The 57,671-nt window shown below is 50.2% G+C and carries 56 protein-coding genes and 1 other RNA gene; 10 read left to right on the forward strand and 47 right to left on the reverse strand.

The window, feature by feature from the left end; translation table 11 throughout:
- Positions 1-96 precede the first annotated feature (96 nt).
- The 6 genes from WKT05_RS04980 (at position 97) to WKT05_RS05005 (ending at position 6,203) form a co-directional block, all read left to right on the forward strand.
- On the forward strand, positions 97-1,824 hold the full coding sequence (locus WKT05_RS04980; RefSeq protein ID WP_340413164.1) for a hypothetical protein: 1,728 nt from the start codon (positions 97-99) through the stop codon (positions 1,822-1,824).
- 120 nt (positions 1,825-1,944) lie between these two features.
- The gene (locus WKT05_RS04985) at positions 1,945-3,264 is read left to right on the forward strand and encodes an aspartate kinase (RefSeq protein WP_340413165.1); all 1,320 of its coding nucleotides are present in this window, start codon (positions 1,945-1,947) and stop codon (positions 3,262-3,264) included.
- Between the two features lie 162 nt (positions 3,265-3,426).
- Positions 3,427-3,723, forward strand: coding sequence for a thiamine-binding protein (locus WKT05_RS04990; RefSeq protein WP_215508981.1), 297 nt, complete (start codon positions 3,427-3,429; stop codon positions 3,721-3,723).
- Entirely contained in the window at positions 3,698-4,462 is a 765-nt protein-coding gene (locus tag WKT05_RS04995) for an ABC transporter permease (protein ID WP_215508980.1), read from the forward strand. The genes WKT05_RS04990 and WKT05_RS04995 overlap by 26 nt, the downstream gene beginning before the upstream one ends.
- Positions 4,463-4,471: 9 nt before the next feature.
- Complete coding sequence (locus WKT05_RS05000; protein ID WP_340413166.1) at positions 4,472-5,470, forward strand: ABC transporter substrate-binding protein; 999 nt, start codon at positions 4,472-4,474, stop codon at positions 5,468-5,470.
- Positions 5,451-6,203 (forward strand): ABC transporter ATP-binding protein, encoded by a 753-nt coding sequence (locus WKT05_RS05005; protein WP_340413167.1) that lies wholly within the window; start codon positions 5,451-5,453, stop codon positions 6,201-6,203. Before WKT05_RS05000 ends, WKT05_RS05005 begins: the two co-directional genes overlap by 20 nt.
- A 101-nt stretch (positions 6,204-6,304) precedes the next feature.
- Here WKT05_RS05005 and WKT05_RS05010 read toward each other — a convergent pair whose 3' ends face one another.
- Positions 6,305-7,486, reverse strand: a complete 1,182-nt coding sequence (locus WKT05_RS05010; protein ID WP_340413169.1) for a hypothetical protein — start codon at positions 7,484-7,486, stop codon at positions 6,305-6,307.
- 66 nt (positions 7,487-7,552) lie between these two features.
- Positions 7,553-8,500, reverse strand: a complete 948-nt coding sequence (locus WKT05_RS05015; protein WP_340413170.1) for a C39 family peptidase — start codon at positions 8,498-8,500, stop codon at positions 7,553-7,555.
- A 158-nt stretch (positions 8,501-8,658) separates the two neighbouring features.
- Here WKT05_RS05015 and WKT05_RS05020 point away from each other — a divergent pair, with 158 nt between their 5' ends.
- Positions 8,659-9,003, forward strand: a complete 345-nt coding sequence (locus tag WKT05_RS05020; protein ID WP_340413171.1) for a hypothetical protein — start codon at positions 8,659-8,661, stop codon at positions 9,001-9,003.
- On the opposite strand, the gene WKT05_RS05025 is transcribed toward WKT05_RS05020, so the two are convergent.
- From WKT05_RS05025 to hrcA, 33 genes are all read right to left on the reverse strand, one after another.
- On the reverse strand, positions 8,967-10,547 hold the full coding sequence (locus tag WKT05_RS05025; protein ID WP_340413172.1) for an S-layer homology domain-containing protein: 1,581 nt from the start codon (positions 10,545-10,547) through the stop codon (positions 8,967-8,969). The two genes, WKT05_RS05020 and WKT05_RS05025, sit on opposite strands and share 37 nt — an antisense overlap.
- Positions 10,548-10,882: 335 nt before the next feature.
- Entirely contained in the window at positions 10,883-12,220 is a 1,338-nt protein-coding gene (locus WKT05_RS05030) for an S-layer homology domain-containing protein (protein ID WP_340413173.1), read from the reverse strand.
- 75 nt (positions 12,221-12,295) lie between these two features.
- Complete coding sequence (locus WKT05_RS05035) at positions 12,296-13,240, reverse strand: S-layer homology domain-containing protein (protein ID WP_340413174.1); 945 nt, start codon at positions 13,238-13,240, stop codon at positions 12,296-12,298.
- On the reverse strand, positions 13,237-14,385 hold the full coding sequence (locus WKT05_RS05040; protein ID WP_340413175.1) for a CapA family protein: 1,149 nt from the start codon (positions 14,383-14,385) through the stop codon (positions 13,237-13,239). The genes WKT05_RS05035 and WKT05_RS05040 overlap by 4 nt, the downstream gene beginning before the upstream one ends.
- 87 nt (positions 14,386-14,472) lie before the next feature.
- Positions 14,473-14,798: RNase P RNA component class A (gene rnpB, locus WKT05_RS05045), an RNA gene on the reverse strand.
- A gap of 19 nt (positions 14,799-14,817) precedes the next feature.
- Positions 14,818-15,579, reverse strand: a complete 762-nt coding sequence (locus WKT05_RS05050) for a Nif3-like dinuclear metal center hexameric protein (RefSeq protein ID WP_340413176.1) — start codon at positions 15,577-15,579, stop codon at positions 14,818-14,820.
- Entirely contained in the window at positions 15,554-16,222 is a 669-nt protein-coding gene (locus WKT05_RS05055) for a tRNA (adenine(22)-N(1))-methyltransferase (protein ID WP_340413177.1), read from the reverse strand. The genes WKT05_RS05050 and WKT05_RS05055 overlap by 26 nt, the downstream gene beginning before the upstream one ends.
- A complete protein-coding gene (gene rpoD, locus WKT05_RS05060) occupies positions 16,219-17,334 on the reverse strand; it encodes an RNA polymerase sigma factor RpoD (RefSeq protein ID WP_340413178.1) in 1,116 nt (371 codons plus the stop codon). The genes WKT05_RS05055 and rpoD overlap by 4 nt, the downstream gene beginning before the upstream one ends.
- Positions 17,331-19,106: a DNA primase gene (gene dnaG / locus WKT05_RS05065; RefSeq protein ID WP_340413179.1), complete on the reverse strand. Its 1,776-nt coding sequence runs from the start codon at positions 19,104-19,106 to the stop codon at positions 17,331-17,333. Before dnaG ends, rpoD begins: the two co-directional genes overlap by 4 nt.
- A gap of 15 nt (positions 19,107-19,121) precedes the next feature.
- A complete protein-coding gene (locus WKT05_RS05070) occupies positions 19,122-20,147 on the reverse strand; it encodes a deoxyguanosinetriphosphate triphosphohydrolase (RefSeq protein WP_340413180.1) in 1,026 nt (341 codons plus the stop codon).
- Between the two features lie 8 nt (positions 20,148-20,155).
- The gene (locus WKT05_RS05075) at positions 20,156-20,989 is read right to left on the reverse strand and encodes a pyruvate, water dikinase regulatory protein (protein ID WP_215507059.1); all 834 of its coding nucleotides are present in this window, start codon (positions 20,987-20,989) and stop codon (positions 20,156-20,158) included.
- Positions 20,979-21,602 carry a helix-turn-helix transcriptional regulator gene (locus WKT05_RS05080; RefSeq protein WP_215507061.1) on the reverse strand — a complete coding sequence of 208 codons (624 nt, stop codon included), beginning with the start codon at positions 21,600-21,602 and terminating at the stop codon, positions 20,979-20,981. Before WKT05_RS05080 ends, WKT05_RS05075 begins: the two co-directional genes overlap by 11 nt.
- Before the next feature lie 7 nt (positions 21,603-21,609).
- Complete coding sequence (gene glyS, locus WKT05_RS05085; RefSeq protein WP_340413181.1) at positions 21,610-23,703, reverse strand: glycine--tRNA ligase subunit beta; 2,094 nt, start codon at positions 23,701-23,703, stop codon at positions 21,610-21,612.
- Positions 23,696-24,583, reverse strand: a complete 888-nt coding sequence (glyQ, locus tag WKT05_RS05090) for a glycine--tRNA ligase subunit alpha (protein WP_215507064.1) — start codon at positions 24,581-24,583, stop codon at positions 23,696-23,698. The genes glyS and glyQ overlap by 8 nt, the downstream gene beginning before the upstream one ends.
- A gap of 13 nt (positions 24,584-24,596) precedes the next feature.
- Positions 24,597-25,307 carry a DNA repair protein RecO gene (gene recO / locus WKT05_RS05095; RefSeq protein ID WP_340413182.1) on the reverse strand — a complete coding sequence of 237 codons (711 nt, stop codon included), beginning with the start codon at positions 25,305-25,307 and terminating at the stop codon, positions 24,597-24,599.
- Positions 25,288-26,184 (reverse strand): GTPase Era, encoded by an 897-nt coding sequence (era, locus tag WKT05_RS05100; RefSeq protein WP_251374894.1) that lies wholly within the window; start codon positions 26,182-26,184, stop codon positions 25,288-25,290. The genes recO and era overlap by 20 nt, the downstream gene beginning before the upstream one ends.
- Positions 26,177-26,593: a cytidine deaminase gene (locus tag WKT05_RS05105; protein ID WP_215507069.1), complete on the reverse strand. Its 417-nt coding sequence runs from the start codon at positions 26,591-26,593 to the stop codon at positions 26,177-26,179. Before WKT05_RS05105 ends, era begins: the two co-directional genes overlap by 8 nt.
- Position 26,594: 1 nt before the next feature.
- A complete protein-coding gene (locus WKT05_RS05110; protein ID WP_215507071.1) occupies positions 26,595-27,299 on the reverse strand; it encodes a diacylglycerol kinase in 705 nt (234 codons plus the stop codon).
- Positions 27,286-27,750 carry an rRNA maturation RNase YbeY gene (gene ybeY / locus WKT05_RS05115; RefSeq protein WP_340413183.1) on the reverse strand — a complete coding sequence of 155 codons (465 nt, stop codon included), beginning with the start codon at positions 27,748-27,750 and terminating at the stop codon, positions 27,286-27,288. Before ybeY ends, WKT05_RS05110 begins: the two co-directional genes overlap by 14 nt.
- Positions 27,751-27,754: 4 nt before the next feature.
- Positions 27,755-28,774 (reverse strand): PhoH family protein, encoded by a 1,020-nt coding sequence (locus WKT05_RS05120; RefSeq protein ID WP_340413184.1) that lies wholly within the window; start codon positions 28,772-28,774, stop codon positions 27,755-27,757.
- 11 nt (positions 28,775-28,785) lie between these two features.
- A complete protein-coding gene (locus WKT05_RS05125) occupies positions 28,786-29,307 on the reverse strand; it encodes a hypothetical protein (protein WP_340413186.1) in 522 nt (173 codons plus the stop codon).
- Entirely contained in the window at positions 29,304-30,296 is a 993-nt protein-coding gene (gene floA / locus WKT05_RS05130; protein WP_340413187.1) for a flotillin-like protein FloA, read from the reverse strand. The genes WKT05_RS05125 and floA overlap by 4 nt, the downstream gene beginning before the upstream one ends.
- 74 nt (positions 30,297-30,370) lie before the next feature.
- Complete coding sequence (locus WKT05_RS05135; RefSeq protein ID WP_215507079.1) at positions 30,371-31,048, reverse strand: hypothetical protein; 678 nt, start codon at positions 31,046-31,048, stop codon at positions 30,371-30,373.
- 79 nt (positions 31,049-31,127) lie between these two features.
- Positions 31,128-31,571: a GatB/YqeY domain-containing protein gene (locus WKT05_RS05140; RefSeq protein ID WP_215507081.1), complete on the reverse strand. Its 444-nt coding sequence runs from the start codon at positions 31,569-31,571 to the stop codon at positions 31,128-31,130.
- A gap of 16 nt (positions 31,572-31,587) precedes the next feature.
- Positions 31,588-31,767 carry a 30S ribosomal protein S21 gene (gene rpsU / locus WKT05_RS05145; RefSeq protein ID WP_068367335.1) on the reverse strand — a complete coding sequence of 60 codons (180 nt, stop codon included), beginning with the start codon at positions 31,765-31,767 and terminating at the stop codon, positions 31,588-31,590.
- Between the two features lie 112 nt (positions 31,768-31,879).
- The gene (locus WKT05_RS05150) at positions 31,880-32,218 is read right to left on the reverse strand and encodes a histidine triad nucleotide-binding protein (protein WP_340413188.1); all 339 of its coding nucleotides are present in this window, start codon (positions 32,216-32,218) and stop codon (positions 31,880-31,882) included.
- Positions 32,199-33,521: a tRNA (N(6)-L-threonylcarbamoyladenosine(37)-C(2))-methylthiotransferase MtaB gene (mtaB, locus tag WKT05_RS05155; protein WP_340413189.1), complete on the reverse strand. Its 1,323-nt coding sequence runs from the start codon at positions 33,519-33,521 to the stop codon at positions 32,199-32,201. Before mtaB ends, WKT05_RS05150 begins: the two co-directional genes overlap by 20 nt.
- Positions 33,508-34,242, reverse strand: a complete 735-nt coding sequence (locus WKT05_RS05160) for an RsmE family RNA methyltransferase (RefSeq protein WP_340413190.1) — start codon at positions 34,240-34,242, stop codon at positions 33,508-33,510. Before WKT05_RS05160 ends, mtaB begins: the two co-directional genes overlap by 14 nt.
- A 1-nt stretch (position 34,243) precedes the next feature.
- Positions 34,244-35,152, reverse strand: coding sequence for a 50S ribosomal protein L11 methyltransferase (prmA, locus tag WKT05_RS05165; protein WP_340413191.1), 909 nt, complete (start codon positions 35,150-35,152; stop codon positions 34,244-34,246).
- On the reverse strand, positions 35,149-36,279 hold the full coding sequence (gene dnaJ / locus WKT05_RS05170) for a molecular chaperone DnaJ (RefSeq protein ID WP_340413192.1): 1,131 nt from the start codon (positions 36,277-36,279) through the stop codon (positions 35,149-35,151). Before dnaJ ends, prmA begins: the two co-directional genes overlap by 4 nt.
- Before the next feature lie 112 nt (positions 36,280-36,391).
- Positions 36,392-38,221 (reverse strand): molecular chaperone DnaK, encoded by a 1,830-nt coding sequence (dnaK, locus tag WKT05_RS05175; protein ID WP_340413193.1) that lies wholly within the window; start codon positions 38,219-38,221, stop codon positions 36,392-36,394.
- A 55-nt stretch (positions 38,222-38,276) separates the two neighbouring features.
- Positions 38,277-38,816 (reverse strand): nucleotide exchange factor GrpE, encoded by a 540-nt coding sequence (gene grpE / locus WKT05_RS05180; protein ID WP_340413194.1) that lies wholly within the window; start codon positions 38,814-38,816, stop codon positions 38,277-38,279.
- A gap of 3 nt (positions 38,817-38,819) precedes the next feature.
- Positions 38,820-39,848, reverse strand: coding sequence for a heat-inducible transcriptional repressor HrcA (gene hrcA / locus WKT05_RS05185; RefSeq protein ID WP_340413195.1), 1,029 nt, complete (start codon positions 39,846-39,848; stop codon positions 38,820-38,822).
- Between the two features lie 416 nt (positions 39,849-40,264).
- Between hrcA and WKT05_RS10645 the strand changes: the two genes are divergently transcribed.
- Positions 40,265-40,453: a DUF7678 domain-containing protein gene (locus WKT05_RS10645; protein WP_445323184.1), complete on the forward strand. Its 189-nt coding sequence runs from the start codon at positions 40,265-40,267 to the stop codon at positions 40,451-40,453.
- 60 nt (positions 40,454-40,513) lie between these two features.
- Here the strand turns inward: WKT05_RS10645 and WKT05_RS05190 are convergent, their stop codons facing one another.
- The 7 genes from WKT05_RS05190 to lepB form a co-directional block, all read right to left on the reverse strand.
- Positions 40,514-44,542 carry an Eco57I restriction-modification methylase domain-containing protein gene (locus tag WKT05_RS05190; RefSeq protein ID WP_340413196.1) on the reverse strand — a complete coding sequence of 1,343 codons (4,029 nt, stop codon included), beginning with the start codon at positions 44,540-44,542 and terminating at the stop codon, positions 40,514-40,516.
- The gene (locus WKT05_RS05195) at positions 44,535-45,485 is read right to left on the reverse strand and encodes a restriction endonuclease subunit M (protein WP_340413197.1); all 951 of its coding nucleotides are present in this window, start codon (positions 45,483-45,485) and stop codon (positions 44,535-44,537) included. The genes WKT05_RS05190 and WKT05_RS05195 overlap by 8 nt, the downstream gene beginning before the upstream one ends.
- A gap of 20 nt (positions 45,486-45,505) precedes the next feature.
- The gene (locus WKT05_RS05200) at positions 45,506-45,787 is read right to left on the reverse strand and encodes a hypothetical protein (RefSeq protein WP_340413198.1); all 282 of its coding nucleotides are present in this window, start codon (positions 45,785-45,787) and stop codon (positions 45,506-45,508) included.
- A gap of 61 nt (positions 45,788-45,848) precedes the next feature.
- Entirely contained in the window at positions 45,849-45,989 is a 141-nt protein-coding gene (locus WKT05_RS05205; protein ID WP_340413199.1) for a hypothetical protein, read from the reverse strand.
- A 50-nt stretch (positions 45,990-46,039) separates the two neighbouring features.
- Positions 46,040-47,167 (reverse strand): radical SAM family heme chaperone HemW, encoded by a 1,128-nt coding sequence (gene hemW, locus WKT05_RS05210; protein ID WP_340413200.1) that lies wholly within the window; start codon positions 47,165-47,167, stop codon positions 46,040-46,042.
- Positions 47,168-47,206: 39 nt separating this feature from the next.
- Positions 47,207-49,015, reverse strand: a complete 1,809-nt coding sequence (gene lepA, locus WKT05_RS05215) for a translation elongation factor 4 (RefSeq protein ID WP_340413201.1) — start codon at positions 49,013-49,015, stop codon at positions 47,207-47,209.
- Positions 49,016-49,036: 21 nt separating this feature from the next.
- Complete coding sequence (gene lepB, locus WKT05_RS05220; RefSeq protein WP_340413202.1) at positions 49,037-49,579, reverse strand: signal peptidase I; 543 nt, start codon at positions 49,577-49,579, stop codon at positions 49,037-49,039.
- Between the two features lie 165 nt (positions 49,580-49,744).
- Between lepB and rpsT the strand changes: the two genes are divergently transcribed.
- Positions 49,745-50,008 carry a 30S ribosomal protein S20 gene (gene rpsT, locus WKT05_RS05225; protein WP_215507122.1) on the forward strand — a complete coding sequence of 88 codons (264 nt, stop codon included), beginning with the start codon at positions 49,745-49,747 and terminating at the stop codon, positions 50,006-50,008.
- A 111-nt stretch (positions 50,009-50,119) separates the two neighbouring features.
- On the opposite strand, the gene tnpA is transcribed toward rpsT, so the two are convergent.
- The 3 genes from tnpA to WKT05_RS05240 form a co-directional block, all read right to left on the reverse strand.
- Positions 50,120-50,578, reverse strand: a complete 459-nt coding sequence (tnpA, locus tag WKT05_RS05230; protein ID WP_340413203.1) for an IS200/IS605 family transposase — start codon at positions 50,576-50,578, stop codon at positions 50,120-50,122.
- 164 nt (positions 50,579-50,742) lie between these two features.
- A complete protein-coding gene (gene holA / locus WKT05_RS05235) occupies positions 50,743-51,726 on the reverse strand; it encodes a DNA polymerase III subunit delta (RefSeq protein ID WP_340413204.1) in 984 nt (327 codons plus the stop codon).
- Positions 51,645-54,020 (reverse strand): DNA internalization-related competence protein ComEC/Rec2, encoded by a 2,376-nt coding sequence (locus WKT05_RS05240; RefSeq protein ID WP_340413205.1) that lies wholly within the window; start codon positions 54,018-54,020, stop codon positions 51,645-51,647. The genes holA and WKT05_RS05240 overlap by 82 nt, the downstream gene beginning before the upstream one ends.
- Before the next feature lie 74 nt (positions 54,021-54,094).
- Here WKT05_RS05240 and WKT05_RS05245 point away from each other — a divergent pair, with 74 nt between their 5' ends.
- On the forward strand, positions 54,095-55,216 hold the full coding sequence (locus tag WKT05_RS05245; protein WP_340413206.1) for an alanyl-tRNA editing protein: 1,122 nt from the start codon (positions 54,095-54,097) through the stop codon (positions 55,214-55,216).
- 37 nt (positions 55,217-55,253) lie between these two features.
- Here WKT05_RS05245 and thrB read toward each other — a convergent pair whose 3' ends face one another.
- Entirely contained in the window at positions 55,254-56,117 is an 864-nt protein-coding gene (thrB, locus tag WKT05_RS05250) for a homoserine kinase (RefSeq protein ID WP_340413207.1), read from the reverse strand.
- Positions 56,110-57,546 carry a threonine synthase gene (thrC, locus tag WKT05_RS05255; RefSeq protein ID WP_340413208.1) on the reverse strand — a complete coding sequence of 479 codons (1,437 nt, stop codon included), beginning with the start codon at positions 57,544-57,546 and terminating at the stop codon, positions 56,110-56,112. The genes thrB and thrC overlap by 8 nt, the downstream gene beginning before the upstream one ends.
- Between the last annotated feature and the right edge of the window lie 125 nt (positions 57,547-57,671).

Genomic DNA, 57,671 nt, shown 5'->3' on the forward strand with positions numbered 1-57,671 from the left:
AGTTTTTTTTATGACTTCATTTTTGTGACTTCATTCTGTAATCTTCCGAATCTATGTTATAATTTGGTAAAACAGATGAAGAAGGAGGACGATCTATTGTATTGTTTTCAATGTGGCGAAGAACTGGTCAAAGGCGCGAAATTTTGTCACGTATGCGGTGCCAATCAGGAAGAAGCGCGAAAACTCTTTGAGGAAAATTTCAAAAGCGCCTCGCCGACAACCGGTTTAGATCATCCCGCTTCCGGCGGCGACACGAAGGTCGCCTACTCCTCCGATCCGGAAGACGGTGAAGCCTTAAAAAATTACTTAAATAAAGTGGATACTCACGTGGGCATGAGTATCCAAAAACACGAAACCCTCTCCGGTGCGCGCCCGAAGCCGAAAAAAGAAAAAACGAAGAAAAAAGCGGATGCCCCGGACAAAAAGACAGCTTCCGCGCCCCTCGCCGCGGCCGATGAAATAAAAGCCGCCGATGCGCCGGCCAAAAAACAGGATGAGAAAAAGAAAAAGAAGAGCTTTTCCGCCATTTGGAACAGCTTTATCGACGAGGAAGACAATCCCTACTCCGTCTTCGGCGAAATGGCCGATCGCCTGGAGCGGGATCAAAAGGTGCTGGACGATTCCGAAGCCGATCGCCTGCGGGTGTCTCAAGACATGGATGCCATGGATCAGGAATCCTTCGCTCAAACCGGCGACGTGTCCTCTTTGAATAAAAAGGTCAACGCCATTTTAGATGCACAAGAAAAGGAAGAAGAGAAAAAAATTACCTCGAAAGGCATTCTTTCCTCCTTCTTCTCGAAAAATAAAGATTCCGACGAAACCGCCCCTCAAGAAAAAGAAGCGCGCAAAGAAACCATCAAACCTGCCGACGCCTTCGGTAAGGCCGATAAACCGGCGGATGAGAAGATCCAGCCCGCCGATGCATTCGATACGGTCGATAAACTGGCGGATGAGAAGATCCAGCCCGCCGATGCATTCGGCGATACCAAAGCTTCTGTTTCGGGCCCTGTAGAAAAGGAACCCGCCGCGGAGAAATCGGACGTTGCTTTAGACAAAGCCGCCCGCAAACAGGCGAAAAAAGAAGCCAAGGCGGCGGCGAAGGCCCAAAAAGCGGCGAAAAAAGAAGCTGCCGCAGGCGAGAAGAAAGAAAATCCCTTCGCTTCCTTCTTTGCCGGCTTGAGCAAAGAAAAATCCGACGTGGATAAGGCGAAGCATTCCGCGGAAGTGAAACACCATCACCACGTCAGCGAACTTTCCGACAATGTTTACGTCTTAAAAGCCTACGATAAACTCGCCCCCGCCCGGGAACGGGTCCTGGCAAAGGGCAAACAGGGAGTCTACGGTCTCTTGGGCATCGGATTTATCTTGAGCACCGTGCCCATTGTCTTTGCCTTCAGAGGCATCGGCATTTTGGCCATTGTCTTTGCCCTCTTAAAAGCGCTCATCGATCTGTTCCGCTTTTTCTTCGCAAACAATGTGGCCCGCACGAACAGCTGCACGGAAGATAACCTGCGGGCCCGCACCGTGGATAATCTTTTCCACTGGATCTTGTACTTGATCCCCTCGACTATTATCTTTTTCGTCCTGCCGGCCTCCTCGGCCATGGGACGCACGGTCTTGGGATCGGTAACGCCCCATTTCCTCTTGAGCATTCTACTCTATGTGTGGGTGATGTTTTTGGCCTATGCTTCGGCCCATTCCATATTGCCGAAAGAAAACAGTCGGGATTTTCTCGCCTGGTACGGCATTATCTTCGTAAGCATCGACCTGATCTCCAAACTTTTCTGGATCATCGCCATCTTCCTCACATCCACATTTGTATAAGAAGAACCGCTTCGGCGGTTCTTTTTTTCTGCCGTCTATTACCGCTTTTTCATGGAAAAGTACTTGTTTCGAAGGAGAAAAAATCTTACAATAGGATAAGATTACCTAAAGGAGGATATTATGCCCATCGTATGTAAATTCGGCGGTTCATCCCTCGCCAATAGTGAACAATTTAAAAAAGTTAAAGATATTATTGAAAGCGATGAAAACCGCCTGTACGTCATCCCTTCGGCGCCGGGAAAGGCCCGAAGCGGCGATCAAAAGGTGACGGATCTTTTGATTCTTCTCTACAACATGGCCGTGCATAAACTTTCGTCCAACGAAGTTATGAGCATGATCGAAGCCCGCTACCGCGAAATTTTAGACGGCATCGGCATCGAATTCGATTTAAAGGCGGAGCTGGACCATATTTTAGCCACCATTACCTCCGGCAAGGTAAGTAAATCCTACGTCCTTTCCAGGGGCGAATACTTAAACGGAAAAATTTTGGCCGCCTACTTGGGCTATGATTTCGTCGACGCCGCTGCAGTGATTCGATTCGACGAAAACGGCCAGTGGGACGAAGCGGCCAGCTACCGCGCCTTGGAAGAAATGAAAGAAGCCCACGCCTGTGCCGTAATCCCCGGCTTCTACGGCTCCACGCCTTCCGGTAAAATCATTACCTTCAGCCGCGGCGGCAGCGACCTTTCCGGCGCCATCGTGGCCCGGGGCGTTGGCGCCGATCTCTATGAAAACTGGACCGATGTCTCCGGCCTTCTCGCCGTGGATCCTTCCATCGTGCCCCAACCGCAAAAGATCAAAAAGATCACCTACGAAGAGCTTCGCGAGCTTTCCTACAGCGGCGCCAAGGTCATGCACGACGAGGCCATGTTCCCCGTTATCGAAAAGAACATTCCCGTGGTGATTCGAAACACCAATGCCAAAGATGAAGACGGCTCCTACATCGTGGCCCACGTGCCCGACGATGCGGAAGGCGAAAACATTACGGGGATCGCCTGCCGAAAGGGCTTCGACGTCATCAATATCGAAAAATTCCGCATGAATCGGGATCTGGCCTTCCACAGAAAAGTCCTTTCCGTTTTGGAAGCCAACGACATTTATTTGGAGCACATGCCCTCTTCCATCGACTCCATCTCCCTGGTCATCGCCAGCAAATATTTGAAAAATAAAACGGATCAGCTCCTCGCCGAGCTCCAAACCTTCACCAATGCCGATCGCATTTCCGTGGACCACAACATCGCACTGATTACCATCGTCGGTCGCAACATGAAAAACCGCGTCGGTACCAGCGCCCATATTTTCGGCGCCTTGGCCGGGGCCAATGTGAATATTCGCGTGATTATTCAAGGGGCCAGCGAGATGAATATTATCGTCGGCGTCTTGGAAGAAGAGGCGGATAAATCCATCCAGGCAATTTATAACGCCACTTTCCTAAAATAACTTTTATAATCTCTCATAATCGGGTATACTCTATGTGTAAAGGGGTGCTCATAGCTGAGAGAGAACTACTCAACCCATTGAACTTGTACAGGTAATGCTGTAAAAGGATCGAGCCGATGCGCCTTTTGTGCATCGGCTTTTTTTATTGAAAGGAGAAAATAAATGAAAGCGAGTATGGCTATTCAAGTTTTGCCGACGGTAAAGGGCGGCATAGAAGAAGTGGTACGCATCGTCGACGAGGTCATCGCCGTCATCGACGAAAGCGGTTTAAATTACGTGGTGGCCCCCTTTGAAACCACCGTTGAAGGCGATTCCATGGACGAGATTATCGACCTGCTCCGAAAATGCGAAGCCAAGGTGCTGGAAGAAGGCGCCGAATCCGTCATGTGCTACGTTAAATTAAATCACGGCAAAGAATCCATTTTATCTATCGATGAAAAAATCGACAAATATCAGTAAACTTTTCAGAGGGAGCATCCTCATCGTCGCCCTGCTCGTCCTGTGGCAGCTCTTGAGCACCTCAGGCCTTTTGCCCGCCTACCTGCTCCCCTCGCCCGTACAGGTCATCAAGGCCTTCGTGCAGGACTTCCCTCTGTTGGTCGTTCATTCGAAAGTCACGTTGCTTGAGGCCGCCATGGGCCTTTTCTTCGGCATCGTCTCGGGCTTTCTCTGCGCCTTTTTAATGGATCGCTCGGCCTTTTTGAAGGATGCCCTCTATCCTCTTCTGGTCCTCACACAAACGGTGCCCACCGTGGCCATCGCGCCCCTTTTGGTTCTCTGGATGGGCTACGGCATGACGCCGAAAGTGGTCCTCATCGTTATCGTTACCTTCTTTCCCATGGCCGTCAATCTCTACGAAGGCTTTGCCTCCGCAGATCGCGACGAAATGCGCCTCTTGCGCGCCATGGGCGCGGACAAGCGGGAAATCTTTTCTTACGTCAAGCTTCCCAATGCCCTGGACGGCTTTTTCTCCGCCTTGAAAATTTCCGCCTCCTACTCCGTCGTTGGGGCGGTCATCGCCGAATGGCTCGGCGGCTTCCAAGGCCTCGGCGTCTACATGACCCGCGTAAAAAATGCCTACAGTTACGACCGCATGTTTGCCGTGATCTTTTTGATCTCGTTTTTAAGCTTAATCCTTATGGGCCTGGTGAATCTCTTTCAAAGAGAAGCCATGCCTTGGAAACAATTGAACCGATAGGAGCATACTATGAATCGTTATATGAAACGCCTTCTACCCGTCCTTTTGGCCGTCTTTATGCTGGCAGGCTGCGCCGGCGGTGCCGGTAAACAAGCCGACGGCGATAAGAAAAAAGTACGCCTGGTCTTGGACTGGACCCCGAACACGAACCACACGGGGATTTACGTGGCCAAGGAAAAAGGCTACTTCGATGAAGCCGGCATCGATCTCGAAATCATGCAACCGCCGGAAGGCGGCGCGGAAGGCCTCGTCGCCAATGGCGGCGGCGAATTCGGCGTCTCCTTCCAAGATACCATCGCCGCATCTTGGGCAAAGGAAGAACCCCTTCCCGTCACCGCCGTGGCAGCCTTGGTGCAACACAACACCTCCGGCCTTTTGAGTGCGAAAGATAAAGGCATCGACTCAATGGGCAAGCTCACCGGCCATACCTACGCCACCTGGAACATGCCCATCGAACTTGCCATGATTAAAACCATGGTGGAAGACGACGGCGGCGATTTCTCCAAGGTCAACCTTCTCCCCTCCAATGTTACCGACATCGTCGCCGCATTAAACAGCAATGTCGACGCCGTATGGGTCTACTACGGTTGGGACGGCATCAAAGCCAAAACGGCGGGCCTGGAAACCAACTACATTCCCTTTATCGAATCCCACCCGGAGTTTGACTACTACAGCCCCATTTTAATCGCCAACAACGACTTCTTAAAAAATGATCCGGACACGGCGAAAAAAGCCCTGGCCGCCATTTCCAAAGGCTACGAATACGCCGCCGAACATCCGGAAGAAGCCGCCGAAATTTTAGTGAAGGCCTCTCCGGAATTGGATAAGAAAATGGTCGACGAAAGCCAAGCCTACCTTTCAAAACAATACATCGCCGATGCGAAACAATTCGGCATCATCGACAGCAATCGTTGGAACGCTTTCTACGGCTGGCTTTGGAAAAACAAATTAATCGATCGGGAAATCCCGAAAGATTTCGGTTTCAGCAATGACTACCTCCCCCAATAAGCCTCTCTTAAAGGGCGAAGGCATTTGCCGCCGCTTCGGCGACATGCTCGTGCTGGACGAGGTGAATCTTTCCGTGGATCGCGGAAAAGTCGTGTCCCTTTTGGGCCAAAGCGGCAGCGGAAAAACCACCCTCTTTAATATTCTGGCGGGGCTTGACGTTCCCGATGCGGGCACGGTGCATCTCTTAGGCCAAGATGTTACCGGCAAGCCCGGTCACGTGGCCTACATGCTGCAAAAGGACCTCCTCCTTCGCCACTTGAAAATTATCGACAATGTGTCCCTTCCCCTGCGGTTGGCGGGCAAGAGCAAAGAAGAAGCTCGGGCCGCAGCCGACGGCTACTTTAAGGAATTCGGCCTGGAAGGCACCCAGTACAGCTACCCCAGCGCATTGAGCGGCGGCATGGCCCAGCGGGCGGCCTTTTTAAGGACCTTTCTCTTTTCAAAGGATCTCGTGCTCTTAGACGAGCCCTTCTCCCGCTTAGATGCCATTACGAAGGCGTCCATGCAGGATTGGTACCTGGCCATTAAAGACAAGTACGCCCTCACCACCATCCTCATTACCCACGACATCGACGAAGCCCTGCGCATGAGCGATGTGATTCACGTCCTGTCCCCGAAAAAGAAATCCATCGCCTACACCTACGAGGTGCCGGAAGGGGACCGCAAGGAATTTGAACTTTCCCGCGATTATTTGGACGCGAAGAAGGCCATTCAGGAAGCCATTATGGCTTAGAAAAACTTCTGAAAGCACAATCAATGCATAAGAAAGGCTCTTTCCCACCGAAAGGATGAGAAAGAGCCTTTTTTCTGTGTTCTCTTTTTAAAGGGCCGATGCTACTTCGCCACTCTTCCCCAATACAAATAGTTCTTGTCTCCTTCTTCTTCCACGAAAGACAAGATGCCGTCGTTACTGAAAAAGAACGAGCGCAGATTTTCTTGTCTTGTAGAAATTTTCGTTGCCCTCATCTCGGAAAGGTCCACGAAATCGAGGCTCACATCCCCGTGAATAAAGAGGCGACCGTCATCTAAAATTCTCGTTTCGCGAAGAAAATTCGAATAGTCGTAGCCTGGCAGGATATAGGGCCGATACTCGTCGCCCTCTTTTTTGTAGAGGGTGCAGCGATCTTTTTCCGGATCTCCCTCGGGATTCGGCGCGTTCAAATTGACGATGAGCTCGGGATCTCCCGCCAAATACCTTGAAAGCCTCGTAATAAAGGGGATCTCGTAGAGCGTATTTTTCTCTCTGTCCAGCAAATAGGAGCCCTTGGCTTCGGTGACATTTTCCGAATAATCGTCCAACTCCTGAAATCCCACGGTGTTTCCCATGCCGTAGAAATTCGTAAACAGATGCCCTTCTTTCACCCCTTCGTCTTTTCCCAAAGCAAAGGCCGTATTTACAATTTCATCTGCCTTCTCTCCGCCGTATTTCATAAAATACATGGCGTTTTTCAATTTATTTTTACCCAGCGTTTTTTCCAAACTGACATAAAAGCCCTCTTTTTCGGCAAAGGCGGCAATTCGGTCGAAATCCGAAAGAGCCACCTGCTTCACACTTCCGTCGGGATGAACCTCCACGTAATCTACGCCGGCATCCGTATTGGATCCGATAAAATAAAACGTCCCATCCACCACTTTTTCGGCGTCCATGTATTTATAAGCACGCTCCAATTCCACATCGTGACCCTCGCCGGTCTTGAGATCGGTGATTCGGATGCTTTTAAAAACTTCCTTCGTGGGATCGCTTATGTCTTGATATAAAATTTCCTCTTTCGGATCGAATCCGAAAACCGAGTCCTTCGAGATTTCTTTTTTCGAAAAATTGCCTTTGATATCGTCCGCGGAAAGGACGGTAAACTCCATCGTCTCCGGCTCTTTTAAAATGTCGGAAAGCACCTTCGTCTCCCGAGCCAAATTTTCCAATCCTTTGTTTGCTCCCGAGTCCCCCTGAGGCACGGCCTCTTTTCTCCCGCAGGCAAGCAAGCAAAGCAATATGCACACGATAGTCAGCTTCTTCACGGCCTTCTCCTCTCTTATCGCGCAGTCCGTTCCTCCGGATTAAAAAAAGGGGATCGCTCCCCTTCTTTAATGAATGATTTGTTGTCTAAAATGCTTTTGATTTGCCTGATACAAATCGTAGGCAGGATAGAATTTTGTGCCGTAGAATCTATAATGGGGATCCGTCACACGGACTTCGTTCGGTACCGAGCCAAATCGATAACCGCTTACATTTAAAATATGGCCTGTCGTGTTGTATGCGAATGAGTCGATATCGCGGGTGTTAATATCCAAGACGGCGGGCCTGTTGTTATCAATGGAGTTCACGACGATTCGATGCCAGTTATCGAAACTGCCGATGCTCGATAAAACATAGCCGGACTTCACATAATCCCGCAAAAATTGTTTCACGCGGGAAAAATCAGTTCCTTGGCTAGTAGTACCTAAAAAGCCGGCGATTTGTTTTTGCGTGTACCTTTCTCCGTTAAAATAATCGTCCAATTGCTTCACCGTAGCCACACCACCGTAATACGTAGTTTCTTGCCTTCTCACCGGCACATTTCTGACATTTTGATAGATCTTGTCGACTTCAAAGCTCCCTCGCTCTTCAGAGAAAGGCCTCGACTTTATTTCATCCGTTGATGAAACTTTGCCGGTCTTATTATATTCTTCTTCCGCTTTTTCACTGGCTTTTAAGGCTGCTTGATAACGGGGATCTTTCACTTGATCCGCAATCTCTTTTTCTTTTCTTTCCTTCTCTAATCTTTCCCCTTCATGCATCTTTGGCCATAAGACAGCTCCGTCCTCTAAGGTAAGGTCGCCGGTATTTCCCTTTCGAACCTGCTGCATCAGTTCATATTCTTTTTCTTCCATCTCTTTTCTTTCCGCTTCGGAAACCTCGGGCCACAGAACGGCCCCGTTCTCGAGGGTAAGATCGCCGGTGTTTCCGCCGGGTAGCGTGGGGGAACCTTTTGCATAGGCAAGGCCTGAGAACAAAAGCAGCGCAGATAGACCGATCGTCAGTATTCGCTTCATTTTCCTACCTCCTTGCTAAAATTACAAAAAATCGTTTTCTTTTGTATTCAATATACCATTCTAAAAACCATTTTGCAATAACTATTATCAAATAATTTGGATTTTCTATTCCCCACCAGGAAATCAATTCCTTCTCCATATCAGATCGGAACCATTTAATGGCTATTTCCTCTAGGAATCTTTTCACTAAGCACCTGGTGCTTTTAGACGAGCTTTTCTCCCGCTTAGATGCCATTACAAAAGCGTCCATGCAAGTTTGGTATTTGGCCATTAAAGATAAGTACGCCCTCACAACCATCCTCAATACCCACGACATCGACGATGCCCTGCGCATGAGCCATGTGATTCACCCCCCCGAAAAGAAATCTATCGCCTACACGCACAGGATTCCGGAAGAAGTTAAAAGAAAAGGGACGCAGCGAAAACTGCGTCCTTTTTCAAAAGACAAGATACGTTCCGGAATGTTTTACTTGGTCGCGGCCAATGCATCAAGCATGGCTTGATAGTTGTTTGCCGCCATGAGAATTTGTTCATAAGCCCAGTGCTTTTCACTGACGTCCTTAAAGGCATTGAATTTCGCCTTAATCTTCATCAGATCTTGCTTGCTCATATTCCTGCCGTCGTAACGATTCAAAATCGTGACGGCTTCAGCTCTGGTAATGGCGCCGTCGGGTTTAAAGGTCCCGTCGGGGTAGCCGATAATTCGGCCGTTGCCGAAGGCTTGATTAATGGCCGCTTCAAAGGGATGACCCTTTACATCGGCGAAAGGCGCGATGCGATCCGTCTTTTTGTCGATGCCGGCCAATGCCCGAGCAAATTCAGCTCGCGTGATGGGCTCGTTGGGACGGAAGTTTCCGTTTTGATCCGCCAACATTAAATCATTTTTCACCATGGCGTTGATCACTTCATTGTACCAGCTGCTGTCCGTGTCCTTGAAACCGGGTTTGGCCTTGTTACTCGTATCCAAACCGGCCAGAGCGGCGATCATGGATGCCGCCTCGGCGCGACTGATCTTTCCTTCCGGGCGGAAGCTGTTATCGCCGTAGCCGAAAATAAATGCCTGATGCTTTACTTTCGGCTCCACAGGCGTACTCGGCGTTCCCGGATTTTCCGCAGCCGTCACTGCAACCATATCTCCGTTTTCAAAATACGTGTCATTTGCAAATTTTACATAGACAATGGGCTTAATATATTTGGCATTTTCGGGTAGCTTCGTGATTTCGATTTCATAGCCGCCGGCTACTTGTTTTACCGTGTAATCATCCCGAGGCACTTCCTGCTTCTTATATTTCGGCGTCGCCGACGTGCTTGTATCCACCCTCGTCGAGGGACTGCTTACTGCCGTAGGTTTCCCTTCTTCAAAATCCTTCTGTGTCACATAATTCAGCTTAAAGAAAGCTTCTTCATTCTCGCCGATCTTTCCGGCCCCTGCAAGATTCGACTGAATTTCAATCTTATTGTCCTTTAATGCCACATACTTTTTATTATTGTGGGGGTTGAGCTGATCTCGCTTCCCCAGCACCTTATAATTGACCAGGGCTTTTTTCGTATAATCCCTGAAGAGGCCGGATTTCTTTCCATTAACCTTTTTATAAGGGACACTTTCAATAAATGTCAATTCCTCTTCCGTAATATTTTCTTTGACTAATAAAGCCTTCGCTTTTTCAACGGCGCCCTTGACTTCATCTTTCACGCCCGGTTGAAATTCAATGGAATCGCTGTCAAGAACCTTCTCTTCCACAGTTTTCATGTACTTTTGAAGTTCGGCCTTGGCCTGTCTAACCCTTTCGGCAAATTCCACATTGGTCTTGTCCGCTTTGGAATTTTTCTCTTTCGCTTGATCGCGTTCAAGGCGACTTATACTTTGGTTCCCGACAAGCGCCGGCTTTTGATTCGCATCCATTGCCCCATTCGTTCCGGAGCCGGAGGCGGCATAGGAGAACCCCGGTAAAAATCCTGCAATTAAGGTAAAGCCTAAAAGGCATGAGACGAAACCGACAGACAATTTTCGCATTCCGTAACGAGGTCGTTGCTCTTTTTGTTTCATATTTTCTCCTTCATTATAAATTCCATGGCCCCTTTGTCCGCATCAAATCTATGTATTTTTCCATAGCAGACCTAATCCAAAGTTGTCATGAGCAAAGTGATCTTCTAATTCGAAATTATATCACGCTGATATTAATTATCAACTGTTGTTTTTATATTTCTTCTCTTTTCCTTTATTTTTGCTTTCTGCTGCCTTTTTATTCTTATGTTCTAGCTCATTTAAATTATTTCTTCCGCGCGGCTTTCTGATGATTCTTTCAAAATAAAGAAAAAACCTCTGCAGTTGTTTTCCACGCCTGCAGAGGCTTTTCTCATTTCTTTTTTCTGATTGTCCGTTTAATTTAATTGATTTTTTAAATTCAGCATCATTTGGGTGGCTTCTTCTCTGCTCGCCGTGCCTTTTGGATCGAAGAGATTGTCGCCCTTGCCGTGCAGAATCCCTCGCGCCGTCAAGCTCGCCACCGCCGGTCGGAAGACGGGGCCGATGGCATTGGCATCTTTAAAGGGCAGGTTATGCGATGCATCGTCGTATTTCATGGCGACGAAAAGGATTTTCGCCATTTCTTCCCGGCTGATTAAGCGTTCCGGGCGGAAGCGGCCGTCTTCGTAGCCGTCGATGAGCCCGGCATGTCTCGCCGCCGCCACGGCTTTAGCGTAGTAGGCATCGGCAGGCACGTCGCTAAAGCCTCCGTCCGCTTCCGTCATGGGCAGACGAAGGGCGAGGTCCATTAAGAGGGTAAACTCGCCGCGGTTCATGGCCTCGCGCCCTTGAAAGCTCTTTAGGCCGCGGAAGGCAGCGGTGTTGATGCCCTCGTGGTTTGCCCGGCTCGGCACGTCTTTCGCCCAAGGTGAGGTAGCGTAGCAGCTCATGGCGTAGTTTAAGAGGGCCATGGTGTCGTGGTAGCGTTGATCCTGTCCCCGAGATCCCATGACCACGGAAATTAGGTGGCGGCCTTTGTTCGTGTAAGTCACCGAAAGGCATTGGCCGGAATAGGATGCCGTGCCTGTTTTAAAGCCGTTGATTCCCTTAAAGTGGCGAAATTTTCGATAAAATTGATTGGTGGATCGATAGATTTCGTTTTTATACTTGGTCTGATGTTTCGAGGTGGTGTTTAGAATTTCCGGGTAGTCGCTGATGATGGCGCGGGTCAAAAGGGCTTGTGCCCTTGGTGTGACGCGGTTGGGCGCAAGGCCGTTGGCCTCGGTGTAGTAGGCGTCGATGCCCAGTAGCCTCGCCTTTTCGTTCATCCGCTCGGCGAATTGGGCTTCGCTTCCGCCGCCGAAGTATTCCGCTATGGCGATACCCATTTGATTGTTGCTGCGAACCAGAAAGGGCTCAAAGAGATCGCCGAGCCGCTCTGTTTCGGCGAAGTCGGTCTTGTCCCAGGGAGACTGGGTGCGGGCATTGACGGATATGGGGATCACCGTGTCCCAAGTGGCTTCGCCTGTGCGCAGGGCATCGAGAATGATGTAAGCGGTCATGATTTTAGTCATGGAGGCGGCGGAGCGGGGCGTGTCCGCATTTTTTTCGTAGAGCACCTGCCCCGTGTCGTAGTCCATGACGATGGCCCCCGGGGCGTTGATGGCCGGCGCATTGGCGGCAAAGGCCGCCCCCGGCGTGAATAGGATGGCGACGATGAGTAAAAATGCCGCCACTGAGTTAAATCGTTTCATTGTATTCCTTTCAACTTTATCGAACAGTTATCAACTTACCGTAAAATGCCCTGCAGATTTTTCGAGGGCTCTTTGTTATTTCTTGTCTGTGTCGAAAAGCGCCGTAATTTCATCGGGTTTGTAGCCCACGACGACCTTTCCGTCTGTAATAATCACCGGCACATATTTGTAGCCCTTTTCCTTAAATTCGCGAAGGGCAACCGGATCCTTCGAGATGTCTTTTTCTACAAAGGAAAGGTGGAGGCTGTCCCTTAACATGGCTTTCGCCATAACGCAGTATTTGCAGCCTTCTTTCGTATACATGACCACGTCTTCCGCCTTTTGTGCAGGCACCGCGTACGCTGCGGCTTTTTTGGAAATTTTTGCCATCTCCGAGCGGCGAATGGGGCGATCGCCTTGGAAGAGGCCGTCGCTGCCTTCGGCGGAGAAAATGTCTTCTTTTACCAACGCGGCCACATAGTCCGCCACGGGAATTTCCACGTCCTTCTCGTCGAAGACGGTGCCCATTTTATCCAGGTCCTTCATTTTAAGATTGGCGTGATCCTTCGTCGCAGAAAGATTTAAGGCCCTGGCATAGTAGGCGGCCACTTCTTTTCTCGACGGAAAGGCCATGTCGTTTGCCTTGAGCTTGCCGCAGGCCTTGGCCTCTTCCAATTGCTTTTGGGTTATGATGCCTCGATCCAAGGCGTAGGCGATGCTGTCTGTGGCCCATTCCCCTGCGCCGCTTGCCCGCGCCATGTCGCCATAGTTTGCCACGGCCTGTTTCACGGCCTCATCCGCCGGCGCTTTGATTCTCTTGATAAGAACAAGGACCTCAGGCAGACTGACGGGTCGATTCGGCTTAAATGTGCCGTCGGGGTATCCGGAGATGAGGTGCTTCTCTGATAGCTCAGCAATGGCATCATAGGCCCAGTGGCTTTCTTTGACATCTGTGAAGCGGGCGGCATAGGCGCCGGAGGCCGGCATGGCGATGGTCAATGCGGCCAAAAGAAGGGCCCACGTTGTGATTTTCTTTTTCATTGTTTTTCTCCCTTGGATATGGATACGATGAAATCCGGATTGATGCGTTCTCTGTGTGCATGAAGCGTCTCTTCCAATCGGCCTTTCACTTGGTCGATTCTCGGGCAGGGGATTTCGCCGCTTAGTACGGCCTCTGCAGGTAAGACGTCGAAATGGAGCCCATCGCCCCAGTGTTTGTCCACGTAAAGGGCGTCGGGCTGAAAAGCCACCACGTGCGTGCCCCTCTCGTCTTTTCTCAGGCGCGCCCGCACCATTTGCCCCGTCTCTACCCGGCTCGTGTTCATGTACTCGCGCCGCTGATTGGAGACGAAGTTCCCCATGGAGTAGGCCACGAAACAGGCGCCATCCTTCGTGGCGATGTTGTCGACGCCGAGGGGCACGTGGGGATGGCTTCCGAAAATAATGTCCACGCCTTTTTCCGCCAAATAGGCGACCTGCTTTTTCTGCGTCGCCGTGGGTTCTTTAATGTACTCTTCGCCCCAGTGCATAAAGCAGACCACGGCATCGACGCCCGCCGCCTTTAACGCGGCCATGTCTTCATCCACTTTCGCTTCGGAATAAATGGCCACGGCATTGGGCCTGTCGCTGTTTTGCAGGGCACCGTCGTTGCCGTTGAGGCCGTAGGTGTAGGCGAGAAAGCCGATTTTAATGTTGTTTACCGTTTTTATGAGGGGCTTCGCTTCCACTTCGCCGGTGCCCACCACATCCATACCCGCCTCGGTAAGGGCGCGGTAAGTGGTCTCCACGCCGGGTGCAAAGGTGTCGTAGGCGTGATTGTTGGCTGTGGCGATCACATCGAAGCCCACGTTTTTTAAATCCCTGGCAATTTCTATAGGCGATGCAAACATGGGAAAGGTGGTGTAGCCCTTCTTCCCGTCGGTTAAGGTGGTCTCAAGATTAATTACGGCCACGTCGGCATCGTCGATAAAGGGCTTCACGTAGCAAAAATCTTCGGTAAAATCAAAGCCCTCACCCCGCCGCGCCGCGTTGATCTGAGGCCGGTGCACCATGTAGTCGCCGAACGCGATAAGGCTTACTTCCGTCGGCGGGATCTTTTTTTCCTGCGGCTTCACCTCAGGGGCCACGCAACCCGTTAAAGTGAAAAGGAGCGCCAGCAGAATAAGTCGATATCTTTTCATCATCATTCCTTTTCTTCTGTTCATTCATTAACGTATTTATTGTATCAGTCTTTTCCTATTTTTTGCACTAAAAAAGCGGGGTCTCCCCCGCTTTCGTCGACTACGTCTATAAGCCGTGTTTTGTATCGGTTAACTATCTGTCTGGTCTTTCCGTCGCCGGAAAGCTCTAGCGACCTACCTACCGGAGACGACGAGCAGCCGTCTTTTTCCCTCTTTGGTCTTGCTCCGAATGGGGTTTACATAGCCGCACAGTCGCCTGTGCGCTGGTGAGCTCTTACCTCGCCTTTCCACCCTTACCTTTGCAGGCGGTATCTCTCTGTTGCACTAGCCTTGGGGTCGCCCCCACCGGACGTTATCCGGCATTCTCGCTCTGTGGAGCACGGACTTTCCTCGCTACGCGCAGTTAACTGACGTACTCGACGAATTATTCTACCATATTCAGTCATCGATTTCAAAGACGAAGGGCGAATTCATCACCACATGGGCACGGGCATCGGAGATTTCTTCCACCCACTCCGCCATGGCCATTAAAATGGCCTTTTCGCTATGGAAGTGTCCGATGTCCAAAACCATGAGGCCGATTTCGTAGGCACGCTGGCCGTCGTGATGCTTCACATCCCCGGTGATAAGCACATCGGCACCTTTAAATGCCGCTTCATCGATAAAATCGGCGCCGCTTCCACCGACAAAGGCGATCCTATTCACCCGCTCTTTTTTCTGCCCGTAGCAGCGTATGCCGGTAATGGATTCCCGTTCGAAAATTTCCTTTAGATCCCTTAAGCTTAAAGACGACGTGCCGAGAATGCCCAGTTCTTCGTCATCGCTCAGTACGGTTACGTCTTTAAGGCTCAGCTTGTCGATCCACTGATCGTTGACGCCGCCTTTGGCCTTGTCCATGGACGTGTGAGAGGAATAGACGGAAATGTTATGGCGAATGAGATCGCAGACCATTTTTCCTCTGAGCGTCGAATCCTCCACCATCTCAAGGGGCGAAAAAATAAAGGGATGATGGGTTAGGATGAGCTCCGCCCCCGTTTCAAGGGCCAGATCCACCACATCGCAGGTCACATCCATGGCCACGACGACATTCTTCACTTCCCGCTCGCCGAGACGCAATTGCCAGCCCGTTTTGTCCCAAGGCTCTTGCAATTCTTCCGGCGCCCAAGCGCGCAATTTATTGATGATCTCTACACTGTTCAATGTACGCCTCCCACTTTTTTACATCCCTATTTGCCTTGTCGATTAAATCCTTTTTGCCGCTCACTTCCACAGCCCGCACCACGCCTTCGAGGCGGGCCTTTTCTTTTTCCGCCATGGCGAGAAAATCGCCGCAGTGAAGAAAATTTTTCCAGGAAAAAGCATCCTTACCGCCGGTTGCGATTTTCATCAGAGGATAAAATTTGCCCCGCTCTTCCACGAGCTCCGCCTCCATGAGGCGAAAGCCCCGGGCGGTGAGAAAATCGAAAAGATCTTCCGCCCCCTGCATGGGCTGAACGATGCACCAATCCAAGGCATCCACCACGTCTTTTCCGCGAGACAGTATATCGGCGATCAATTGGCCCCCCATGCCCATAACAATGGCGCCTTGAATTTCGCCGGGGACCATGGGGGCGAAGCCGTCGCCTAAGCGGGTCTCAAAACAGCCGTGAAAGGCCCCTGAAAGAAGCGTAGCCGCTTTGTTTAAGCTCGGGGCGGAAATATCCGTGGCGATGACTTTCTCGGCTCTATTTGCCTCTAAAAGGGCATGGGAGATATAGCCGTGATCGCAGCCTATATCTCCCACACAGTGAACCGCCGGGGTCATATGAAAGACGGCCTTAAGCCGCTTCGGCGATTCAATCATTCCAAAAAGTCCTTCAGCTTCTTGCTGCGGCTCGGATGGCGCAGCTTTCTCAATGCCTTGGCTTCGATTTGACGAATCCGCTCACGGGTCACGTCAAACTCCTTGCCCACTTCTTCCAACGTGCGGGCGCGGCCGTCTTCCAAGCCGAAGCGCAGGGTGAGCACTTGCTTTTCTCTTTCCGTCAAGGTGGTAAGCACGTCGCCTAATTGTTCCTTTAAGAGAATAAAGGTGGCCGCCTCTTGAGGCGAGAGGATGTCGTCGTCGGGAATAAAGTCGCCTAAATGGGAATCTTCTTCCTCGCCGATGGGCGTTTCCAAGCTCACGGGCTCTTGGGCGATCTTTTGAATTTCACGCACTTTGTCTACGGTAATGCCCATTTCCTCGGCGATTTCTTCCGGTTGGGGATCCCGCCCTAAATCCTGTACCAATTGCCGTTGGACCCGCACCAATTTATTAATGGTTTCCACCATGTGCACGGGAATGCGAATGGTCCGCGCCTGATCGGCAATGGCCCGGGTAATGGCCTGGCGAATCCACCAGGTGGCGTAGGTGGAGAATTTGAAGCCTTTTTTGTAATCGAATTTATCGACGGCTTTCATCAGGCCCAAATTGCCCTCTTGAATTAAATCCAAAAAGCTCATGCCACGGCCCACATAGCGCTTGGCGATGCTGACGACGAGACGCAGATTCGCCTCGGCCAATTCCCGCTTGGCCAACTCGTCGCCTTCTTCCATGCGCTTGGCAATGGCCACTTCTTCATCGGGCTCCAAGAGCGGAATCTTCCCGATCTCTTTTAAATACATGCGCACGGGATCGTCGACGCTGCCGCCCTTCATTTCCGTGGGTTCTTTTTTCTTTTTCGCCGTTACTTTTTGCTTTTTTTCTTCGTCTTCTCTTAAGATTTCTACATCCAGGTCTTCAAACTCCGCATAGATGTCATCCATTTCGTCGCTGGATAAATCCACGTCATCCAGGGCATCGACGACTTCCTTCGCCGTTAAACTGCCGTGCTTGACGCCTTTTTTAAATAACTTTTCAATGGCCGGATCTTTTTCCAAAATATGTTCATCCAATTGGCGGAGTTGATCCTTGTGATCCAAGTTGTTCGTCATCTATGATTCGTCCCCTTTTCTACTTCCTGTAAGCGCCTGTTAATTTCATCGAGTTCATATAATTTTTCAGACAAGTTTTGATTCTCATCCCCTGCCTGAGGCGATTGTTCCATATGTTCTATATCGTGGAGCAATTTCTGACTGCGAAGCCTGAGCCCTTCGGCGTAAATGCGGTCGATGAGCTCACCGACAATGGCTTCTCCATGTATTAGATCCATACCCTTTGTGAGGCGATAGAAACGGTCTTTCATCTCCGGATAGTGATCAAAAAATTGGCCCTTGCGTTCCTTCTGAGGAAGGTCTTCCTTGTAAAGATCCGATACGGTGGTAAACAGGGGGCCCCACGTTTCTCCGGCCACGTATTTCCACTGATCCTTCCCCTCAATGATGGCGAAAAAATCTTTGTCTTCCAAGCCGTACTGCAAGAGGCTGATCCACAAACTTTCCATGGGATCCGCCGCAGAGGTCTTCGCCGCCTTCTGCGGGCGATTCAAATTGCCCCGACGCATTTCTCCTTCGAAGGACTCGGGGCGTACGCCGTAGGTTTCGGCGAATTTTTTTGCGAAGACATCCCGCTCCACCGGGCTTTTTACCTTGGATAATATGGCGGTGACGCCTTGTAAAAATTCCGAGAGGGAAGCCGTATCCTCCAGGTGATAGTCTTTTTCCAAGTTTTGCACCTGGAATTCGATGGAGGAAAGGCCCCGGTTCAACTTGCCTTCAAAGGCGATTTTTCCGTAATCGCGAATGTATTCATCGGGGTCTCTTCCCCCTTCCAGCACGACGATTCGCGGGCGAATGTCCTCCGCAGCCAAAATGTCGATGGCTCGGTTCGTGGCCTTTATCCCGGCATTGTCGCCGTCGTAGCAGATAAAGACCTGTTTGCCGTAGCGCTTAATTACCCGTGCCTGCTCACGGGTCAGTGAGGTGCCGAGGCTCGCCACGGCATAGCCGATTCCCGCCGCGTGAAGGGAGATGACGTCCATGTAGCCTTCCACCAATAGAATCCTGGCGCGGTCGGATACTTTCATGACGCGATTTAATCCGTAGAGCTCTCGGCTCTTTTTGTAGAGCAGGGTGTCCGATGAATTTAGGTATTTCGGCAAACTGTCGTCGAGAACCCGGCCGCCGAAGCCCACCACGCGGGATTTTCTGTCGATAATGGGAAAGATCAGGCGATTTCTGAAGCGGTCGTAGTAGTGGTTTCGCTCCTCGTTAAAGGAGACGAGGTTCGCTTCGAAAAGCTCCTTTTCGTCGTAGCCCTTTTTCTTCATGTGGCCCAGCAATTGATCGCCGCCGGCGGGGGCAAAGCCCAAGCCGAAAGCCAGAATCATGTCTCTTGCGATGTTGCGATTTTTTAAATAGTTCAGACAGTGGGGATTGCGGCTCAGGATTTCCATATAGTAAAGGGCCGCTTCCCGATTCATGGCCACCATGCGGTTGCGCTTTTTTTCCCCTTCCGTGTCTCTGAAAGAGGGCTTTAAGTCGATGTGAAGGTCTTCCGCTAATTTCTCCACGGCTTCGATAAAGCCTAATCCCTCTTTTTCCATGAGGAATTTAATCACGTCGCCGCCGGCGCCGCAGCCGAAACAGTGGTAGTAGCCCTTATCCGGTTGCACAGAAAAAGAAGGGGTCTTTTCCGTATGAAAAGGACAAAGACCCATGTAATTTCTTCCTTTTTTCTCAAGCTTGGTGTATCGACCGATCCACTCGACAATATCGCTCTCTTCTTTTACCCGGCGAATGATTTCGTCGTCGATGATTAAAGCCATATTGTCACCTGCTTTCTACAATCTGTGCCAATCCTTTGGCACGTAAAGTTCCTTCCACACATTAATGGCGAAGCGATCGGTCATGCCGGCGATGTAGTCGGTGACCATATCTTCCACCGACATGTCGTGGGCTTTGGAAAACGCCACGTGGGCCGGAGGAATCGCCTCGACCTGCGCCGTGAAATAGCTGTAAAGATCTTTTATGAGCCGCTCCACCTTCCCGTCTTCGCTTTTCACCGTGGGATTAAAGTAGACCTTCTCAAACATATAGGCCCTGAGATCCAACATGGCGGCGTAAATGGCGGGATCCATGGTAATTTCATCCGAGGATTCGCTGGCTGAGATCACGCTTTTTACCAAACAGGTAATGCGCTCGGAATGGCTCGCGCCCAAGGTGTCCACAATGTCTTTGGGAATGTCGTCCATGGAAAGGACGCCGGCGCGAATGGAATCGTCGATGTCGTGATTTAAATAGGCGATGCGGTCGGCAAATTTAATGATCTGCCCTTCCAAGGTGTGGGCGGGATTGACGGCCTGCTCTTTGGAGTGGTGCAAGATGCCGTCTCGCACTTCCCAGGTAAGGTTCAAGCCCGGCCGATCGCCTTTGGATTCCAGAAGATCCACCACCCGCAAGCTGTGGGCGGCGTGATCGAAGCCATTTGGGTGCAATTGATCCAGCACCGCTTCTCCGGAATGGCCGAAGGGCGTGTGGCCCAAGTCGTGGCCCAAGGCGATGGCTTCCACCAAATCTTCGTTGAGTCGAAGGCCGCGGGCCATGGTGCGGGCGATCTGCGCCACTTCCAAGGTGTGGGTGAGGCGGGTGCGGTAATGATCCCCCTCCGGCGCTATAAAGACGTGGGTTTTATGCTTTAGGCGGCGAAAGGCCTTGGAGTGAATGATTCTGTCCCTGTCCCGTTGGAAACAGGTGCGCATATCACAATCAGGCTCCGTCATTCTGCGGCCCTTTGAACGGGCGGCGTGTGCGGCTCTTTCGTCTAAAATCGCCGCTTCAACTTTCTCCCATCGTTCTCGCTGAAGCATAGACCCTCCTAAAACCGGCTAATCATGTAGTCGTTAATGATTTCCGCCGTCTCTTCAATGGCTTTGTTGGACACGTCGATAATGGTGCAGCCGATGTCTTTCATGATCTGCACGGAGTAGTCCACTTCTTCTTTGATGCGGTCTACATTGGCGTACTTCGCCGAAGAGTTTAGCCCCAATGCACGGAGACGCTCTTCCCGAATGGTATAGAGCTTTTGTGAATTAGCGATGAGGCCGAAGAGGCGGCGCTTATCCTTTTCGTAGACTTCCTTAGGCACGGGCACTTCCGGTACCAAGGGCACATTGGCCACTTTGTAAAGCTTGTTGGCCAAATACATGGACAGCGGCGTCTTCGACGTACGGCTGACGCCGACGAGGACGATGTCCGCTTTCATGACGCCGCGGGGATCCTTGCCGTCGTCGTATTGAACGGCAAATTCAATGGCCTCTACTTTTTTAAAGTAGTTTTCGTCCAGGCGGCGGATTAAACCGGGCTGACGCATGGGCTCATAGCCTAAGATGGTTTCCAGCTTGTCCATAGGCGGCCCCATAACATCCACCATGGGCAGGTTTAATTCCGCTTCTTTTCGCTTCATGTAGGCGCGGGTGTCCGTGTCCACATTCGTATAGATGACCAAGGCCCGCTTTTGTGCCGCCGCTTCTTCAAGGAGTGGCTTGACCTGATCCACGCTGTTGGTGTAGGGGTAGCGCTTAATGGCGAAGTCCTTCGTGTCAAATTGTTTCACCGATGCTTTGGCAATTAATTCCCCGGTTTCACCGATGCTGTCACTAATGACATAGACCATCAGTTTTGAGTCGTCGCGTACGGAATCAAGATTCATCGTCTCCCCCTAAATCTACAACTAAGCGGTTAATATTTGTTTTCGTCAGGCGGCCCACCACTTTCAGCTGCTCATCGCCGACCACTACGGGCAGGGCGTCGATCTCCCATTGATCGATGGCTTGAGCGGCTTTGTAAATGGAATCTTTCGGGCCGATGGAAATAATATTGGGCATACGGGTCATAATCATGGAAAGAGGCGTCTTCTCCGGATCCACCTGGCCGATGGCCGAGCGAAGCAGGTCTTTTCGCGACACACAGCCAACGAGAAAGCCGTCCCGAGTGATGAAAATGGTGCCGATGTTTTCGAGAAAGACGGCGCAGATGCCGTCGTAAACGCTGGCTTTTTCGTCGAGGACCACAGGCACGCTCATGATCTCTTCCACGTGAATGGTGTCGAAGATTTCCCTGACCTTCATATGGGCGGGATCGCCCTTGTAGTAGTAGCCCACCTTGGGCCTGGCGTCCAGATAGCCGAGCATGGTGAGCACGCTTAAATCGTTGCGAATGGTGCCTCTGGCTACCGCCAGGATGCCGGCAATGTCGTCGCCGGTAATGGGCCCTTCCTTTCGAACGATTTGAATGATTTGCTCTTGCCGTTTACTCAGTTTCACCGGGCACCTACCCTTCGACGATTTGGTTTCCGTTAAACTCCCGTTGTACCAAGGCATCGATTCGTTGAATCGTGGCCAGGCGATTGTTTCTCAGACTTTCGTCTTCCGCCATAATCATGACGCGGTCGAAGTACAGGTGAATGGCATCGGTTAAAGAATCCAACAGTTCCAGATAACGGGCATCATCCCGTTTGCTGTAGGCTTCTTCAAGTTCGGGTTCCACTGCCAGGACCTTGTCGTAAAGGGTCCGTTCTTCTTCCGTCAAAATGGCTTCGTCGATTTTGCCGTCTTTCGATTCGTTTTTCGAAGCGATGTTTTCCACGCGGGTGACGGCTTCGAGGAAGGATTTCCGATCTCCGTCGACGAAGAAGTTTTGCATGGCCTGTGCCTTTTCAAAGACGCGCAGGCTGTCTTCGCCGTCGATGTCGTTTAATGCTTGAATAATGTCGTAGCGAATGCCGTCACCGTCTAACATGGTGTCGATGCGACCGCGGAAGAATTTCAAAATTTGTTTGCGCACTTCTTCCTTGTCGAAGACCAGGCCCATGGAGTCCACAAAGGAGAACAGGGAGGCGTCGATGCACTCGCTTAAGCTTAATTCCCAGTGCTTTTCGTTAATCATGCGCAAGATACCGATGGCCTTTCTGCGAAGGGCAAAGGGGTCTTGGCTGCCGGTGGGCACTTCGCCGATGGCAAAGAGGCCGCAGATGGTGTCGAATTTATCCGCCAAGGACACAATGGTCCCGGTGGTGGATTCAGGCAGAGCCGCACCGCTTGCGACGGGCATGTATTGTTCGCGAATGGCGTTGGATACCACGGATTCTTCGCCGTCGAGCTCGGCGTAAATGCTGCCGATAATGCCTTCAAGCTCCGTAAATTCCTGAACCATATTGGTCATGAGGTCGGCCTTGGAAAGGTGGCAGGCACGTTTGGCCGATTCCACGGTTTTTTCGCCGACGCCTAAAATTTCACCGATGCGGCCCACGAGGTCGGAAATACGCGCCGTCTTGTCCGCCATGGTGCCCAGTTTTTCTTGGAAGACGATGCCGCCTAATTGGTCCACGTAATCTTCCAAGGGCTTTTCTCTGTCGTTGTCGAAGAAGAAGCGGGCATCTTCCAGGCGGGCTTCCAATACCTTTTCGTTGCCTTCGGCCACGACATCGGCGTAGTCTTCGTTGCCGTTACGAATGGTGATGAAGTAGGGAAGCAAATCCCCTTCCGGGCTGTATACCGGCGTGTAGCGCAGGTGCTCGCGCATCGGCGTGGTGATGACCACATCGGGAAGGGAGAGGAATTTTTCCTGAACATTGCCTAACACCGCCGTGGGGTATTCCACGATAAAGGTGAGCTCTTCTAAAAGATCGTCGTCTTTACGAATTTCGCCGCCGTTGGATTTGGCCATGTGATTGATTTGATAGAGAATGGATTCTTTTCGCTTGTCTTGATTCAGAATAACGAAATTTTTCTCCAGGGCCTCTTCGTAGTCGCGCACGTCGTTGATTTCGATGTGGCTGCTACCTAAGAAGCGGTGGCCGCGGGTCACGTTGGACAGGGCGATGCCTTCTAAATCAAAATCCACGACACGGTCGTTTAACATGGAGAGAATCCAGCGAATGGGCCGTGCGAAACGCAAATTCTTTCCGCCCCAGCGCATGTTTTTCGGGAAGGGAATGTGGCGAATAGCATCGGGGATGATTTCCGCGAGAATTACCTCCGCCGCCTCGCCGGCTTTGTGGATGTGGGCGTAAATGTATTCGTTGCCCTTCAGCTCGCGAACTTCCAAGTCCGCTTCCGTTACATTTTGGCTGCGCATAAAGCCTTCCAAAGGCTTGTTCACGGTGCCGTCTTCTTTGTAGGCAATTTTCTTCGCCGGGCCCTTGACCCAGTCTTCGATGTCGCCTTGGGCATCATCGATGCCGTGAATCATGAGGCTCAAGCGGCGGGGCGTCGCGTAGGCGGCGATGTGATCGTAGCCTAAGTTCGCTTCATTCAGCGCCTTTTCTACTAAATCTTTAAATGCGTTTAAGGCATTGCGAATGTAGGAAGAGGGCAACTCCTCCACGCCCACTTCGATTAAATAGATATTCTCTTGATTACTCATGATCGTCCTCCCCGTTTTTAATAAGTGGGTAGCCCATGGCTTCTCGTTGTTGTATATATTTTTGTGCCGTCAAGCGGGCCAAGTTCCGTACCCTGGAAATGTACGATGCCCGTTGGGAAACGGAAATGGCGCCTCGAGCGTCCAGAAGATTAAATGTGTGCGAGCACTTCAATACGAAGTCGTAGCCCGGCAAAACCAGATCTAAATCCAAGACGCGGCTCGCCTCTTTTTCGTACATATCGAATAATTGCTTGAGCAAGTCAATGTCGGCAACTTCGAAGCTGTATTTGGAGTGTTCGTACTCGGCTTTTTTGAAGATATCGCCGTATTTAATGTGGCCGTTCCAGTCGATGTCATAGACCGTGTCCACATCTTGCAGGTACATGGCGATCCTCTCCAACCCGTAGGTCAGCTCCGCACTTTCCAAATCGCAGTTAATGCCGCCCACTTGTTGGAAGTAAGTAAATTGCGTGATTTCCATGCCGTCGAGCCAGACTTCCCAGCCCAAGCCCCAGGCGCCCAGTGTGGGGGATTCCCAGTTGTCTTCCACGAAGCGGATGTCGTGTTTTAAGGGATCGATGCCCAAAACTTCCAGGCTCTTTAAGTAAAGTTCCTGCACATCTTCCGGCGAGGGTTTTAAAATGACCTGCAGTTGATGGTGTTGGTAGAGGCGGTTCGGGTTGTCGCCGTAGCGGCCGTCGGCCGGCCGTCTGGAGGGCTCAACGTATACCGTGCGCCAGGGCTCGGGCCCCAAGGTGCGCATAAAGGTATGGGGGCTCATGGTGCCGGCCCCTTTTTCCGTGTCGTAGGCTTCCAGTACCGTGCAGCCTTGATCGTTCCAGTACTCTTGTAGTTTCTGTATCATTCCTTGAAAATGCATTTCTTCCTCCCCTCTACATCCTCAACTGTAGAGATTGTATGTTGTCCATTTGTAAATTGACCACGGTGTAGACTTTCAGCAAACGATAAATTTTTTCCAAGGTGTTGGGATCCACATTTTCCAAATTTATCTTATCTAAAGAAGTATATAGCAAATGGCGCAAAGTGTAAATATCCCGCCCGTCCAGAACCTCTCCCCCGGCGGAATCTTCGGCTTCGACGACGCCGCTGTCGGCGAGAAAAACGTAGTGGCCTTCGCCGGATTCGGGCAGCATGGGCCTGTAGCCCATAAAGCTTAAATACTTAATTAAAAAACCGAGAAACACCGGAAGAGGCGCGTCACTTAAGGCGAGTTCGTGAAGGGCTTTTCGCACCAAGGAAAAGATCCGCGCCGTTCCCTGGCCTTCCATGCTGCTCTTGTCCACGATTTCCACCAGGGCGGAGGCATAGACCATGTTGTCGTAATTGTTCCTTAAGCCCATATTTGCCTGGAGGATTTTTCCGCTGTTTAAGTAGTAGAAGCTCTTGCCGAGACTCAGGCGATAGCGGCCGAAGGTGAAGGGCTCGCTTAATGCCACGGTGGCGGAGCGACGGGACTTGGCACCCTTCACCAAGACGGAAAGCTTCCCCGCCTGCTCCGTGTAAAGGCGAATGATCTTGTCGCTTTCGCCGTAGGCCGTGGCGGCAAGGACCACGCCTTGGCACTCAATCCGCTTTGTAGCCAAAGGCCTTGACTTTCTCGTCTTTTTCCCGCCAGTTTTTGCTTACCTTGACCCAAAGGCGCAGGTTTACGTGTTCGCCTAGGAAGGCTTCGATTTCTTTGCGCGCCTCCATGCCGATGCGCTTCAGCATCTGACCGTTTTTGCCGATAATAATGCCTTTGTGGGAATCCCGCTCCACGTAAATGGTGGCCTGAATGTCCATGTGGTCCTTCCCTTCCACTTCCTTCATGGCATCCACGGACACGGCCAGGCCGTGGGGCACTTCGTCTCTTAAATAAAAGAGGCCTTTTTCCCGAATCAACTCGGCGACGATAAATTTCTCCGGCTGATCGGTAATCATGTCTTCGGGGAAGTATTGGGGGCCTTCCGGCAGATGATCGAAGATCACGTCCACCAGGTGGTCCACATTTTCGTCGTTTAAGGCGGAGACGGGGACGATGTCGTCGAAGCGATTCATGGCGGCAAATTTCGCGATAATGGGCAGCACCTCATCTCTCGGCGCCATATCCACTTTGTTAATGACTAAGATCGCCGGAATGTTTCGCCCTTCTTTTTCCATAGCATCGAGAATCATCTGATCTTTCGGGCCAAGGTAATCGCTCATATCCACCACCATAAGGATCACGTCCACCCCTTCCATGGAGGAGACGCTGGTCTTTAGCATATAATCGCCTAATTTGTTTTTCGGCGACTGAATCCCCGGCGTGTCGAGAAAAATAATTTGTCCCCGATCGTCGGTGTGGATCAAGGTGATTTTATTTCTCGTGGTTTGGGCCTTGTTTGAGGTGATGGACAGTTTTTCCTTGAGTATTCTGTTTAAAAGCGTACTTTTTCCCACATTGGGGCGTCCCACGACGCTGACAAATCCTGATTTATGCATGGACATCTCCTTTGACATTTTCCGGCCCGAAGCTGTGGGGCAGGAGTTCGTCCAGTGTGTGGACGTGGTAGTTTTCTTCGTCTTTCGCCACGACGACGGTGGCATTCTTTCCGAATTCACGGAGCACCTGGCGACACACGCCGCAGGGATAGCCCATGTCCTCCCCTGCCACCACGGCGATGATTTCCACCGTCTTCGCCCCTTCGCTAATAGCTTTAAAGACGGCCACCCGCTCGGCGCAGACCGTGGGGGTAAAGGATGCGTTTTCGATATTGCAGCCGGTGTAGATCTTTCCGTCGTCGGCGAGCAGGGCCGCGCCCACGGCGTAATTCGAGTAGGGCACATAGGCGGATTGTTGTGCCGCCTTTGCCGCGGCGATTAATTGTTGAATCATGTCTTTTCGGTTCATTTTATCCCATCCAAACAAAAATAATGACGGCGATGGCCGTGCCTAAAACGGCGCCTGCCACGGTTTCCATGGGCTTATGTATCTCCCCTTCGATGCGGCTTTCCGCCACGAGAAAGGCCAGGCCGAAAGCCAGAGCCGCGATAAATCCGTTCATGGAAATAAAGGTAATGGATGCCGCCATGCAAAAGGCCAATGCGGAGTGGCCGCTGACGGCGCCGCCTTGAAAATAGCTGCCTCCGTTCTCCCGCTTGTAAAGCTTCGCGCCCACGGTCAAAATCAAGACGATAATCATGGCCACGAAGGTCAGGTGGGGGCCGGAGTTTTTAATCCGCACCAAAACCACATCGGTAAAGGAAATAATCCGGTCGAAAAAGAGCAGATAGCCTGTCACCGCCGCATTGATTCCCGCGAGCAACACGGCGCCGGCGCTAATGTCTTTAACCAGCTTCGCCATGGGGTGGTATTCCTGGGTCACCATGTCCACGGTGCGCTCGATGGCCGTGTTAAAAAGCTCCGAGACGATAACGAAGGTAACGGCAAAGAGCAGGGCGATAAATTCGATGCGGGAAAGATTAAACAACAGGCTGAAGGCGATAACCCCCAGCGCCGCCGCGTAGTGAAATTTCATGTTTCGCTCCGAATGGATGGAGCTGATAATGCCCTGTACGGCAAAATTAAATGATTTAATAAAATTACCGCGCTTCATTTTCTTCCCCTTCAAATGCCGCGAGGAGCGCCTCTTCCTTGGCGCGCATGGCCGCCTTTTCCCCGGCTTCCTCGTGATCGTAGCCAACTAAGTGGAGCAAACTGTGCACCGTAAGGTAGGTGAGCTCCCGGCGGTAGCTGTGGCCGAATTCCTCGGCCTGTTCCTTCACCTTGGAGGTGTTGATGATGACATCGCCCAGGTTTCTGTAGTCGCCGTAGACCTCGTCCATGGGAAAACTCAACACATCCGTCACTTTGTCCACGCCGCGAAAATCACGGTTCAAGATGCGGATCTCCTCGTCTTCCACAAAGCTCACGGAGACTTCCACCTGAGCCTCCTCGGTGATTCTCGGAACGACGAATGAAATAAGGGACTCAATTAAATTCCTGTCTTCCTCCGATAAGGCGATGGTCTCTTGCCGATCGTCCATGTAGAGGCTAAGTTCGGTCATGGCTCTACCCCTTTTTCTCCTCGTTCTTATTGCTGTCTTTGCTTTCCGATTCCTCGGCCTTCTTTTCCTTCTCCCGATCGAAGCGATCGTAGGCGTCGATGATCCGTTGCACCAAGGGATGGCGCACGATGTCGTTTCGACCCAGGCGAATGATGTCGATGCCCTTGACGCCGTCCAAAATTTTCAGCACGGTCTTCAGCCCCGATTGCTTGCCTCGGGGCAAGTCGATTTGGGTCACGTCCCCGGTAATAATGGCCTTGGAGCCGTAGCCCAATCGGGTCAGGAACATTTTCATCTGTTCGTTGGTGGAGTTTTGCGCCTCGTCTAAAATCACGTAGGCATTGTCCAAGGTGCGACCGCGCATATAGGCCAAGGGCGCCACTTCGATAAGGCCTTTTTCAAGGTACTTTTGAAAAGCGTCTTGACCCAGGATTTCGAAAAGGGCGTCGTAGAGAGGGCGAAGGTAGGGATCTACCTTCATTTGCAAATCCCCGGGCAAAAAGCCCAAGCTTTCCCCAGCTTCCACGGCGGGGCGTGTGAGGATGATGCGGTTCACTTCTTTTTCCTTAAAGGCCTTCACCGCATTGGCCATGGCGATGTAGGTCTTTCCCGTGCCGGCGGGGCCGATGCCGAAGACCACGTCGTGGCTTCTGATGGCATCTAAGTAGCGCTTCTGCCCCAAGGTTTTCGGGCGAATGGGCCGCCCCATTTCCGTGTAGACGATGACATCGTCTAAGAGGGAGATAAAGCTGTCTTCAATGCCCGCCTGTACCAAATCGATGCTGTATGCCACATCTTTTTTGTCCACCCGCTTTTGCTTGTGAATGGCTTCGATTAAATTTTCAAGGACGATGCCCGCCTGTTTCACCGGGCCTTCTTCCCCTTTAACCGTGAGGCCGTCGTCTTCCTGGCGAATGGTCACGGAAAATGCCTCTTCGATCATTTTCGCGTGTTCGTCTAAATGACCGAATAATTCCTTTAATACCTTGGGTTCACTGATGCCGATAGCTAATTGATCTTGCAAAAACGTCTCCTTTACTTACGCTTACACTTTGGTTTGTTAAATACTTCGCTGTAGATAAACGGGCGGTAGGCCTCGTCGAATTTTTCGATGGCACCAAAGGGCGAGGGCTTTTCGGCCTCCGACTCCGCAGGTGCCGGAGCGATAGGCGCATCATCTTTTGCCACTTCGGATGCGAGGGCCGCTTCCGCACATTGTGTTAATGTCGCGTCCTTCATCTGCCGCTTCTTTTTCAGCCGTTCTTTTTCCCGAGCGCGGGTTTCTTCTTTCGCCGGCTTTGCCTCCGGTTGTTGAAAACTTTTTATGGCCCGCTGCACCTCGATGGGCAGATCCTTATAATCCGCCTCTCGATGACGGCCTCTTTTCGTTTTTTCCTTGCGTCCCTGAAACTCATTTATGGCTTGCTTCATCTCCGTAGAAAGCCCCTTGTCTTTGGTTTTCCCCTTCGTTTTCGACTCGGATTTGCGGCTTTCTTCCACATAGGTCTTAATCAGACCGAAGAGGGCGATGAGGATAAGGGGAAGGAAGCTGCTCATTCACGGGCCTCGGCGGATTGTTTTTGATCACCGCCGGCGATGGCTTCCCGCATGGCCGTGTCGCTCTTTAAGTTTTCAAGCTCGTAGTAGCCGCCGACGGAAAGATTGCCGGATTTTAATGCTTCCGCCAATGCCTTGGGCACTTCCGATTGGGCTTCGACGACGCGGGCGCGCATGGCTTCCACTTCCGCACGCATTTCCTGTTCCCTGGCAATGGCCATGGAGCGGCGTTCCGACGCCTTCGCCTCGGCGATGCGCTTGTCCGCTTCCGCTTGGTCCGTTTGCAGACGGGCGCCGATGTTTCGCGCCACGTCCACATCGGCGATGTCGATGGATAAAATTTCGTAGGCCGTGCCCGAATCCAATCCCTTTTCAAGAACGACGCGGGAAATATTGTCGGGGTTTTCCAACACTTCTTTGTAGGTTCTCGACGAGCCCACGGTGGTGACGATGCCTTCGCCGACACGGGCGATAATGGTTTCTTCACCGGCCCCGCCGACGAGGCGATCGATATTGGCCCTGACAGTAACCTTGGCGATGACCAAAACTTCGATGCCGTCCTGGGCCACGGCGGAGATCTTCGGCGTCTCGATGACTTTCGGATTGACGCTCACTTGCACCGCTTCCAAAACATCTCTGCCCGCCAAGTCGATGGCTGCGGCTTCTTCAAAATTCAATTGAATGTCTGCTCGTTGGGCGGCGATGAGGGCGTCGACCACGGCGTCCACATTGCCTCCCGCCAGGTAATGGCCTTCTACGGATGAAATATTTAAGCCCATGCCTGCCTTTGTGGCCTTAATCATGGGGTTGACGATTCGACGGGGCTTTACGCGGCGCAGACGCATGCCGATGAGATCGCTCATCCGCACTTTCACGCCGGAGAAAAAGGCCGTCACCCACAGGCCGATGGGCACCATGGTGAGTACGACAAATAAAAAGACGATAATGACAAAGGCGACGATGCCACCGAAAATAATGCCGATTCCCATAAAATCCTCCTGTTATAAATTCATTCGTTCATTTCAATTTAAAATAAGTACTTTCTGTTTATCGAAGGGCGAAATCATTCCACCTCTTTCACGGAAATACTGCGTCCGCGAACGGAGACGATCTCGATTTTTCGGTGGCCTTCGATTAAAGGACCGGTGGAGCGCACGGTGACTTTCTCGCCGTTAAACACACCGATCCCTTCCGGGCGAAGTTGGGTCCCGGAGATGCCCACGTCTCCCACCTTCCACGGCATGAGCTTTTCTTTGTGAGGCGCGTTTTGCCCCACGAGGCGCTTCACCATAGGCAAACTCTCGCCTTTTTCCCATAGCCCGCGGGCCATTAAGAGCACCACGACGGCGGAAAGAAAAAAGGTAAGCATGGCCTGCAGGCCGTTATCCATGGCCAGGGCGAGTGACGTGAAAAATAAAAGGATGCCGCTGATGCCGGCGATGCCGAAGCCCGGCACAATGGCCTCCACGAGAACGAGGACGCCGCTTGCCAAAAACAAAAGCAGGGTAATAATCGATGCCGAGCCGCCGAAGATGCCTGTGAGGAAAAAGACCAATATGGCAGCCGCCCCGAATATCCAGCTTTTTGAAAAGGTCTTGGAAAAAAGGGCGTAGGTAAAGCTCGCCAAGCCGATCAAAACCAAGGCCGACCTGAGCCAGGGCAAAAGGTCGGCACCGGGGCCCGCCGCGTAAACCGGCGTAGTCGCAAAAAGAGACAAAAGCACCGCTAAACTATGTTTCATGCCCACACCTCCCCATTTATTTATACCCGAGGAAATTGTGCGTAATCGAAAGTAACCCGGAGAAGCTCTCCGGGTTACTTTATTTTAAAATGCGATTGACGATTGCGTTAACCGCCTTGCCGTCGGCGCGTCCTTGCACTTTCGGCATAATGTTTTTCATGAGAAGACCCATTTGTTTTTTCTCCGTGATGTTGTTTTCTTCCATCACTTGGCGAATCAACTTTTCAAGCTCTTCTTCGGATAATTGTTCGGGCATATATTTCATGAGAACGTCGATTTCCGCTTTCGTGGCTTCGACCAAATCGTCGCGACCGGCTTTTTCGAATTCTTCGATGCTTCCCCGGCGTTCCTTGATTTCCTTGGCCAGCACTTTCAGTACGCCATCGTCGTCCAGTTCGACTCGATCGTCAACTTCTTTTTGTTTGACGGCGGCACGCACCATGGTGATCGTATCTTTCGCTCTCTTATCCTTCGTCTTCATCGCAGTTTTTAAATCCTGCATTAAGGTTTCTTTTAAAGACAAATTAACACCTTCTCAATTAGTATTTGCGTTTTTTTCTACGTGCTTCCTCAGATTTTTTCTTACGCTTTACACTGGGTTTTTCGTAGTGTTCGCGCTTGCGAACTTCTTTCAAAACACCACTGGAAGCACATTGTCTTTTAAATCTTTTTAAGGCAGATTCTAAAGACTCGTTTTCTCCAACGCGGATTTCCGACATGATTTCCCCTCCCCTCTTTTTGAAAAGAGTGAATAGCTTTTTCAGCTAAATTCTAAACTATTATACACGTTTCGGAAGGGGAATTCAACAAATCCTAAGGTTTTTCAATGATTTAACCCGGTGGCCATTGGAGGCTTCTTCCGCCTAAGACGTGGAAGTGCATATGTTTTACCGATTGGCCGCCGTCTTCACCGATATTGTGTACGACGCGGTAGCCCCTCTCGAGGCCTTCTTCCTTGGCCAGGTCGCGAATTTTTTTGAATACATATCCGATGAGTTCGCTGTCTTCATCGCTCATGGCATCGAGGGAATCGATGTGTTTTTTCGGAATCACCAAAAAGTGTACCGGCGACTGGGGTTCGATGTCTTTAAAGACATAGACCTTGTCGTCTTCGTACAAACATTGGGAAGGAATTTCTCCTTCGATGATCTTACAGAACAGACAATCCATTGGCTTGCTCCTTTCTGATTCGGCCGGTGATTTCACCGCCTTTTTCTCCCTCAATTGTAACACATTCAAGGGTGTTTCTCAGATCTTCTTTTCCCTCCACGGCAACATACATATAATTGGGCGTGTAGCCGTAATTTTTTCCGTCTTTTTTCTCTTCAAAGAGCACGGGATAGGTTTTGCCGATTCTCTCTTTTACGAAATCTGCGGCCAGTTTATCTCCGAGGGCGATCATGCGGGCGGCCCGCTCTTTTTTCACAGGCCCCGGAATCTGATCCTTTCTGCGGGCGGCAGGCGTGTTTTTCCTCATGCTGTAGGGAAAGACGTGGAGGCGCGAGAAGCCCATTTCCTCGACGAAATTCAAACTCTCACGAAAATCTTCCTCGCTTTCGCCGGGAAAGCCCACGATGACATCGGTGGTGAGCCCGGCATCGGGGAAGACGTGCAGGATGCGCGCCACCGTGTCCCCATATTCCTCGGGGGTGTAGTTGCGATTCATCTCCCGCAGGGTTTTTTCAGCGCCGCTTTGCAGAGACAGGTGGAAGTGGGGCATAAAATGCTTCAGCTTGGCCACGCGGTTTAAAAAGTCGTCGGTCACGGTCATGGGCTCGATGGAAGAGAGGCGGATGCGCTCGATTCCCGCCACTTGATCCATGGCCTCAATGAGATCCACGAGGGCCACGTCTTCGGAAAGATCTTTTCCGTAGCTGCCCACGTGAATCCCCGTCAAGACGATTTCTTTAAAACCGCTTTCGGCGAGACGCTTCGCCTCCTCTACGGCATCACGCATGTCCCTGGAGCGAATAAAGCCTCGGGCGTAGGGAATAATGCAGTAGGTGCAGTATTGATTGCAGCCGTCCTGCACTTTCATGTAGGCCCGTGTATGATCTTCGATTTCTTTAATCTCTAAATGTTCGAAGTCCTCGCCCTGTTCGTGGGCTCTGACGTGAACGATTTGCTCTGTTCCCTGAAAGAGGGCATCGATGTAGCCGGGCAGGGCGGTGCGATCTTTCGTGCCTAAAACCAAGTCCACGCCCTCGATTTTCGCCACTTCTTCGGCAGATACCTGGGCGTAGCAGCCGATAACCACCACTTTGCATTGGGGGTTTTCCCGCTTGTGGCGACGAATGATCTGGCGGCTCTTTCGGTCGCTTTCGTTGGTCACCGTGCAGGTGTTAATGATCGCGAGATCCACATCCATGGACTCGTCGTGACCATAGCCCTCCTTTTCGAGCATTTCTTCCACGGCTTCCGTTTCGTATTGATTGACTTTACAGCCTAAGGTATAGGTTTTAAATCGCCGCATAAGACCCCCTTTCTATTTTTCGCTTCATGACAAAAGATGCCACGATTCCCGCCGTCTCCGTGCGCAGGATGCGCTCGCCCATGGTAATAAATTGCGCCTTCGCTTCCTGCAAGAGGGCCACTTCCCTGTCAGAAAAGCCCCCTTCCGGCCCGATCACTACATAGATTTTCTCCGCCGAGCCGAGACGTGCATCTTCGATTTCCACCGCCGCCTCGCCTTCGTAGCAGACGAGGAGCAAATCACGATCCGTAGCGGTTTTTATTAGCCCGTCGACGGTGAGCAAGTCGCCGACAACGGGCACGCGCCGCCGATTGGATTGCTTCGCCGCTTCTCCGGCGATTTTTTCGAAGCGGGCCTTTTTCCCGTCGTACTTCTTCGTGAGATTGGCCACGGAGCGATCCATTTGCAAGGGAATAAAGCCGTCGATGCCGCATTCCGTGGCGTGTTTTAACACGGTTTCCGTCTTTTGATTTTTCCCCACGCCCTGAGCCAAAATCAGCTGCGTAGACACATCTTTTTCTTCTACGGCTTCTTCCACCAGCACAAAGGCCTCGTCGCCGATGATCTCAAGCCGCCCTCGAAAGAGGCTTTCGTTCCATGCGATTTGCAGGGCGTCGCCTTCCTTCGCCCGCAGGACGCGGAGCAGATGCTCCCTGTCTTCTTCACGCAAAATTGCCCGCTCGCCCACCACGGGCTGCTCGTCTACAAAGAAATGCCTCATTTTATCGCCTCGCCGCAAGGGCCGACCAATCGCCCTTGGTTTCGCTTTCGAGAATGGTAAAGCCTTCTTTCACCAAAGCCGCTTTCACATCCTCGAGTTTTTCTTTTAATATGCCCGATGCGATGTAAATGCCCTCGGGCTTCACGTGGTGATACACATCCTTCGCCATGCCGATGATAACCTCGGCGAAAATATTGCTCACCACCACGTCCGCCTCTTCATTCACCACCTGAAAGAGATCGCCGAAGCGCACGTCGATTTTATCTTCCAGCTGATTTTTCGCCGCGTTTTCCTTCGTGGCTTCGATGCACTGGGGATCCAAGTCTCCGGCGATGACCTTCTTTGCACCGGAAATGGCCGCCACGAGGGACAAAATGCCGCTGCCGCAGCCGATGTCGATGACCGAATCCCCGTCCTTTACATAGCGCCTCAAATAGCGGGCACAGAGAAAGCTGGTGGCGTGATTGCCGCTGCCGAAGGCCATGCCCGGATCCAGCCACAGAATTTTTTCGCCGTCACGTGCATCGTAATCTTCCCAGCTCGGCACGATGGCAAGGCCCTCGTCGACGGCGATGGGATGAAAATACCGCTTCCAGTCGTTGGCCCAGTCCTGATCCGCCACATCTCCTGTTTCCACTGTAAAGCCCTTCGCCTTCGCCGCCGATGCGACTTCATCCATCACCGATTGTTCGCCGACTTCAAAATAGGCCTTGAGTTCGAAGCTGTCCGCGGGAGCCTGAAGCAGTTCCTCGTCGACGCAGTCCCAAATAAAGGCGCCGTCCTTTAAATTGTCGATGGCGTCGGCGGAAATCACCTCGTAGCTGTCCACGCCCATGGACTGAAGGAGCATCTCCCCTTCTTCTTGTTGCGACCGTTCGCCGCTTAGTTTCAGCATGTGGTACTGTGTCATTCAAAAAAGTCCTTTAGTTTTTGTAAAAATCCCTTTTCCTGTTCGGTCTTCTTGTTCCCTACCTCGCTGCGCAATTGCTCCAAGAGCTCTCGCTCGCCATCGGACACTTTCGTCGGCACGAGGATTTTTACCGTGAAGATCAAATCCCCGGCGCCTTTTCTGCGCAAGAAGGGCACGCCTTCGCCTTGAATGCGGAAGTCTTTGCCGCTTTGGGTGCCGGCGGGAATGTCGTAGTCGATGATTTCTTTTAAAGTGGGCACTTGAATGGTGCCGCCTAAGACGGCATCTTCGTAGCGAATGGGAATGTCTACGTATAAATTATTGCCTCTTCGCGTAAAAATGTCGTCTTCTTCCACGTGGAGGTACACATACACCGTGCCCGCTTGGCCGCCGTTGTCGCCGGCGTGGCCTTCCCCGGCCATGGTCATGACGCTTTGATCGTCGACGCCGGCGGGGATGCGCAGGTGAAGGGTTCTGTTTACCGTCTCTTTGCCGCTGCCCTTGCAGTGCTTACAGGGCGCTTCGATGACGGTGCCCGTGCCGCCGCAGGTATCACAGGGCACCACCCGCATAAAGCGGCCGAAAGCCGATGCGGTGGACTGGCGCACCTGGCCGCTGCCGCCGCAGGTTTCGCAGGTGTGAATTTTCGTATCGTCTTCGGCTCCGGTGCCGTGGCAGTGGGAGCAATTTTCCGTGCGGCGAATCTGAATGTCCTTTTCCGTACCGAACACCGCTTCTTTAAAGGTTAAGTTCAGGTCGTAGCGAATGTGGGCGCCGTCTCTGGGCGCCTTGGCTTGATTGCCGCCGGAAAAATTCGCCCCGAAGCCGCCGCCGAACATATCGAACAGATCGCCGAAAATGTCGCCGAAACCGCCGGAGAAGCCACCGCCGCCGGAGGTGAAGTCATTTTTAATACCCTCTTCGCCGTAGACATCGTAGGTGCGGCGCTTACTCTCGTCGCTTAACACCTCGTAGGCCAGATTCACTTCCTTAAATTTATGTTCCGCCTCTTCATCTCCCGGATGAAGGTCCGGGTGGAACTGCTTCGCTTTTTTTCTATAGGCTTTTTTTATCTCCGCCGACGTGGCGGTACGCTCGATCTCTAATATCTCGTAAAAATCTCTCATAGACACCATCTCTTTCTCTTCGCTCAAATAGTATTATCATATCCTATCTCCCGCGACTTTAAAAGATTCTAAACAAAAAAAGAGCACCGAAGTGCCCTTTTTACCCAAGTCATTACTTATCGTCTTCGTCATCGACCACTTCGTAGTCTGCATCGACTACGTCGTCGTCAGCTTTGGCTTCATCGCCTTGTGCGTTTGCTTGTGCTTGGGCTTGTTTATAAAGTTCTTCCGATACCGATTGGAAAGCCGTTTGAAGGGCTTCGGTCTTGGCCTTGATGACGTCGATGTCGTCTGTATCTTTAACGCTCTTCAAGTCTTCAATGGCATCTTCGACTTTTTTCTTATCTTCATCGGAAATCTTGCCGTCGACATCTTTCAATGCGCTTTCGGATGCGTAGATGACGGAGTCGGCGTTGTTTTTAATTTCGATGGATTCTTTCTTCTTCTTGTCTTCTTCGGCGTGGACTTCGGCTTCGCGAACTTTATCCTTGATTTCATCTTCCGTTAAATTGGAGGAAGAAGTAATGGTAATGTGTTGTTCTTTGCCGGTGCCTAAGTCTTTGGCGCTGACGTTGACGATGCCGTTGGCGTCGATGTCGAAGGTAACTTCGATTTGAGGTACGCCGCGGCGTGCCGGTGCGATGCCGTCTAATTGGAAGCGGCCCAAGGTCACATTGTCTTGTGCCATTTGGCGTTCCCCTTGAAGGACGTGAATGTCGACGCTGGTTTGATTGTCGGCAGCCGTCGTAAAGATTTGGCTCTTCTTCGTGGGGATGGTGGTGTTCCGTTCGATTAAGCGAGTGGTCACGCTGCCCATGGTTTCGATCCCTAAGGAAAGGGGCGTTACGTCTAAGAGGAGCAAGTCTTTGACATCGCCGCTCAATACGCCGGCTTGAATGGCTGCACCTAAGGCGACACATTCGTCGGGGTTAATGTCTTTTTGGGGATCCTTGCCGATTAAGGTTTTAACCAAGTTTTGTACGGCAGGGATACGGGTGGAGCCGCCGACCAAGAGGACTTTGTCGACGTCCGATGCGGAAAGGTTGGCATCTTTCAATGCTTCCATGACAGGACCTTCGGTCTTCTTGACGAGGTCTGCGGTTAATTCATCGAATTTCGCACGGGTCAGGTCCATGTTCAAGTGCAAGGGGCCTTCGGCCGTCGCGGTAATGAAGGGCAGGTTGATGTTGGTGCTCATGGTGGAAGAAAGTTCTTTCTTCGCCTTTTCTGCCGCTTCTTTCAAGCGTTGCAAGCTCATGCGGTCGGCCTTTAAGTCGACGCCGTTTTCTTTTTTGAAGCTGTCGGCGATCCAGTCGATGATCTTTTCGTCGAAGTCGTCGCCGCCTAATTTGTTGTTGCCCCGCGTGGATTGTACTTCGAAGACGCCGTCGGACAGTTCCAAAATGGAGACGTCGAAGGTGCCGCCGCCTAAGTCGTAAATCATAACCATGCTGGAATCCGTGTCCTTGTCTTCGCCGTAAGCGAGGGCGGCTGCCGTCGGTTCGTTGACGATACGTTTAACATCGAGTCCGGCGATGCGTCCGGCGTCTTTCGTCGCTTGACGTTGGGCGTCGGTAAAGTAAGCCGGTACGGTGATGACGGCTTCGGTAATGGTTTCGCCTAAATAGCTTTCGGCGTCGGATTTTAATTTTTGTAAAATCATGGCCGAGATTTCTTGGGGCGAGTAATCCTTGCCGTCGATGGTAACCTTGTAGTCGCTACCCATGTGGCGTTTGATGGAAGCCACGGTTCTGTCCGGGTTGGTGATGGCTTGACGCTTTGCCGTTTCGCCGACGAGGCGTTCGCCGTCTTTTGTGAAAGCGACGATGGACGGAGTGGTCCGATTGCCTTCAATGTTGGGGATAATTGTCGATTGTCCGCCTTCCATAACGGCGACGGCGGAGTTCGTTGTACCTAAGTCAATACCAATAATTTTTGCCATATTCATTTCCTCCTGAATGTACGTGTTTTTTAAGTGTACGTTTTTTTAATCTATATTATTTTGAGACCTTAACCATGGCCGGTCGAATGACGCGGTCTTTGAGTTTGTAGCCTTTTTGCAAAACGTCGATGACCACATCGGCTTCGACGCCTTCTTTTTCTTCAGTCATGACGGCGTGATGCAGATTCGGGTCGAAGGGCGCGTTCAGTGCGTCGATTTCCACGATTTCATTTTTCGCCAGCTCCCCTCGGAACTGTTCGGCGATCATTTTCATGCCTTCGTAAAACTTTTCGTCTTTCACATCATCTGTGGCCAGTGCCCGTTCGAAATTGTCTAAAACCGGCAGAATGTCCAGGGCCAATTTTTCCATGCCCAAGAGATGCATCTGCTGCTTTTCTTCGCCGCTGCGCCGGCGGAAATTACTGTAGTCCGCTTGCAGGCGCAGGTAGCGTTCTTCCAACTCAGCCATGCATTCGTCTTTTTCCGACACATCTTCTGCAACTTCAGATTCAGTTGCTTCGGTCGCATCCGTTTGTTTGATTTCTTCTTCCGTCGGATCCATGTCCATCGGATTTTCCTTATTATTTACTACCACTTCTCACCTCAACGTTCTTTTCCCAAGTCGTCTCGACAGTGCATCGGAAAACGCCATTATGGAATTTGCCGACTTTCTATAATTCATCCGCATGGGCCCGATTAAGGCGATGGCGCCTAAATCCGTGCCGTTCATGGGATAGATACGACTGATTAAACTATTTTTGCGCATCGTCTCTTCCGCATTCTCCGAGCCGATTCGAAAGCGAATGGTTTCGTCTTTCGGCAGGAGCTGAAAGAGCCGCAGAAGATTTGCCTTGTCCCGGACGTAATCCATCATGGATTGCATGCGCCCCGGATCTTGAAATTCTTCGTAGCGGAACAAATGGCCCATGCCGCTCATCACCACGTCCACCTCTTCCACTGCGTGAATGACGCGGGAGAGGATCTCCGTGATCTTGAGGACGAAGGATTCGTAGCGAACAAGCTCGCCGGAGAGGACGAATTTCACGCCGTCGATTGCATCGAAGGGCGTGCCCACGAAGGCATCGGATAAGACGCCTGAAACGTAGCGCATATCGTCTTCATCGACAGCGAAACCCAAGTCGATCATGCGCTTGACGACGACTCCGCGGTCGCCGACGACTAAAAGCATGACCATGTGGTCGTTCACCGGAATCAAGTCCAAATACTTGAGCCTTCGATCGCTTTTTCTCGGCATCATCATAAATGCCAAGTTCTCCGTGTAATCGGCCAAGGCCTCCACGGCGGCGGAATAAAAATCCTCGGAACCGTAGAGTTCCATGGGCATGGCCTCTTCGAAATGTGCCACGAGGGATTTCGGATAGTCGATTTCGGGAATCAATTCGTTTACATAAAATCGATAAGCGCCTTCGGACGGAATGCGCCCGGCGGAAGTGTGGGGCTTTTCTAAAAGACCCAAAGCTTCCAAATCGCTCATTTCGTTCCGTATCGTCGCCGAAGACACGGCGAGGGTCGGGGATTTCGAAATGGTGCGACTGCCAACGGGCACGGGAGAGGCGATGTAGGACTCGATAATCAGGTTTAAGATGTCTATTTTTCTCTTGTCCAAACAAAACCTCCTTTCCGTATTAGCACTTGCTTTGTTTGAGTGCCAATCGCTTATGGTTTAAGTATACCACGGTTTTAGCACTTGTCAAGTGCGATTGCTAAAAATAAAAAAGATTCCTCTTTCGAATCGCTCAATTAAGAATTTGATAAAACGAATTAAAGCTTTGCATTTTTAAGCGGTCACGTTAAATTGTCAGCGGAACTTTTAAGCTGATTTCAAAACAAAATGACCACACCGAAGCATTCATTTACTCCGGTGCGGTCATTTTGTTTTCAAAAGTCGCGGGATACGAACTTAAAATAACTTGCTATTATCTTCTTTCAGAGCAATACACGTAGTACCAAAATTTAGGAGGTACGCTTATGTGGAAAGAAGGTACAATCGGTGTTCCTTGAACAGATGTTAAAAATCACATTATCCACTTCTGGGGAAAACACTACGAAGAGCCAAGCATAGGATACGGACTCAATGGATGCAGAATTTCAAAACTCAGTCTCAAACTGAATGGCGAGAGGATTGCCAATTATGGCAGAGGCCGGGATATTGATGCTACCCGCAAAGAAGCAGAGATTTATCTTGCTATTCTGCTTAATGCATATAATTAAACTCAACTCCACGCCAGAGCATTAAATGTCCTCGTGTGGGGTTTTTGTCATTTCATGGATTTATTCCATAGGCTTAAGCTTACCTTCGATGAAGTCGATTTCTTCGTCAGATAAACCATATTTAGCATATAGTTGCTTATCGATTTCTCTAACAGATTTACTCCAATCAATATCGGAATTAGCAGAAAAATCCTGCATTGGAACATTAAAAAATACAAGCTTCGAAAGATTAACAGCACTTAATGTTATCATAACGATAAATCTAACGAATTTCGTCTTCAAATATGTCATTGTATTTTGTGCTTCAAGTTCATTATCATAACATCCTATCAAGAAGTATGAGTGAGTACATGTCTCCAATGGTTTTAATACACGCATAGTTTTTGTAAATATTCTAAATTGACCATTTTTATCGGCTTCACCCGCATGTTCTGCACTCATCTTACTCATCATTACTTTATACTTATCAATATATTCCGTCCCCTTGTTAATTTCTGTTCTCTTAATGTATGTGACTCCGTCACTTGCATACAAAGTAAGATTATCGATATTTGATTTATTGTTTCTCCCTCTATAGTTTGTTGATAGTCCAAATGGCATAAGAGGACTGATAATACCGTCAATAGAACTATAATTATCATCTATTATTTTATGAAGAATTGAAACAGCTTCATTGTAGCGTACAAAAACACGAAACTCATTTGTTGGTCGAACAGCAATACTTGATTTTCCATCATGAACATTTTCTACGCTACAATCACCATGATATTTATTCCCCCATAAAAAATAGCTTACACCACCGCTGATACTAATTTGCGGAAAGCAATCCTTTGCATTAGTATAATCTTTTAACTTTATGAGTCGATTGTCTAGAATCATATTATCTCGAAAATCATCCAATCCCATACCACCAGAAAACCATCTAGAAGGTGTAATCATTGAGATATATGTTGGATTAAGTTTTTTTGCTTGTTCAACAAAATAATTGTAGATTGGCTTTGCTTGTCTTCCTGCTCCGCCTGTTTCTTCTTGATAAGGAGGATTACCTACTACTGCGTCAAATTTCATTTTACCGCTACCCTCTTTCTTCCAATAGTTTGTTTTAAGCACACGATCAATAAACTGCTGCGACTTATTTCTCATTTGATTCACAAGATCATCAAAGTAATGTGCATTGATTTTAATATTATCGAATCCAACAAGGGTTCTCTTTGTAATCTGCTTTGCCATAGGCGTCTTGCAGATGATGAACACATTCTGTTCAACAGTCGCTTTCCATATATCTCGCTCATCATCAAGTGTTATTTCGCAATCTACTGTGATTGCTTTTCGCCTAGCACGGTATAAGCTATACGCCACATAAAGCGGATAGAGTCCTGTTTTGGAATTGATTTCCAAAATCTGTGCTTTAGGATTGGCAAAGGTGTCTGTGGTCACCTGACCTCTATCTACAAATCTTGGTTCATCCAATGTTTCACGATGATCCTCATCGAAGAAATCATATCCACCGAGGCAATCAGACATATGCATATTAACGACTCGCCAAGGCGTGAGGACGGTCTCCTTATCTGGATTCCTGAAGTAGGAGAACAGACTTGCAATTTTCTTGACTCGCTCTGTAGGATTCAGTGTATCTGCCTCACGAGCGATATTTCTAATTCTGCGTCCGGCGGCAATGAAGACATCTTCATCATAGTATTTTCTGAAATCCGCAAATAGCTCTTTGGTGACACCTGAAGGCATAAACTCGTTCCAAGAAGAGTCGTCGACCTGCTCAATAAATTTGTTCAGAGTGATTTCTTCGTCATAAGGAACATCAGCACCATAGATGAGAAGCGGCATACGGATAGAAATACCACGCAAAATAGAGATGGCATTGTTCCTATTGGCTTTCTTTTTCTTTAATTCTTCAAGGCGTGCCTTTTCCTCTTCGGTGAGTTCATTTTTCTTTTTCTTCTTATCTAGCTTTTCCCGCTCCTCATATTCTTCGTCAGTCAATCCTTGGTTATTTACATCGATATCTTTTGTCTTTTCAGCTGCTTTTAATTTGCCGATGATCTTTTTCAGGTCCTCAAATTTTTTTAGATCCAAATCCTGCAACTTGAAAAGCTCATCATTATAAAGATTCGTATCATCAAAGCCATTGCGAACAACTTTATCAGCGTAGGCTTTCTTCAGTTGCTGCAGAAGCTTATCGGCTTTGTACTCCTTCATCTGAGAACCTGCGATGGAAATAACAGGACAGTAGTTCAGAAACTTACCAAGAATTTTACGATCTCCATCATTGGTCTTTCCGGCCTTTCGAGATACAGATACTGCTTCAGAGACCATCTTCAGAGTACGATCCGGCGCAAAATCAAAGACAAATGCGGTGTCTTTGATCTTTCCGTTCTTGTTGCAAGGGGACTGTACACGGAAAATAGTCTGTAAATAGTTAGAAGCGGAAGTTGAAAAAGAGCCTGAAAGCATAAATACGGCTGTCCATTCCTTGACTGTAACACCCGTGGTCAGCTTTCCACATGACAAAGTGATAGTATAGGAATCCACTTTTTCTGCCTTTGCAATAGCGTTTCTAACACTATTCAGTGCATCAGCAGATTCTTCGTCATTACTACCGGCAACATTTACAATGTCAAATTGACCATTTCCAAATACCGGATGTTTTCCCATCAATGCTTTCAAAGCCTTTGCTTCACGGACACCGGGAACCATCCATAGGGAATGACGGAACAATTCTCGATACTCATCCTTTGAAAACGGATATGTACCGTTTGCGTCCGTCTTTGTCATCAGATTTAGGAACGACCAAATATCCTGTTCATGCACAAAATCGCCGATATTAGCGGTAGCAGGCATCTGTGCATTATCGGATTTGAAGTCACCGGTCCATGTTCGGAAGAATTCGTGAAAGTTAAATGCCTTATCTTCGTATGTGATGTAATTGCTATTATGCAATAAATCCCCAAGGTCATATGTGTAAATACGCAGTTCCGGCAATTCATCATAAGGGTTGGAGTCCCCAAAGTGCTGCTTATCCCATTCGGATTTATTTTCCTGCTCCATGATGTAATCCCAGGTGTAAATGGAATCGTCATCATATTCGTCTATGATATTGAACGGCGTCCCGGATAGAGCAAGTAACTTTGTCTTATGAAGATCTTCTTTTACGATGGATTTGATGGTATCGTCACCGAGGGCTGTTTTTGTGCCTTCATGTGCTTCATCTACAATCACACAGTCCCAGAGAGTATTGAAGATATCTTCATTCTTTCCGAATTTTCCACCAACTGCCTCTGATCCTCGGAGGTCTTGAATCGAAGCAAAGTAGATAAAGCTTTTACCTGTTTTCAGAAGTTGCTCCACAGTATATCCATTGCTCTTTGAACCATAGCGATAGCCTGTGCCGTGGAAAATCTTTGTAAAATCTTCATACCATCCATCATTTACAACCGGACGATGTGTAAGAATAATCGATTTTTCATATTTACATTGCCTAATTACTTCCAATGCGCTCAAGGTTTTGCCAAATCGCATCTTGGCATTCCAGAGCATACGGTCACCTTTTTTGAACTGCTTGACTGTTCTATCAATTGCTTCTTTCTGCTCAGGTCTAAATACTATTGGAATAAAATCTATCACATCAGAATTGCTCAAATTTGCGTAGTTTTTCTTTACCGCAGAGATTGCCTCGATTGCTGTCTCAAGATCTATGCGATACCATTCCCGTCCGGTAGTATCATCAATCTTTGCTTTCTTAATACCGGAATTTTCCAGCACACGGTGTACCTCGTGGTCACGAAATGCCTTCAGCTGCATTGAACCGTCTTCTCCTTTGACAGTCTTAACAGCGAGTTCCGTGTGAAGAAGCAGCGGAGTTACACCAACTGTATTGGTATACTCCTTAATTCGAGCCAGTGCTGCTTGATTTAATTCTCTTGAATTTGGTGGCAAGCTTTCTGCTGAAGCCTCCGTGTGAAGAGTGGCATCTCCTACTTTGATTAATCCATTGTGCTTTTCATCGCTTACAGTGAAAGCATAGATAACCTTATAGTCGAATGTGCTTTTAAAAGCTATTTTATCTTCACTCATGCTTTCTGCCTCCCTTTACCATGGTTCTAAATTCTAAACTGTTTTTGGCGCGCCAATCGTATACCTTACATGGGATTGGCTCTTTTTCATTTTCATCGCATCCTTCCTGTGGATGCAAATCAAATATGCTCATTTGCGTATTTGCTCTTGGGCGTTCGGAGTATGGAGCCGACATCGTCAGTCCATCCATTTGCCAAATATTCCAAGAAACAATACGGGCGATTTGTTTTAATAGTTTGATATCCGGCTTATGACCAAACTTGTAAATCATATTTTCAATGAATGTATACAGAAGATTCTCTCTGGCAATAAGAATATTGTCACCTTGGTACTCAAATCCATATGTACTCTGATAGGCTCTTGTTGCCCATTTTATCCATTCTTCCTCTGTATCATTGTTTTCATTTACCACTCGCATTTTTCGATCAAGTAAACCGATACGTTCCTGTAATGGAATCTCATTTCCAGTTACCGTATCATATCTGCTGACTAGGTATGGTGCCTCACCACAGCTGATTTCAAGTCGTTTTGAATCAACGTAGTCCTTCCATGATCTACCTTCCGGAAATGTTATCCGCCCCAGCTCAGATTTCCATGAATGTCCACACGCGATATTGAAAACATCCTGACGTCCGAACCAAGCTTCATCCACTAAATTGTTCTGTTCGTTGCAGACCCACGATGGAGTAAACACCTCAGCTTTATCCTTTGTTCGCCTTGTTTGCTCAGCCTGTGATTTTGAAGTTCTAGGCTGAACAATCTTTGTGTTTCTTCCAGTAACCAGTTCTTTCTTGATTGGTTCCTGAGGATAATATTCTGTTCCATGCGAAATGTAATGGTCTGTAGCCCAGCAGATATTTTTTCTTGTAGTACGATCTTTCAGCAACTCGTCAAAGAGTTCCTCGCTCATATCAGCAATTTCTTGTTCGATGATATCTATCACTATCATCCCTCATTTCTGCATTATATCTTCTCAATCTTTAGTCCTCTTTTTACTAGCTGACTGTGTATAAAGTCTTGTACAAACATCCGAAGCTCCCAGATGTTATATCCTTCAACATCAATCTGTCCAAGTTTGCTTTTCTGCTCTGGCGTCATGTTCTGTGCAGAGCGCACTCTATTTTCCTTAAATGAAAGATCCTCAAGGAAGTTGTAGAAATCTGGGTCGGATAAGAAGGAATTGATATATTCCGTCACCGTTGGCATGCCTTCGAATGTTTCAATACCTTTTGATCGTTTTAGCATTTCTATGGATTCTCCAAGGCATAGGCATCGCCTTTTCCCTTCTCTCGTTCATCTAAGGTTATTATAGCATATGCTTTTTCAGGCATTTCTTCCCATGCCCGGGGCATGATAAAAGGGCACCGCCGTTGGTGACGACGATGCCGCTGTATTGAAGATTATACATCCCTTGTTGCCTTCCCTTTCGAAGCATCGTTTCATTCACATGAATGGCTCCGTGTATTTTCTTTCTCTCTTCTTTAAGGGAATATTTTTTTACAAGCGAAAGAAGTCCACTTCCACCCGATTGGCTAGGTCGCGTCCCTTGCGCGTTAAAGCCACGCGGCCGTTTATTATGGTGAGTAGGCCGTTTTTTAGGTTTTTCTCGATGGCTTCTTTGTGCACGTCCTTAAATTCCTCCCCCGAGGGCAGAGGGGCATCCATGGCAATGCCCTCGTTGAGCCGAAGGCCCAACATGACGTATTCGTTGTCTTTGTCCACCATGGAGAGCACTTCTTCCTCTGCCACAGGTGGTGCTCCCCTGCGTAGGGCCTCGTTGTAGGCAGAAAGGTTTTGCACATTTCTGTAGCGCCTGCCCTTGAAGTGGCCGCTTGCAACCGGGCCCAGGCCGATGTATTCGCCAAGGTGCCAGTAATTTAAATTGTGGGCGCATTGGTGGCCGCCTTTTTCGAAATTGGATAGTTCGTACTGCTTATAACCCATGGCGGCGAGGCCTTTTTCGTAGGTGTGAACGTGAATGCGATCCGTATCCTCCATGGCTTCCATCATTTTTCCGAAGCGGCGGTAAAAAGCCGTCTCCGGCTCCACGATTAAGCTGTAAAGGCTCACGTGTTCCGGATTCAGGGCCTCGATCATGGCGAGGCTCGCCGCCACATCCTCCATGGTCTCCGAAGGAACGGAGGAGATAAAGTCCAGATTGATGTTTTTCGCCTCGCCCTTTCTTAAATGATGAAAGGCATCCTCGGCGGTTTTCCCATCGTGAATGCGGCCCATGATGTTTAAAAGGCGATCCGACGCACTTTGCACGCCCATGCTGAAGCGATTAAAGCCCGTGTCGATTAAGGCGGCCACATCGAGATGAAGGACGCTTTCGGGATTTCCCTCCATGGTAATCTCAGCCCCCTCGTTTATAAAGGGGCGCAACTTTTCCATGATTTTAGCAAGGCGATCCGTGCCCAAAAGGGAGGGGGTGCCGCCGCCGAAAAACACCGTGCTTACGCCGGCGCCCATGATCTCTTCATATAAATCGATCTCTCGCAGAAGAGATTCCAGATAGTCGTCGAAATCCGCCTCGCCCTTTTTCGGCAGGGAGTAGAAATCGCAGTAGTCGCACTTTTTTTCGCAAAAGGGCACGTGGATGTAAATGCCCGGGGACTTTTTCATAAAACCTCCAAAAAACGGACCCTTTCAGGTCCGCCTTTCTTATTTGTCTTCGTCGTATTTGAGGACGGCGAGGAAGGCTTCTTGAGGCACTTCCACATTGCCGATGGAGCGCATGCGCTTCTTCCCTTCCTTTTGCTTTTCCAAGAGTTTCCGCTTCCGGGAAATGTCGCCGCCGTAGCACTTGGCCAGAACGTCTTTTCTGACGGCGCGAATGGTTTCTCTGGCGATGATCTTCGATCCGATGGCCGCCTGAATGGGCACGGCAAATTGATGGCGGGGAATGACGCCGGTGAGACGCTCGCAAATTTTTCTGCCCCGCTCGTAGGCCTTGTCCTTGTGCACGATCAGGGAGAAAGCATCCACCAATTCCCCGTTGATGAGAATGTCCATTTTCACCAAGTCGCCACGTTCGTAGCCGATGAGCTCGTAGTCGTAGGAGGCGTAGCCTCTGGTCTTGCTCTTTAAGGCGTCGAAGAAATCGTAGATCACTTCGTTTAAGGGCAGCTCGTAGGTGATGACAACGCGGGTCTCTTCCAAATAATCCATGCTGATGTAGCGGCCACGCCGCTCTTGACAGAGCTCCATAATGGTGCCCACGTAATCCGTAGGGGACATGATTTCCGCCCGCACAAAGGGCTCTTCCATGTACTCGATGGAGGTGGGGTCGGGAAGGTTCGACGGGTTTTGAATTTCTTCCATTTCACCGTCTACGGTGTGCACCCGATAGATTACCGAGGGTGCCGTGGTAATAATATCCAGGTCGAATTCCCGCTCCAGCCGCTCTTGAATGATTTCCATGTGCAGAAGGCCCAAAAAGCCGCAGCGGAAGCCGAAGCCCAAGGCCACGGAGGTTTCCGCATCGAAAACCAAGGCCGCGTCGTTGACCTGGAGCTTTTCCAAAGCGTCCCGCACGTCGGTGTAGGATTCCCCTTCCGCAGGATAAATGCCGGAGTAGACCATGGGCACGACTTTTTTGTAGCCGGGCAGGGCTTCCTTGGGCGGATTAGCCGGATCGTAAATCGTGTCGCCAACCCGGGCTTCTTTTACATTTTTTATGCTCGCCGTAATGTAGCCCACATCGCCGGCGGAAAGTTCCTTAAGGGGAATGCTTCCGTTGGCATTGACGCCCACTTCCACCACTTCGAATTCTTTTTCCGTGGCCCACATTTTAATGCGGTCCCCGGCCTTGACCTTGCCGTCGAAAACACGCACGTAGCAAACCACGCCGCGGTAGCTGTCGTAAATGGAATCGAAGATGAGGGCCTTTAAGGGCGCCTTCGCATCCCCCGAGGGGGCGGGAATCTCGTCGATAATGGCGTCCAGCACATCGTCGATTCCCACGCCGTTTTTCGCGCTGATTAAAGGGGCGTGTTCCGTATCCAGGGCCACAATGTCTTCGATTTCTTTTTTCACTTCGTCGACTCGGGCCGAGGGCAGGTCAATTTTGTTGATGACCGGCACCATTTCCAAATCCTGATCCATGGCCAGGTACACATTGGCCAAGGTTTGTGCCTCTACCCCTTGGGTGCAGTCCACCACCAAAAGCGCCCCTTCGCAGGCCGCCAGGGAGCGGGATACCTCGTAGTTAAAGTCGACGTGGCCCGGGGTGTCGATGAGGTTTAAAAGGTATTCTTCGCCGTCTCGCTCGTGAACGAGGCGCACGGCCTTGAGCTTAATGGTAATGCCCCGCTCTTTTTCCAGGGCCATGGAGTCCAACACCTGGGCATCCATTTCCCGCTCCGTGAGCATGCCGGTCTTTTCGATGAGTCGGTCGGCCAAGGTGCTCTTGCCGTGATCGATGTGGGCGATAATGGAGAAATTACGAATATTTTTCTGACGATCGGTCATAGTACCTCCTTTATGCGTCCGTTAATGATTAAATAGAGTAAATTTCGAAAAGGGATAGTAGCGAAGCACCGCCCGAGAGCGCACGTGCTTTTTCTCCACCGGACCGAAGTAGCGGCTGTCGATGGACATGCCCTCTTGGCGATTGTCTCCCATGACGAAAAATTCGCCTGCTTTAATGTCCCAGGCCTTGTCCTGATAAATCCCCGTGGATACGCCGGGATGGATGTAGTTTTCCTTTAAAGCCACGCCGTTGACAAAGACCTTGCCCTCGTCGATTTGAATGTGATCGCCGGGCAGGCCGATGACGCGCTTCACATATTCTTTTCCCGATTCGTCCGGCGCGTCGATAATCACAATGTCCCCTCGTTTGGGATCGGAGAAGTAATTGGGAAAGACCAAACAGATCATGCGCTCGCGCTCGTGTAAGGTGGGTTCCATGCTCTGGCCGATGACCATGGTGGTGTTAAAGACGAAGTGGCGGATGACCACGGCCAATACCACCGCCATAATTATTATTTTTATCATTTCTACCACCGTGGAAGTCGATTTTCCTTTTCTCTTCAAAATGTTCCCCTTTCTTGAATCTGACTATTCATTTTACCACAAACGCAAATTTTCTACATCTTTTGTAAACTTCCTACTTCCCTTTCTTGCAAAAGCCACGGCCATATGGTAAAATTCTACAAGTTAAGGTATCCTAAGGGATAAAATCACAGTCGGAGGTGAATCATGGCAAATATTAAATCCGCTATTAAGCGTATCGGCACGACGAAAAAAGAAACGTTGCGCAATAAATCCGTAAAGACCGGTATTAAGACGTCCATTCGTAAATTCGAAGAAGCGCTTGACAAAGGTGAAATCGACGAAGCGAGAGATCTCCTCCGCGCTGTCGACAAAAAACTCAAGAGAGCGGCATCTAAGAATGTTATCCATAAAAATGCGGCAGCTCGTCGCATGAGCCGTTTGACCAAAAAATTCAATCGCGCCAACTAAAATAAACATCCCCCGGCGTAGCCGGGGGTTTTTCTTTATCGGCCCAAAGGGCCTGTATTACTAGCTGCGCCTGAAGGGCGTCGGCGGTCTGCCCGTGCTATCGTTACTTGGCTACCCCTTGAAGGGGTTCGTCGTGTCGAACGTTAGTTGCTCACTTATTTGATCTTCTTTCAGCTGATTTTGAATGTATTCCTGAATCTTTTTAGCGTTTTTTCCCGCTGTATCGACGTAATAGCTTCGGCACCAAAACTGCCTTCCTCTATATTTAAATTTCATGTCTCCCCATCGTTCATAGATCATGATACTGCTCTTACCTTTTAGAAAGCCCATGAATGAAGATACAGATAGTTTGGGTGGGATCTCTAGTAGCATGTGAACGTGATCTGGACATACTTCCGCCTCGATTATGTTCACGCCTTTCCAACTACATAACTCCCGTAGAATCGCTCCAATTTCTAAGCGCTTCGATCCATAAAATACTTTTCGCCTGTATTTCGGAGCAAACACTACGTGATACTTACAATTCCATTTTGTGTGTGATAAACTATGGGTGTGATTTAGTGATGTCATTATTCCCTCCTGATTGTGATTAGTTGGCAGACCTTTCTTATCATACCATTCTGGGAATAACGGGTGATTATCGCTAAAGCTAAACGGAACCCCCGGTCTAACCGGGGGTTTTCTAATGCAAGAAAAACTGAAAACAGCTGTTTTCAGTTTTTTTGTTGCTCTTTTTAATTGTCTCGCAACATGGAAAGAAGCAGAGTTTGAAGCACGTCCCGATCCGAAGCGGAGGTGCTCTTCATGCGAAGCTCCTCATCTAAAATCAATCGGTAGTGCCGCCGCAGCTGCGCCTTCGTGTAAGCGCCGCTTTGGGCGGCTATTTTTTTGCCCTCGTAGGGCTTTATGCCCATGAAGCGAAAGATCTCGCCGTCGCTTCTTCCCGTCTCCCCCATGGTTTTGTAATAGAGGAGATTGCCCGTTTGCCGCGCGATCATGTAGAGGATGCGCCCGGCGGGCTCTTCCCTTACCTCAAATTCGTCCAAAAGGTTTAAAATCGCGGCTCCGTCTTTTCTCGCGATGGCGGCGAGAAGGTCGAAGATGGTCTCCGCGGAGAAGGGATCCAAAAAAGCGTCCACCGCCGCCATGGTCACTTCCCCTTCCGAAACGCTGGCAATTTGATCCAAGGTGTTGACCAAGCCCTGAAGGTCTCCCGTAAATTGCCTGTCGCTGTAGCCTGAAAGGCGAATAAAATGCTCCAGCACCTCGGGGCGAATGCGGCGATTTTGCTTCGCCAAATAGCCGGCGAGAAAGCGCCTGAGCACCTGCCCGGTGAGCCGCTCCATGGCAATAACCCGATGGGCTTTATCGAAGCGCTTGTAGAGCTTTTGATTCTTTTTTATGGGGGTCTCCGTCTCCATTAAAAGAAGCACCGTGGAGGCGGGGATTTCAAAAACTGCCTCCAGAAAATAATCGAAGGCCGGATCGCTTGCCAAAAGCCCCGCATCTTTTACGACGACGATACGCTTTTCGGACATAAAGGGCAAGGTGTTGGCCTTGGCCAGAATCTCCCTCACATCCCCCGACGCCACGTCATAATTTAAATCCTTGGTGGCGGGGTCCAAATACTTCTTTTCTATTTGTCTGCGCTTCTCTTCCATACCGAACTTTTCCGGTCCGTGGAGAAGATAGGCTCCATTGTAATCCACTGATTCCATAAATCGTCTCTTTTCTTAAAATACCCTGCGCCTGCATAGACCATACCCATTAAGATTACCACGCAGGCGGCAAAAAAGATACTTTGCCCCATGGAAAGGGCCCGCGGTTTATAGACGGACACATACACCTTGCCGTCTTTCAAATTCATGGTGATTGCGCCGTTTTTCGTCTCCAAATAAGAAATGTGGTGGTCTTTTAAACGCCGGAGCACCACTTGGTGGGGATGGCCGTAGGAATTGTTCTCTCCCGCCGAAATAAGGGCCAGATGCGGCCGAGTGGCCTCCAAAAATTCGTCGCAACTCGATGTCTTCGATCCGTGGTGGCCCAGTTTCACAATGCCCTCGCGGTGGCGAAGATCTGCAAGAAGCATTTTCTCCTGCGCCGCAGGCAAATCGCCGAGAAAGAGCATCCGCTGCCCCTTCGACGAAAGCTCCATGACCATGGAAAGGGCGTTATCCGCATCGCCATAGGACGGAAAAACCCTAAGCTGCCAATCCTTCATGGGAAAAGTTCCCTCGATGGCCTCGATGACTCCCGCCTCCTGTTGAATCGCATCGTACATGGCCGCATCTTCCTCACTTCCCGGCGCCGGGGCAAATATGTGTTTGATATTATGCGCCTTCGCCAAGGTGGTGACGCCGCCGGCGTGATCCGCGTCGTAGTGAGACAGAAAGATGGCATCCAAGGTGCCCACGCCGCATTTCCGCAAAAAGGGCACCACGTAGCGGGCCGTAGGGTCGGCGCCGAAGCGGCTGCCGCCGGTGTCGATGAGGCCGCGAAAATCTTTCGCCTCTACATAGGCGCAGTCCCCCTGCCCCACGTAGAGCTGGGTCACGGAAAGATCCGACGCCGTCCAATGGCCCCAAGCGAGGACGAGGATGCCGACTGCCGCGGCCTGCAGCATCAAAAGCCGCCCCGCCCGTAATTTCAACCGCCGCATGGGGAAATACATGGCGAAGTGAAGAATCAAGTAATATACGCAGGCCTCCGCTACGGAAAAGCTCGGCAATACCCAATTAAAGGGCGCGAGGGCCATGTGTTTTGTGAGAAAGAGAAAGGGCAGAAAGATCCATCGAGTCATAACCGCCGCCCCGGCTGCCACAGGCGGTAAGAGAAAGGACAAGCAGCTTACGGCAATGCCGCCGTATAAAATCGCCGCAGCCAAAGGCAGAAGCACCACATTGGCGAGAAGGCCCATGATGGAAATGCTTCCCGAGGCAAACAGAAGTAGGGGCGCGATGGCGAGGCTCACGGCGACACTCACGCCCAAAGCCTGCATGATTCTTCCCCGAGCCGTTCCGAAGAAAGGCAACTTCGGATAGATGGCTAAAATGCCGTAGACAGAGAAAAAGCTGAACAAAAAGCCCAAGCGGTAAATATAAAAGGGATTCACCAAGAGAAAGACCGCGCCGCTAAAGCCCAGGGCGTAGGCGGGATCCACCGGCCGCCACAGCCGCTTCCCTGCATCCGTAAACAAAAGAGACAGCCACACCCGCATGCCGCCTATGGGAAAGCCCGTGAGAAAGAGATACAAAAGCAAAAGACCGTGGACGGACAACTTCCGCAGATCGTAGGGTACGGTGAGCCTCTTTAATGCTGCAGACAAAAGCGCCATAATCAACCCGATATGTAGGCCGGAAATGGACAAGATGTGAATCACATTGAGGGTGCGAAAATCCTCCAGCCCCTCCCAGTCCGCATCGTTTCCGAAGAGCATGGCGGATATAAGTTTCGCCTCTTTCGGCGGAAAATACCTTTCGCAAATGGCCGCGCCTTTTTTTCTGAACCGTCCCCGGCAGGTGTAGAGCTTTTCCATGGCCCTTCCCTCCTCGGGAAGGATCTCTTCCTTCGTGGGGCGCAAGGTGGCCTTAATGCCGTGAGACAAAGCGTAGTGGCGCCCGTCGAAGCCGCCGGGGTTTCGCGGCGCCTCCGGCTTCATGGTAATCCCACGCACGGCCACCCGCGTTCCCATGGCGGGATGGGCCTCGGAGAAAACCCGCACCCTCTTTAACGGGCCGATCCTTAAATCGTAGTAATTTTCCTTCGATGCCATGACCACGCCCCGCACCGTGACCCGCACAGGGGGCCCTTGCGTCGACTGAAGACCGGATGAAGCGAAGACAAACACAATCAGGGCCGCCAAGGGATAGAGGCCATTGGCCTTCTTTCCCCACAGGAGAAAGCAAAAGGCGGCGAGGATCAAAACAGGCACAGCAAACAACAGGGGCACGCGCTCTGCAAAAAAGCAGCCCCCGCCCAATGCGAGGCACAAGATAAACCACAACTGTTTCATAACCACCTGCTTTCGAAAAAAACGAAAGATATGATAAAATAAGTAAAACGCAAATCAAACAAAAGGAGGCGCCTATGGCCCTGTATCTGAGGGAACCTTACCGTAAATTCATGAAAATCACCGTTCCCGACACCGTAAAAAGTAAAGGCTTTGATTATTTCTTTTTAGAAGACAGCATCGTCGCCCCGCCCGTGGAGGGCTACTACACCGGCGATAAAATCACCCTGGACGGCGAGGCCGTAGACTACACCGTCGAAGGTGGGCGCATTCAGTGCAAAATGGATGCGGCAGAAAGCGGCAAGGAGGCGGAACTTTCCATCGACTGGCCCCGCCGCCTGCAGTCCATGCAAAATAATATCGCCCGCATTCTCTTTACCTGCGCCTTGGAAAAGCTTCTTCACGCCAAAGTCCTCTCAGGCTCCACGGAAGAAGCCTGCTACCTCGTCGTCGATGCCGAAGACATCGGCTTTATGTCCCTTGAAAAAATAGAAAACTACGTCAATCATCTTATCGAATCCAATCTGCCGATTCAAGAAGAAAAGGGCGAAGTGACCATCCCCTCCGTAGACAAAGTGTACAGCGTGGGGCCGCTGTTGAAAAACACCGGTGAGGTGGCTCTCTTTGCCATTCAAAAAATCGAAAAAGAGGAAGAAGGTCTGAAGCTCACCTTCGTCTGCGGCAAATGCGCCTTAGACGATTACAGAAACCACCGTTACCTGACGAAAAATCTGTCCATGTACCTGAAGGAAAACACCACCCAGGGCATTTGGCAGGCGGTGAAAAAACTTCACGGCAAAATCGACGAGCAAAAGAAGAAAATCGATTCAATGGAAGAAGCCATGGCCATGGAGCAGGTTCATGAATTTATGGCCAAGCGTCGCACCGTAGAAGGCGTGGGCTATATTTACACCACCTTGGAAAACATCAATTTCAAAAGCTTTAAGTACCTGTCCAATGCCATCCAAAAAAAGGCGAAGACCGTGCAAATTTACGGCATTCCCAACGGCAACGAAGCCCAGATTCACATCCTTCGAAGCGCCGATGTTCCGGTGGATTTAAAAGAAATCATGGATCGATTAAAAGGCGATTTGGAAGGCTCCGGCAATATGTATCACGTGCAGATCAATGTTCCCCGCACGCAAATGAACCCGCTGATGGAACGCTTCTTAATTGCCATTCAAAAGCAATTGCTGTAACAATCAAAAGCCCTCGGGATTTTCCGAGGGCTCTTTTTTATGCATTTTCCAAAATTTCCACGCCGGTGGTGGTAATGTGCAGGATTCGAATGTCCCAGGTGGCATCCAGAGGTTCGGATATTTTTTCCCAGTCCTTTTTTATGGCCTCCAGATCGGCGGATTTTTCCGTGACGAACAACAAAGTGGGTCCGGCGCCGCTAATGAGGACGCGGCCATTGTGATCCTCTTCCAGCGTCTTCATTACGTCGTAGCCGGCGATGAGTTTGCTGCGGTAGGGCTCGTGAATTTTATCTTCCAGGCCGAAGAACAACGCCTCCGTGTCGGCGGTTTCCAAGCCGTGAATCAAAAAGCCCATGTGGCCGATGTTCGACACCGTATCGGCATAGGTCAGAGACTTGGGGAGCGCCGCCCGCGCCTTGGCCGTAGACAAATCGAAGTCCGGGAAGGCCGCAATGGTGGCGAAGTTGTCGATGTTGTTGATCTTTCTGTAGACCACGCCGTCGTCTGTGGGCAAGCTGATGACGCAGCCGCCTAAAAGAGCCGGCGCCACATTATCCGGATGGCCTTCGAAATCCGACGCCATTTTTAAAATTTCATCTTGGGTAAAGGGCGCGCCAAGCAATTCATTGGCCCCCACCATGCCGCCGACGATGCAAGTGGCGCTGCTTCCCAAGCCCCGGGCAATGGGAATGTCCGCATCCACGCGGTAGCTGAATTTTTCCATGGAGGCGTCTGCCTTGTCGAAGACCACTTTCGCCGCCTCATAGATCATGCTCTCTCTGTCGCAATCGCCGCCGTCGAGGGCAAAGGTAAAGGTGTTGTATAAATCCAAGGCCAAGCCGATAACGTCGAAGCCCGGTCCCATATTGGCCGTCGTCGCCGGCACACGCAGTTTAATCATGAAATCCCTCCTTTACCACTTCTTTCATTTCATCCACCGTAATGCTTTCATTGAAGCGCTCGGGCAAATCGAAGACCGACCTTAAAGGCCTCGGGCAAGGAACGCCGGTAGCATCTTCGATTTTTTTCAAAAGATCCACATCCCCTTCCCCTTCGATGCCCAACGCATCCGCCACCGTGTCGGGGAATTTGTAGGGGCTCGCCGTGGCCATCACGAGAACGTGGTTGGCGGAGCCGTGTTTCTTCGCCCCGTCGTAGGCTACCGCCGTGTGGGGATCCATGACATAGCCGAAGCGATCGAACACTTCCTTGATCCGCGCTTCCCCTTCTGCGTCCGTGGACCAATAGCCTACGAGCTTCGAGCGGTTGATGGCGTCCATGGGAATCTCGAAGCGGCCCGTAGCATTTAAGGATTCCATTTTCTCCCGCACTTTATAATCTTTCTTCAAAACCAAATGCAGGTAGCGCTCAATATTGCTCGCCACGAGAATATCCATGGAAGGCGAAGTGGTTTTAAAGAAGTCGCGGTTTCTGTCGTAGACGCCGGTGGTAATGAAATCCGTAAGCACGTGGTTTTTATTGGAAGCGCAGATAAACCGCCCCACAGGCATGCCCATTTCCTTGGCGTACATGGCGGCTAAAATATTGCCGAAATTGCCCGTAGGCACGCAAATGTCGATACCCTCGCCCATGGAAATGGTGTTTCTGCGCACCAATGCCAGATAGGAATATAAATAGTACACCACTTGGGGAACCAGGCGGCCGATATTAATGGAGTTGGCCGAAGAAAATTCGATGCCCGCGCGTCGAGAAGCTTCCCTTAAGGCGTCGTCTCCGAAAATTTCTTTCACCGTACGCTGGGCGTCGTCGAAATTGCCTTCGATGCCGTAGACGTAAACATTGCTCCCCCGCTGCGTGGACATTTGACGCCGCTGCATGGTGCTCACGCCGTGAGCGGGATAAAAGACAAAGATGTCCGTGTTCTCAACATCTTGAAAACCGGCCAAGGCAGCCTTGCCCGTGTCACCGCTGGTGGCCGTTAAGATCCGCACCTTTCTTCCCTCCGCCGATGCGGCCATAAGATAGGGAAGCATTTGCAGAGCGAAGTCTTTAAACGCCGCCGTGGGCCCGTGGAATAATTCCGCCACGGTGATGCCGTCCAGGTCGAAATAACCCACCGGTTCCGTTCCGGAAAAAGAGCCGTAAGCTTTCTCTGTCCAATTTAGTAAATCGTTTTTAGAAAAATCTTCGAAAAATAAATGGAGCACTTCCGCCGCCAACGCTTCATAGGAATAGTCCATGTATTGTTTTAAGTCGATCTTCGGAATTTTATCCGCAACAAACAAGCCACCGTCATCGGCAGGACCCTTGAAAATTGCCTCTTTTGCCGTTACCACACGGCTTTTGTCTCGGGTAGAAAAAAATTGCATCGTCGTCTCCTTTTATGTCTTTTATCTTTTTAGTGTATCACAGTTTACGCCATTTTCGCCCCTCGATCAAGAGGCAAACGCTAACGAAAAAACCATTTCATAGGTTGATATTTTTCTAACTATTT

Origin of the sequence: Peptoniphilus sp. HCN-40583, assembly GCF_037892835.1 — a bacterium.
Classification (GTDB): Bacteria; Bacillota; Clostridia; order Tissierellales; family Peptoniphilaceae; genus Aedoeadaptatus; species Aedoeadaptatus rachelemmaiella.

What these genes read in the sequence shown, in the direction of transcription:
- rpsT (WP_215507122.1), top strand. Translation starts at nt 49,745, where the DNA reads ATGGCAAATATTAAATCCGCTATTAAGCGTATCGGCACGACGAAAAAA.
- WKT05_RS04990 (WP_215508981.1), top strand. Translation starts at nt 3,427, where the DNA reads ATGAAAGCGAGTATGGCTATTCAAGTTTTGCCGACGGTAAAGGGCGGC.
- WKT05_RS05040 (WP_340413175.1), bottom strand. Translation starts at nt 14,385, where the DNA reads ATGATGATGAAAAGATATCGACTTATTCTGCTGGCGCTCCTTTTCACT.
- WKT05_RS05005 (WP_340413167.1), top strand. Translation starts at nt 5,451, where the DNA reads ATGACTACCTCCCCCAATAAGCCTCTCTTAAAGGGCGAAGGCATTTGC.
- WKT05_RS05000 (WP_340413166.1), top strand. Translation starts at nt 4,472, where the DNA reads ATGAATCGTTATATGAAACGCCTTCTACCCGTCCTTTTGGCCGTCTTT.
- mtaB (WP_340413189.1), bottom strand. Translation starts at nt 33,521, where the DNA reads ATGCGGCGATTTAAAACCTATACCTTAGGCTGTAAAGTCAATCAATAC.
- tnpA (WP_340413203.1), bottom strand. Translation starts at nt 50,578, where the DNA reads ATGACATCACTAAATCACACCCATAGTTTATCACACACAAAATGGAAT.
- thrC (WP_340413208.1), bottom strand. Translation starts at nt 57,546, where the DNA reads ATGCAATTTTTTTCTACCCGAGACAAAAGCCGTGTGGTAACGGCAAAA.
- WKT05_RS05070 (WP_340413180.1), bottom strand. Translation starts at nt 20,147, where the DNA reads ATGCTTCAGCGAGAACGATGGGAGAAAGTTGAAGCGGCGATTTTAGAC.
- WKT05_RS05245 (WP_340413206.1), top strand. Translation starts at nt 54,095, where the DNA reads ATGGCCCTGTATCTGAGGGAACCTTACCGTAAATTCATGAAAATCACC.
- thrB (WP_340413207.1), bottom strand. Translation starts at nt 56,117, where the DNA reads ATGATTAAACTGCGTGTGCCGGCGACGACGGCCAATATGGGACCGGGC.
- dnaG (WP_340413179.1), bottom strand. Translation starts at nt 19,106, where the DNA reads ATGGCTTTAATCATCGACGACGAAATCATTCGCCGGGTAAAAGAAGAG.
- WKT05_RS05015 (WP_340413170.1), bottom strand. Translation starts at nt 8,500, where the DNA reads ATGAAGCGAATACTGACGATCGGTCTATCTGCGCTGCTTTTGTTCTCA.
- WKT05_RS05075 (WP_215507059.1), bottom strand. Translation starts at nt 20,989, where the DNA reads ATGAATCTTGATTCCGTACGCGACGACTCAAAACTGATGGTCTATGTC.
- WKT05_RS05030 (WP_340413173.1), bottom strand. Translation starts at nt 12,220, where the DNA reads ATGAAACGATTTAACTCAGTGGCGGCATTTTTACTCATCGTCGCCATC.
- WKT05_RS05160 (WP_340413190.1), bottom strand. Translation starts at nt 34,242, where the DNA reads ATGAGGCATTTCTTTGTAGACGAGCAGCCCGTGGTGGGCGAGCGGGCA.
- glyQ (WP_215507064.1), bottom strand. Translation starts at nt 24,583, where the DNA reads ATGCATTTTCAAGGAATGATACAGAAACTACAAGAGTACTGGAACGAT.
- rpoD (WP_340413178.1), bottom strand. Translation starts at nt 17,334, where the DNA reads ATGACGAACAACTTGGATCACAAGGATCAACTCCGCCAATTGGATGAA.
- WKT05_RS05055 (WP_340413177.1), bottom strand. Translation starts at nt 16,222, where the DNA reads ATGATTGAATCGCCGAAGCGGCTTAAGGCCGTCTTTCATATGACCCCG.
- ybeY (WP_340413183.1), bottom strand. Translation starts at nt 27,750, where the DNA reads ATGACCGAACTTAGCCTCTACATGGACGATCGGCAAGAGACCATCGCC.
- hemW (WP_340413200.1), bottom strand. Translation starts at nt 47,167, where the DNA reads ATGAAAAAGTCCCCGGGCATTTACATCCACGTGCCCTTTTGCGAAAAA.
- WKT05_RS05020 (WP_340413171.1), top strand. Translation starts at nt 8,659, where the DNA reads ATGGCTATTTCCTCTAGGAATCTTTTCACTAAGCACCTGGTGCTTTTA.
- dnaK (WP_340413193.1), bottom strand. Translation starts at nt 38,221, where the DNA reads ATGGCAAAAATTATTGGTATTGACTTAGGTACAACGAACTCCGCCGTC.
- WKT05_RS04985 (WP_340413165.1), top strand. Translation starts at nt 1,945, where the DNA reads ATGCCCATCGTATGTAAATTCGGCGGTTCATCCCTCGCCAATAGTGAA.
- holA (WP_340413204.1), bottom strand. Translation starts at nt 51,726, where the DNA reads ATGGAATCAGTGGATTACAATGGAGCCTATCTTCTCCACGGACCGGAA.
- WKT05_RS05190 (WP_340413196.1), bottom strand. Translation starts at nt 44,542, where the DNA reads ATGAGTGAAGATAAAATAGCTTTTAAAAGCACATTCGACTATAAGGTT.
- glyS (WP_340413181.1), bottom strand. Translation starts at nt 23,703, where the DNA reads ATGAGTAATCAAGAGAATATCTATTTAATCGAAGTGGGCGTGGAGGAG.
- WKT05_RS04995 (WP_215508980.1), top strand. Translation starts at nt 3,698, where the DNA reads ATGAAAAAATCGACAAATATCAGTAAACTTTTCAGAGGGAGCATCCTC.
- lepA (WP_340413201.1), bottom strand. Translation starts at nt 49,015, where the DNA reads ATGACCGATCGTCAGAAAAATATTCGTAATTTCTCCATTATCGCCCAC.
- WKT05_RS05105 (WP_215507069.1), bottom strand. Translation starts at nt 26,593, where the DNA reads ATGAACCGAAAAGACATGATTCAACAATTAATCGCCGCGGCAAAGGCG.
- rpsU (WP_068367335.1), bottom strand. Translation starts at nt 31,767, where the DNA reads ATGTCGGAAATCCGCGTTGGAGAAAACGAGTCTTTAGAATCTGCCTTA.
- era (WP_251374894.1), bottom strand. Translation starts at nt 26,184, where the DNA reads ATGCATAAATCAGGATTTGTCAGCGTCGTGGGACGCCCCAATGTGGGA.
- WKT05_RS05110 (WP_215507071.1), bottom strand. Translation starts at nt 27,299, where the DNA reads ATGAAGCGCGGTAATTTTATTAAATCATTTAATTTTGCCGTACAGGGC.
- WKT05_RS05240 (WP_340413205.1), bottom strand. Translation starts at nt 54,020, where the DNA reads ATGAAACAGTTGTGGTTTATCTTGTGCCTCGCATTGGGCGGGGGCTGC.
- prmA (WP_340413191.1), bottom strand. Translation starts at nt 35,152, where the DNA reads ATGACACAGTACCACATGCTGAAACTAAGCGGCGAACGGTCGCAACAA.
- WKT05_RS05135 (WP_215507079.1), bottom strand. Translation starts at nt 31,048, where the DNA reads ATGAAACATAGTTTAGCGGTGCTTTTGTCTCTTTTTGCGACTACGCCG.
- WKT05_RS05200 (WP_340413198.1), bottom strand. Translation starts at nt 45,787, where the DNA reads ATGCTAAAACGATCAAAAGGTATTGAAACATTCGAAGGCATGCCAACG.
- WKT05_RS05150 (WP_340413188.1), bottom strand. Translation starts at nt 32,218, where the DNA reads ATGGATTGTCTGTTCTGTAAGATCATCGAAGGAGAAATTCCTTCCCAA.
- WKT05_RS05125 (WP_340413186.1), bottom strand. Translation starts at nt 29,307, where the DNA reads ATGAGCAGCTTCCTTCCCCTTATCCTCATCGCCCTCTTCGGTCTGATT.
- dnaJ (WP_340413192.1), bottom strand. Translation starts at nt 36,279, where the DNA reads ATGAGAGATTTTTACGAGATATTAGAGATCGAGCGTACCGCCACGTCG.
- WKT05_RS05035 (WP_340413174.1), bottom strand. Translation starts at nt 13,240, where the DNA reads ATGAAAAAGAAAATCACAACGTGGGCCCTTCTTTTGGCCGCATTGACC.
- floA (WP_340413187.1), bottom strand. Translation starts at nt 30,296, where the DNA reads ATGGGAATCGGCATTATTTTCGGTGGCATCGTCGCCTTTGTCATTATC.
- WKT05_RS05025 (WP_340413172.1), bottom strand. Translation starts at nt 10,547, where the DNA reads ATGAAACAAAAAGAGCAACGACCTCGTTACGGAATGCGAAAATTGTCT.